Origin of the sequence: Bacillus sp. FJAT-53060 (assembly GCF_037104745.1) — a bacterium.
In the GTDB taxonomy this organism is placed as follows: Bacteria; Bacillota; Bacilli; order Bacillales; family Bacillaceae; genus Bacillus; species Bacillus stratosphericus_B.
Genome location: NZ_JBAWSW010000013.1, coordinates 1 through 56,888 on the forward strand (window position 1 = coordinate 1; position 56,888 = coordinate 56,888).

Sequence of the window (56,888 nt, forward strand, 5' to 3'; positions counted from 1 at the left end):
TGAGGCCTTAAAAACCTTTCAAATCAAACGCTCCTTAAGCTTCAAAGGGTCACCTTATGATAATGCCGTCGCTGAAGCGATGTTTAAGGTTATTAAAACTGAATTTGTGAATCATGCCCATTTTGAAAAACAAGCACAACTAGATATTGAACTTTTTAATTATGTGCACTGGTACAACCACATCAGAATCCATGGGACTTTGGGCTATTTAAGTCTAGTTGAATACAAGTCTAGGAACCTTAAAAAAGCTGTCTAGTTTAGTGTTGACAATACACTGTTTCCCCATGGGTTATTGAGGGATGGCCTCGTATTGGCGGGCCATTACCTTCTTCTAATCTGGTAGATTTCCCTAATATCTTTAACATATGATCTTACAGTACTTCCCCCGACCGCTAGGGCGGGGGATCTCTCTAGTAGCCAATCATGTATCTGTGCAGCACTTAAGTGAGGATACTCTTCTAACCAGGCAAGTATCCAGTCCTTATAGCTGTCTAATTTCTTTTTTTCCCAACAGGTTGTTCAGTATAAGTTTTCGCTTCCTCAAAAGTCATCTGTAAATACTTGTAGACAGTGGGTCTTGAGATCTTAAGCTCTTTCGCAATTTGAGCTACTTTAAACTTTTGTTTATGAAGATCCTTAATTTTCAAATACAACACTAATTTCTTCTCCAAGTTCCTAACCTCCAGTAAAATAACGTCATTAACTATTTTACTAAAGTATTAGACTGATTGAGCAAAAGTGTAAAATCCTATCAAGCAAAAAACTGTTAACTCTATTCTAGCGTTTACATATGCCCAATGCATGGATGATCTTCTTTTAATAGGACAGCAAAATTCTTAGCTGTTTCATCACCATTATTTTTGACAAATTCCTTCGCATCTTCTTTAGAAAAAACATCTTCCGGAATATACTTCATCACTGCCGGATCAGATGTATATACATAGACATCCTGCCAATCATCCTCAGTAAACGGTCGAATGAGACATCTTTCTGTCGTTAGATTCATAGGACAACCTCCATCTTTTTAAACAGAAAATTTCTATACTCATATTTTATACGTATCTAAGAGGAAGAGACCAGTCATGATCTATCCACATAAAAAGCACCAGCAAATCTGATGCTTTTGTTATACGGTTTGTCTGTAACAAACCTTTGTAAAACGTCCATACAATATAAAATTGATTAACGTTTTGAGAACTACCAGTTAAGGAAAATGCTTTTTCATCAATATTTGTCAGTATAAATAATAGGTTGTAAGGATAAAATCAGCTATCGATACCATTTTGAAACGTAAAAGATGTTAGTTGAATACAAATTCTTCAAAACCCTCTACATTTGTATTAGTTATATGTAGATTTGTCTTTCAATCAATTATTTCCATCAGTGGTAAGCTGTTTACTAAATCAACAGTTTGAACAGATACATTGATAATTGATAACAACAAATTAAGAACATATTTAGGATCGTCAGAAAACTCATTAGGATCATCAGTAATTCCAGTTTTTTTATCAGTTTTCACTTTATATTGATCTATAATCCATTCAATTGCCGGTCGGCCATTAACAACATATTCATAGGCTCTTTCAGGAATGTTCTTAACAGTAATGTCTTCATTAAAAATAATTGTATCGAAATTATGTTTATTTGGATGTTTCATTTTCTTAACACGATAGCTTGGCTCAGCGCTAGTAAATTTAACCTCGACTCCTTCCCAACTTGGTTGACTCTCATAATTCAAATGTAAGTGAGCAAGTTTACGCCCAATTTCAACATATTTGTCTTTATTTTTAAGCAACGGAATGCGTGGTAATGCTTTTTTCAAATCGTATGCATATTTTTGTCGATAATCTATTGAATGGAGTACACTGTAAACATAATAAAAAGTGTCCTCTGGTGACATACCTGAGATACCATTAAGGTTCAGCGATTTATCAAACAATGAATCTCCATGTGAAAGTTCATTTAACACAAAGCCTTGACCCTTATCTTCAAGTGCAGATTCTACCGGTATATTTGTCATAATTGCTGAATATGCCTTATTAATTCCTCGTCCAGTTGAAAATATCATTAGATTATCGAAATTATGGAATTTACCTGGATATTCTACTATTCCACGTGAATAGTAAAGGTGTTTTTTTGTAAATGGACGATACATAACTTCGATTATATTTTGCGGATCATAATCAATTCGTTCTTTACGATCAACATATTGCCATAGCCCTCGACTCCATTTAATTCTCTTCTCATCGGTAACAACTTGCTGATGGTTTCCACCATTCTCAATAATCTTACGTGATTCTTCATAGGCATCAAGTAATATCTGCACATTATTTTGAAGAGATGATTTTCCAAAATTCACTACCCAAGCATCACGTTTGGTTCCAATACCAGAAATACGTGAATGGAATATCTCCCCGTCCATAGCTTTATAACTCAAATAATTCTCATCACGCTGATTAATCCAGTCATTATTCTTATCAGGTATCACAATATCCCAATTAATACCATAAACTGATTGCCTATCTCTTAAAATTTTTAATTTTTCATCACGACTGAGATAATCCCCAATCTCATGATAATATATCTCATGATTATCTGAGCCGTCTTTTACCAAAATACTTATAGCAATAGGTGTACGACTACCCGATCCAAAAATTTTTCCACCTTCTTTACGAGAAAACTCCCCCTGAGTTCGTTGATCACCTCGTAAATTAAAAATATAAAGATAATTGAATTCTTCGTGAAGAGATTTGCGAAGACCATCTGTATTTAAGCCGTCTATATAAGAACCGTTAGATACGAATCCAATAACACCTTTTCTTTGAATTCTATTACTTGCCCATCTAAATGCTTGAATATATGAATCGTAAAGAGTGTTTTGAGCTCGCCCACTTGAATTTTTAGCATACGTATCTAAAATTGACTTCTGCAAAACCGGATACTGTACTGATTTTGCATCAGAATTTACATCCTTTTGTCCAATAGAATAAGGTGGATTTCCAATTATCGCAGTAATCGGTACCTCTTGTTGCTTTCTCAAGCGGTCATCATTAGTTCCGAAGTATGAATCATCAAGTGTATCTTCATTTTCCATACTCTCAAAAGTGTCTGTTAGAACAATCCCTTCAAATGATTTATACCCACCATGTTTGATCTCATCAAAAGTTGCTTCAATATTAATTGCAGCAATATAATAACTCAGTAGTACAATTTCATTGGCATGAAGTTCTTGAGTATATTTACGAATTATATCAACCAAAGTTATTTCACCAATGTCCATCTTTGATTTTAAATACGACAAAGTTCGTACAATAAAGGTTCCTGTTCCTGTAAAAGGATCAAGAATGTGCACACCCTCATCAGCAATTGTCTTCCTGAAATATTTTTTTAATACATCATCAACTGATCTAACAATAAAATCAACAACTTCAATTGGTGTAAACACTATACCTAGCCGTTCTGTAGTTGATTTGAAACCAGTACTAAAAAACTTATCATACAATGTAATAATAATCTTTTGTTTAGCTTCTGCATTATCTATACCACTAGCTCTTAATTTTACAGATTCATAGAAAGGAATCAGTTCTTTTTGTTCCTTTTCAAAACCGTATTTCGAAAATTCCTCAATAATCTGTTCCATAGAGGAACCAACTGGATTATTTCTAACAAAACTGTATTCATCAAATAAAGCTTCAAAGATTGGTAAAGTAATCAAATGTTGTGCCAACATTTCTATAGCTTGATCATAAGAAATAGATTCATTGATATTATGACGCAAACTTGAAACAAACTTATCAAACGCTTTTTTAGCTTCTGAGTTCTGCTTGATAATGATTTCAATATAATTCATATGTCTTCTAGCAATCTTTGCTACATCTGCTGACCAGTCTTCTAAATAACGTCTATCCCCAACTTTTTGGACAATTTTCCCATAAATAGCTCCTTCTACTTTTTCCCATTCTAAGTCTAAAGAAGTCTGATAAGCTGTTTTCTCCTCACTGATTCTATCTTTTTGATTAAAGTTAGGCTCATCTGGTGCAGTTCCTACTCCAATTAAATTAATATTATCTGGTTTGGTTTTATTAAGCTGCAATTTGTTTACAGTTGCTTCAAAACGTTCATCTACTGATCGCAAAGCATTTAAGACTTGCCAAATTACATCATATGTTTTGTTATTGTCTAAAATGGTTTCTGGCGTTTCTCCGGCAGGTATTACGATGGGTAAAATAATGTACCCATATTCTTTGTCAGCCGATTTACGGATAATCCTCCCAACAGCTTGAACAATATCTACTTGAGACTTCCTAGGTGATAAGAAGATGATTGCATCCAGATTAGGAACATCAATTCCCTCAGTAAGAAATCGCACATTGGATAGAATTCGAGCTGAATTATCAGGTATATTTTCACTAGCTAACCAATCAAGCGCTTCGTTCTTCTCTAATGCGTTCATACCTCCGTCAACATGTCGAACTTCTGCACGATAGCCTCCTTCTAAGTTTAGATAATCATTAACAACATTTTCAAACTGATTAGTAATTTTTTGACTGTCCTTAATCGTCCTAGAAAAGGCTATCGCACGTTTCATAGGATCACCACTTACTTTATTTGAAAATGTTTCTCTCTTGATCATGCCATTCCAAATACCGATAATCCGACCAATATCATCAATCCCTAACCCATTTTCGGGATCAGCAATTGATTTTTGCATATCTTTTTGAATAACGGTTTCATCAACAGCAAGTACCATCAATTTATAATCTGTCAAATAGTCTTGTGAGATCGCATCTCCAAAACCCAAACGATAAAACACTTCACCATATCTTTCTGGGTCATCCATACTAGAGATAACCACAGAAGATGCCTCTGCTCTTTTTTTAGCTTCTGCTCCATATAATTTAGGGGTTGCTGTTTGATAAAGACGTTTGTTTCCTTTAACATTATTATCAGAATGAACTTTTTGAAATGCGCTATCTTCTTCTCCTAATGCAGTGGCTCCGGTCGTTCTATGCGCTTCATCAGCAATTATTAAGTCAAATTCAGGAAATCCATGTTTTTGCGCATTGCCTAAAACATCTATTGATTGATATGTCCCAAACACAACAAGTAACTCCGTTTTATCCTTTTTTGATAGCTCCATATAATTTGAAACAACTTTTTTATATGAAGTAGTAGCTGGATAACCAATATCACTGGCTCTAGTAACCAAATTAGTTTCATCTTGATTTATTTTCCCTCTACTTGCATTTCGATCACTTGTTACAGCCATTGAGGAGATTGACATTTCAGAATCATTATTCCAACCTCTTAGAGTCTGTGTTAATAATTGAATACTTGGAACCAAATATAAAACAATAAACTGTTCCTTATTTGTCTTTTTTGCCAATGCTTCCGTCAACTTTAAACTAGTAAATGTTTTTCCAGTACCAGGAGCCATAATTAACTGCCCCCGATCTTTTTTTTCAAAATAAGTTAAGGCAGCATTTATAGCATCCTGTTGATACTTACGAACTTTTTTTGCTTTTCTAACCTTTACTTCTTCAGGGCTAGCAAAAGAAAATTGATTCCAATCAATCTGAGAACTCCTCAAATCAGATAAGCCGATTCTTATAACGTCTTCTCTATCCGCTAATGCCTGTTCAGCATTTTTCCCCCATTTATCTGTAGTACTAACGATAATTCCTGATGAAAAATAAGAACGTCCTAATTCTCCCAAGAAAGAATCAATATTAGATTTTTGAACAGTACCTTCATAGAACTTAGCCTGAATAGCTGACTAGTTCACCAGTACGTTTTTGTGCAACTAGATCGACCCCTGTATCAATATGAGAGATTCCCAGGTCTAATGGTACTTCATTTAACATCCAAACATTTGTAAACTCATTCTTATACATGGGCTCATTCTTTAAGTAGGCTTGAACAATATACTCAAAATAAGTTCCCCTTAACCTCTGGCTATCGGATATTTTGTTAATTTGATTAATAAGATTGTTAAGGCTCAAATTTCAATTGCACCCTTTCTTAACTTGGTATTTTTTAATCAACTTCAACATGCAAATTAACAAATATGTTAAATGAAATAGTTTTTCTAAGAATACTGACTTTCTAAAATTTTTTAAAGGTAATCCAGTCACAAATTTAAAAGTTTAATAAATTTGTTTCTTACTAAAAAGGAATTACCTATAAATAACATGGGTATATATCCAATGGGATAAAATTTTTATTCGATTTAATAATTAATTAGCCCTGCTTAAAGTCACTTTTGAGCAAGTAATTAAGTTTCAAAATCAAACAGCTCCACTTCATTGAAAACTATTTCTTAAAGAGAATAGTTTCTTAGTGTAGCTTTATCTAAAAATAGGAAGGACTACAAACTGTAGGAACCTATTTATAGGTACTAAGCTAAGCAGATAGAAAATATAAAGATTCAGACAGCAAAGGTATTCTTATTACCAGAAAAAAGCACCAGCAAAATGCTGATGCTTTTTTATATAGTTTGTCTGTAACAAAACTTTGTAAAACGTCCATACAATATAAAATTGATTAACGCTTCGAGAACTGAGGAGCTCTACGTGCGCCTTTAAGACCGTATTTTTTACGCTCTTTCATACGAGAGTCACGAGTAAGAAGTCCAGCACGTTTAAGTGGTGTACGGTACTCAGGATCTACTTCTAGAAGAGCACGAGAGATACCGTGACGAATTGCTCCAGCTTGACCAGAGAATCCACCACCGTGAACATTTACAAGAACATCGTAGCTGTTAGCTGTTTCTGTGATGTTCAAAGGCTGTTTCACGTCTTCGATTAAAGCAGCGAATGGAATGTATTCAGTAATTTCACGATTATTAACGACGATACGGCCTTCACCTGGAACTAAGCGAACGCGCGCTACAGAACTTTTACGACGACCTGTACCGTAATATTGAACCTGTGCCAAATTGTTAACCTCCCTTATAATTAACCGCGAAGTTCGTAAACTTCAGGTTGTTGTGCTTGATGTGGATGCTCAGAACCACGGTACACATTTAATTTTTTGAACATTTGACGACCTAGTGGACCCTTTGGAAGCATACCTTTGATAGCAAGCTCCAACATTTTTTCAGGGTAGTTTGTACGCATCTCAAGAGCAGTTCTTTGTTTCAAACCACCTGGGTGCATTGTGTGACGGTAGTAAATTTTGTCCGTCAATTTCTTACCAGTTAATTCAATCTTCTCAGCATTGATGATGATGACGTGATCACCTGTATCAACGTTTGGTGTATAAGTTGGTTTATGCTTACCGCGCAAAAGTGATGCTACTTCAGTAGAAAGACGACCTAGAGTCTTGCCTGCCGCATCAACAACTAGCCATTTGCGCTCAATTGTGCTTGCGTTCGCCATTGGTGTTGTACGCATGAGTTTCCCTCCTAAATAAATCAATGATTTTTCCTTGAATCAAATGCTACGTTCTATTTCAAAACACAGATAAGTTTCCGGGGCTTATTTGTGGGGTTGAAATACATACCATATGATATCTTATAACTTTCTGCTTCCTGTGTCAAGAACATGTTACACCTGGTTTAGTTGTCATAGAAAACTTCCCATAAATACAGTCCGTGACTAGGCGCAGTCTTGCCTGCCACTTCGCGATTTCGCGCGGCAAGCATGGCTTTTATCTCTTCAGGGTGAAATTTACCAGATCCGATTTCAAGTAACGTCCCAGCAATAATTCGCACCATGTTGTATAAAAAACCATTTCCTTTCACACGCATTTCAAGCCCATCTGAGACGTTTTTCCACTCGAGGGCGTAAATATCCCTCACCTTGTCCTGAACCTCTGTATTGGCCGCACAAAAGCTTGTGAAGTCATGTGTGCCAATCAGGTGCCCAGCGGCTTCTCTCATTTTGTCGACATCTAGCCGGTAAGGATAGTGGCAGGCATACTGTCTCGTAAACACATTTTGATGCGTTTCCGTTGAGACTCTATATCGGTACTCCTTCGAAACGACACCAAATCTTGCATGAAACGACTCATCCACTTCCTCAGCCTTTAGAACACGAATGTCATCTGGCAGCAAGCTGTTAAGGGCAAAAGGCCATCTCTCCATCGTGATGGCAAGCGGGGTGTCGAAATGGATGACCTGCCCCTTTGCGTGAACACCGCTGTCCGTCCGGCCAGAAGCCACAATCGGAATCAGTTCATCCTGTTTATGCATTCTGGCAAGGGCAGACTCAATCTCCGTTTGTACGGTTCGCTGCCCAGGCTGCACCTGATAGCCTTTAAAATGTGTTCCATCGTATGATACAGTACATTTTACTTTCATCTAGGCATCACCTAATTTCTAAAAAGCACAAGGAGTGCTGTTAACAGGATGAATAGAAGCAGCGTGAACGTGTCTTTCGTGCCCCAGACAAGCTGACGGTATTTCGTACGCCCTTCTCCCCCTCGATAGCCTCTCGCTTCCATAGCGGTCGCCAATTCCTCCGCACGCTTAAACGCACTGACGAAAAGCGGGACAAGCAACGGAACAATCGCTTTTAAACGATCTTTCACTGGTCCGCTAGTAAAATCAACACCTCTTGCCATTTGTGCCTTCATGATTTTGTCCGTCTCTTCGAGTAAAGTCGGAATAAACCGAAGAGAGATGGACATCATGAGAGCAAGCTCATGAACAGGCAGTTTGATTTTACGGAAGGGGTGCAGCAGCTTTTCCATGCCATCTGTCACTTCTATAGGCGTTGTGGTTAACGTTAGAAGTGTCGTCATCATGATGAGATAGACAAAACGGAGTGAGATGAATATCCCCTGCTTTAAACCTTCTTCATAAATATTCAGAAAACCAAAGTGAAATAGCAAGGCGCCATCCTTTGTCATGAAGATATGCAGAATAAAGGTAAAGAGGACAATCCATAGGATCGGCTTCATTCCTTTGAGAATAAAGTAAAGCGGCACCTGAGAAAACATCACCACAAGGATCGTAAAGACCCCTAAAAGCCCGTAAGTAATGTAGTTATTAGCAAAAAAGACAATAAAGACGAAAAAGAAAATTGATAACAGCTTTGTCCTTGGATCAAGACGATGGACAAAGGATGAACCTGGCACATATTTGCCGATAATCATACTATCCATCATGATGACGTGTCCTCCTGATATAGAGCTGTTAAGGCTTCTGCCATTTCTTTCATAGTTAAAAGCGGCCTTGGAAACGCAATGCCCAGCTTTTCTTCTAAGGCCTGCTGGAATTTAATCGTTTCCGGGAGGTCGAGACCGAAAGAAGACATGTCTGTGCGATTGGCAAATAGCTCTCTCGGCGTACCTGTCGCCTTTACTGTTCCTTTATGCATCACAATCATTTGATCCGCATAATGAGCGGCATCCTCCATACTGTGTGTAACAAGGATCGTGGTCAGATTTGCTTTTTGATGAAGCTCATAGAACATGTCCATGATTTCTTTTCGCCCGCGTGGATCTAATCCTGCAGTCGGCTCATCAAGCACAAGCACTTCTGGCTCCATAGCTAGAACACCTGCAATCGCCACGCGTCTCATTTGACCCCCGCTTAATTCAAAAGGTGATCGAGATAATAAGGATTCAGGCAGGCCTACGAGCTTCAGCATCTCCTTTGCCTTGACTTCTGCCTTCTCCTGAGGAACGCCAAAATTCATTGGACCAAAACAGATATCCTTCAGAATGGTCTCCTCAAAAAGCTGATGCTCAGGAAACTGAAACACGATGCCTACTTTTTTCCGAAGGGATTTCAAGTCCTTCTGCTTTTTATTGGCTTGTAAGACCGTATCTCCAAGCGCAATGCTCCCTTTTGTTGGTTTGAGCAACCCATTTAAGTGCTGCAGCAATGTGGACTTGCCAGAGCCCGTATGACCAATGACAGCGACATAGCTGCCTTCTTTGATGGAAGCATTGACATCATACAAAGCGAGACGCTCAAACGGCGTTTTCATTTGATAACGATGCTCTAATTCTTTGATCGTAATGTCCATAGCTCTTTCACCAATCCTTCTTGTGTCAAATGGGCATTTGCAAGTGGCACACCTTGCTGCTTTAATTGCTTGCTCAACCGGTAGCAAAATGGCAGATCAAGTCCGATCTGAACCAGCTGTTCATCTAGTTCAAATACTTCCTCTGGTGTTCCCTCGGCAAATTTCTTGCCACCGTTCATCACAATCACGCGATCTGCTTTCGCAGCCTCGTCTAAATCATGTGTGATGGAGATGACCGTGACCGTTCCTTGTTCCTTCAGCAGTCTGACGGTCTCTAACACTTCTTCACGGCCAATCGGATCAAGCATTGATGTTGCTTCATCCAAGATCATGATGTCAGGGCTTGCGGCAAGCACACCTGCGATGGCTACTCTCTGCTTTTGCCCGCCTGATAGATGGTGCGGCTCTTGATCAAGAAACTCCTGCATACTGACCTGTTTGACAGCCCAATCTACACGTTCTATCATCAATTCCCGCTCAACCCCGTTATTTTCTAAACCAAAAGCCACATCATCACGAACCGTTGAGCCAACGAATTGGTTATCTGGGTTTTGAAAGACCATTCCAACTTTTTTGCGGATATCCCAAACACTTTTTTCTTTCAGCTCAATCTCACCAACCTTGACCGTTCCAGCATCCGGTAAAATGAGCCCATTCAGTACGCGGGCAAGTGTGGATTTACCTGAACCGTTGTGACCAACAATGGCGAGCCATTCATTTTGATTCACATGCAATGATACTTGATCTAAAACGGGCTTGTCCGCATCTTTGTGATAACGAAATACAATGTCTTTTACGTCAATTAATGTCTTCCCCATCTCTACCGGACCTCCTCTCAGCTCAATCTCTTCTTTGCTTATTCCTAAACAGCCGTAGTATCTAAAAAAGGGCATAGATCCAGTTTGAACTGTCCCGCCCTTTCTTAGATACACGATATGTGATTAAACTAATTCAATGACAGCCATTGGTGCGCCATCGCCGCGACGAGGTCCAAGCTTCATGATACGAGTGTATCCACCTTGGCGATCTTCGTAGCGAGTTGCAACGTCAGCGAACAATTTTTGAAGTGCATCTTGGTTCGTTTCAGCGTTAGCTACTTCGTTACGAATGTAAGCTGCAGCTTGACGGCGAGCATGAAGATCTCCGCGTTTGCCAAGAGTGATCATTTTTTCAACTACAGAGCGAAGTTCTTTCGCACGTGTTTCAGTTGTTTCAATGCGTTCGTTGATAATCAAATCAGTCGTTAGATCACGAAGCATTGCTTTACGTTGTGCACTAGTGCGTCCTAGCTTTCTGTATGCCATGTGATGTCCCCTCCTTAATTAGAGATGCTGTATGAATAAAAAACACACGAAAATCCTAGTTCACAATGAAACTAGTCAATCGTCTTTACGAAGACCCAGTCCAAGTTCTTCTAGTTTCGCTTTCACTTCTTCAAGAGATTTACGTCCAAGGTTACGAACTTTCATCATATCCTCTTCTGTCTTGTTAGCAAGCTCTTGAACAGTGTTAATACCCGCACGCTTCAAACAGTTGTAAGAACGAACAGAAAGATCAAGCTCTTCAATTGTCATTTCAAGCACTTTTTCTTTTTGGTCTTCTTCTTTTTCAACCATGATTTCTGCATGCTGAGCTTCGTCAGTTAACCCAACGAATATATTAAGATGTTCAGTTAAAATCTTAGAACCTAGAGCGATCGCTTCTTTCGGTCCTGTGCTTCCATCAGTCCATACATCTAGTGTTAGTTTATCATAGTTTGTAATTTGCCCAACACGGGTGTTTTCCACTTGATAAGTCACACGAGATACAGGTGTATAGATTGAGTCGATCGGAATCACGCCGATAGGCTGATCGTCTCTTTTGTTTGCATCAGCAGGATTATACCCACGACCTCTTTGTGCAGTCAAACGAACACGAAAGCTCGCATTCTTGCCAAGAGTTGCGATGTGAAGATCTGGATTTAAGATTTCAATATCGCTGTCGTGTGTAATATCAGCAGCTGTTACAGCACCTTCATCTTGTACATCAATTTCAAGCGTCTTCTCTTCTTCAGAGTAAATTTTGAGTGCAAGCTTTTTAATGTTTAAGATAATTGTTGTAACATCTTCAACCACGCCTTCAATCGTTGAGAATTCGTGTAAGACACCATCTATCTGGATCGATGTTACAGCTGCACCAGGAAGTGAGGATAAAAGGATACGACGAAGGGAGTTCCCTAAAGTGGTACCATATCCACGCTCAAGTGGCTCTACGACAAACTTGCCATACTTGGCATCATCGCTGATTTCAACCGTTTCGATTTTTGGTTTTTCAATTTCGATCATCTAATAAAACCCTCCTTCAAAACGTCGAAACCTCGAATAGAATCATATAAGATTCCATCCGAAATTCCTCATTGTTTAGTCCCGTATGTGCTCAGGCAACGAGTCGTGTATTCGTCTCATAAATAACTGTATCATAACCCATTATTGACAGGGACACAAAATCTATACAAACAAATTACACGCGGCGACGTTTTGGCGGACGGCATCCGTTATGAGGAACTGGAGTTACGTCTCTGATTGCAGTAACTTCAAGACCTGCAGCTTGAAGTGCACGAATTGCAGCTTCACGACCAGAACCAGGACCTTTAACAGTTACTTCAAGTGTTTTAAGACCATGTTCGATAGAACCTTTAGCAGCAGTTTCAGCAGCCATTTGTGCAGCGAAAGGAGTAGATTTACGAGAACCTCTGAATCCTAATGCACCAGCACTTGACCAAGAAATTGCGTTTCCATGAACATCAGTAATCGTTACAATCGTGTTGTTGAAAGTGGAACGGATATGAGCGATTCCAGCTTCAATATTCTTTTTCACGCGACGTTTACGCGTATTTGATTTACGAGCAGCAGCCATTCTTTAACTACCTCCTTTACTTATTTTTTCTTGTTAGCTACAGTACGACGCGGACCTTTACGAGTGCGTGCGTTGTTTTTTGTGTTTTGTCCACGAACAGGAAGTCCTCTACGATGACGGATTCCGCGGTAGCTTCCGATTTCAATTAGACGCTTAATATTAAGTGAAACTTCACGACGAAGGTCACCTTCTACTTTAAGTTTGTCAATGATATCACGGATTTTACCAAGTTCGTCTTCAGTTAGATCGCGAACGCGAGTGTCTTCAGAAACACCTGCTTCTTTAAGGACTTGTTGAGCAGTCGTACGACCAATTCCAAAAACATATGTTAAAGAAATGACAACACGCTTATCACGTGGAATATCTACACCAGCAATACGAGCCATGATTTGGGCACCTCCTTGTTATTAGCCTTGTTTTTGTTTATGTTTTGGGTTTTCACAGATCACCATTACTTTTCCTTTTCTGCGAATCACTTTACATTTTTCACAGATAGGTTTAACAGATGGTCTCACTTTCATGTGTTTCCAACCTCCTTCTTCCGGAGTTGCTTTATTTGTAACGGTACGTAATTCTACCACGAGTTAAGTCATATGGAGATAATTCTACCGTAACTTTGTCTCCAGGTAAAATGCGAATGAAGTGCATACGGATTTTTCCTGATACATGCGCTAAAACTGTATGACCATTCTCTAGTTCAACTTTGAACATTGCGTTTGGCAGAGTTTCAACTACAGTACCTTCCACTTCAATTACATCGTCTTTCGCCATTCAAGTGTTCTCCCTTCTTCAAATCAGTAACTTGCTCTCTGATAAATGTCCAAAAGAGATTATCTCAATTGTCCATCTATCACCCGACCTGTTTTGAATATACTGTTCTGAACTTCCGGAGATACGCAATCATAAAAGGTTAAATGATTGATATTTTTTTCTTAGGAGAATGAAATTTACGCTTTTCTCCGTCTGCGACTAGTACATGGCAGCCACCGAACATGCCGCTGAACAACTGTATACTGATCTTGTTCTTTCCTTGGACTATACAGACAACCTGCCCGATTTGGGCTTGAAAGGCTTTAGTGAAGACCTAAATCTTAGTCAGTATATCAAAACCTGTATCTGTAATCGCAATCGTATGCTCAAAGTGAGCACACTTTTTCCCATCAACCGTTACAACCGTCCAGTTATCAGCCAGTGTTTTCACATATCGGCTGCCTGCGTTCACCATCGGTTCGATGGCCAACACCATTCCAGGTTTTAGCCGTGGGCCTTTGTTAGGCGGACCATAATGAGGAATTTGAGGGTCCTCATGAAGATCCTGTCCGACACCATGTCCAACATATTCTCTAACAACTGAGAAATTCTCACCTTCAACATACGTTTGTATGGCATGGGAAATGTTTGACAGACGTTCGCCTGGCTTTGCTTCCTGTAAGCCTTTATATAGAGATTCCTCTGTGACTTCCAGTAGTTTGCGGTCCTCATCACTGATTACCCCAACTGAATAAGTCCAAGCAGAGTCACCATGATAGCCATTTAACTTTGCACCGATATCGATACTAATGATGTCTCCATCACGTAAAACCCGTTTACCAGGAATACCGTGAACGAGTTCTTCATTCACCGAAACGCAAATGCTCCCGCGAAAACCATTATACCCTTTAAAAGATGGGATTGCACCCTGCTTTGTCATAAAACATTCGGCAATTTGATCCAATTCTTTTGTCGAAATACCTGGTTTTATGTGTTTCTTGAGCTCTTCATGAGTCAGTGCGACAATGCGTCCAGCTTCTCTCATAATGTCAAGCTCGCGAGGAGTTTTACAGATAATCATTTATTTAATCCCCCAAGCAGATCCTTGATATCTGCGTATACATCGTTAATGTGCTTCGCACCATCAATGTTTGCAAGATATCCTTTTTCTGAATAGAAGTTCAGTAAAGGCTCAGTCTGCTTTAAGTTTACTTCAAGTCTCGTCGAAACGGTTTCTGCATTATCATCTGCACGTTGATAAATCTCGCCTCCACACTTGTCGCAAACATTTTCTTTCGCAGGTGGATTGAATACTAAATGATATGTCGCTCCGCAATTTTTGCAAATTCTTCGGCCAGTCAGACGCTCCATCAAGGCATCTTTATCGACTTTAATATTAATGACATAATCAATCGTTCTGCCAAGGTCCTTTAGAATGTCTTCTAAAGCTTCAGCCTGAGCGACTGTTCGCGGAAATCCGTCCAGAAGAAAACCTTGTTCACAATCATTCTTGCCAAGTCTTTCTCTAACAATACCGATTGTGACCTTATCAGGAACAAGCTCTCCCTTATCAATAAAGGATTTTGCTTCGAGCCCAAGTTGTGTCTCCTCTTTTATAGCAGCACGGAACATATCTCCTGTTGAGATATGAGGTATCCCATAATCATCAACAATTCGTTCTGCCTGAGTGCCTTTGCCAGCACCCGGAAGCCCCATTAAGACTAAGTTCATTTCGGATTTCCCCTTCCTTACTAGAGAGGTTGGGCAGGAGCCCAGCCCTCTGTTTTATTTCATAAATCCACGGTAGTTTCGTTTCACTAATTGGCTTTCAAGCTGTTTCATTGTTTCAAGTGCAACACCTACAACAATGAGAAGACTTGTGCCGCCAATTTGTGCAGCCGAAGGTAATCCAGCGAATTGAATGAAAAAGATAGGAAGTATTGAAATCACGGCTAAGAAAATGGCGCCCACAAAAGTGAGTCGGTACAAAATGCTCGTAATTCTATCTTGAGTCATTTTCCCTGGACGAACTCCCGGGATATAGCCACCCTGCTTTTGCAGATTTTCAGCCATTTGTTCAGGGTTTACTTGGACAAAGGCATAAAAATATGTGAAAGCAACAATCAGTGCTACATAAATCGTCATACCGATTGGCTTAGTATAGTCAAAGTTGTTAGTTATCCAAGTTGTCACATTATTTGTTCCGAAGAACGATGCGATCGTCTGAGGAGTAATAATGAAAGCAACGGCAAAGATGACTGGTATCACCCCTGCTGGATTCACTTTCAATGGAAGGTGCGTTGCTTGACTAGCAGACATTTGTGCACGACCAGTTCCTTTTGAATATTGAATCGCAATCTTTCTCACTGCCATTTGAATGTATATAACACCTATAACAATGACAAGAATGGCAATCACAATAAGGGCAATTTTAAGGATCTGCATGAACAACTGTCCATCTCCACCTACAAATTGCTGAGCGTACACTTGTTTTAATGTTTGAGGGACACCTGCGATGATACCGGCAAAGATAATAATCGAAATACCGTTACCAACACCGTGAGCAGTAATCTGCTCTCCCAGCCACATTAAAAATGCTGTTCCCGCAGTGAGTACGACCGCAATTAAGAGATACGTTGAAACACCTTGGTTTTCAATCAGCATGCCTCCTGCCATATTGTTGAATCCATACGACATTCCTAGCGCCTGGATAAATCCTAGAACAATTGTAAAATACCTTGTGAATTGTGCTAATTTTCGGCGGCCAACCTCTCCTTGCTTTGACCACTCAGTAAACTTCGGAACAACATCCATCTGCAAGAGCTGGATGATGATTGAAGCGGTGATATACGGCATAATCCCCATTGCAAGAATAGAGAATTGGAAAAGTGCCCCGCCCCCAAACGTGTTGAGAATTCCGAAAACACTCATTTGGTCCTGTGCCTGGAGAACTTCGGCGTTCACATTAGGCACAGGGATGAAAGCACCTATACGAAAGACGACTAACATTAAAAGTGTGAATATAATCTTATTCCGTATATCTTTCACGCGCATAAAATTGGAGATTGTCTTAAACAAGTTAGATCACCTCGGCTGTACCGCCAGCAGCTTCAATCGCTTCTTTCGCAGAAGCAGAGAATTTATTGGCTTTTACAGTTAATTTTTTTTCTAATTTACCGTTGCCAAGAATTTTTACTCCTGCTTTTAACTTGCTTATTGAACCAGTCTCTAGAAGAAGTTCAGGAGTGACTTCCGTTCCTTCGTCAAAACTGTTTAATCTGTCTAAGTTGATTACCGCATAATCTTTACGGTTGATGTTTGTAAAACCACGTTTTGGAAGGCGTTGGAATAAGGGCATTTGACCACCTTCAAATCCAGGACGTACACCGCCCCCAGAACGAGCGTTTTGACCTTTATGACCTTTACCAGAAGTTTTACCGTTACCTGATCCAATACCACGACCAACACGGTTACGTACTTTACGTGAACCTTCTGAAGGCTTCAATTCATGAAGTTTCATTTGGGCACCTCCTTATCAATTAAAAATGTTTTATTGTTCTTTTACAGAAACTAAATGAGACACCTTGTTAATCATGCCGCGGATCGCTGCATTGTCTTCATGTACGACTGTTTGGTTTGTTTTCTTAAGACCAAGAGTACGAACAGTGACACGCTGATCTTCTGGGCGACCGATTACACTGCGTTTGAGGGTAATTTCTAATTTATTTGCCATTATTGTTCCCTCCTTATCCTAACAGGTCTTCTACAGATTTTCCACGAAGCTTCGCTACATCTTCAGCACGTTTAAGTTCACTTAAACCTTGAAGTGTTGCGCGAATCATGTTGATCGGTGTATTAGAACCTAGAGATTTAGAAAGGATATCAGCTAGACCAGCAAGCTCAAGTACCGCACGCACTGGGCCTCCAGCGATAACTCCTGTACCTTCTGAAGCAGGCTTCAATAGAACGTTTCCTGCACCGAATCGACCGATGATTTCATGTGGAATTGTAGTTCCAACCATTGGTACTTCAATTAAATTCTTTTTCGCATCTTCAACAGCTTTGCGGATCGCTTCTGGTACTTCTTGTGCTTTACCAGTACCGAATCCTACATGACCATTTTTGTCACCGACAACAACTAAAGCTGCAAAACGGAAGCGACGTCCACCTTTAACAACTTTCGCTACGCGGTTAACCGTAACTAAGCGTTCTTCTAACTCTAATTTGCTTGGGTCAATACGACTCATTCGGATGTGTCCCTCCTTCTTTTATTAAAATTTAAGTCCAGCCTCACGAGCAGCTTCAGCTAGAGCTTTTACACGTCCATGATATAGGTATCCTCCGCGGTCAAATACCACGTTAGAAATGCCTTTTTCAACAGCACGTTTTGCAACAAGTTCGCCAACTTTCGTAGCAGCTGCAGTGTCAGAACTATTCTCGATCTTTAACTCTTTATCAAGAGTAGAAGCACTTACAAGTGTTACACCGTTAACATCATCAATTACTTGAGCGTAGATATTCTTGTTAGAACGGAAAACATTAAGGCGAGGTCTTTCAGCAGAACCTGAAAGTTTCGCACGAACACGAGCATGTCTTTTAAGACGAGTAGCGTTTTTGCTAGTTTTCGTAATCATCGGAGTCACTCCTTTCTTCACTTTAAGCGGTCTTACTTACCAGTTTTTCCTTCTTTACGGCGAACGAATTCACCTTCGTAACGAATTCCTTTACCTTTGTAAGGCTCTGGAGAACGGACAGCGCGGATGTTAGAAGCTAGAGCTCCTACACGCTCTTTATCGATACCTTTAACGATTACTTTCGTTTGAGATGGAACTTCGATTTCAACTCCAGCCTCAGGAACGATTTCAACTGGGTGAGAGTATCCAACGTTAAGAACAAGTTTGTTTCCAGATTTAGCTGCACGGTAACCGACACCGATAAGTTCTAAACCTCTTTCGAAACCTTTAGATACACCTTCAACCATGTTTGCAAGCAAGCTACGTGTTGTACCATGTAATGCACGGTGTTCTTTATGTTCAGACGGACGGCTTACAGTTAAGACGTTGTCCTCAATTTTAATTTCCATATCAGGGTGAAACGTACGAGTTAGTTCACCTTTTGGTCCCTTTACTGTCACTGTGTTATCGTTCTTTGTCACAGTTACACCTGAAGGGATCTCAAGTAGTTTTTTACCTACGCGAGACATACCAAGCACCTCCATTCATCTTAAACTTTTTTTACCATACGTAAGCAAGTACTTCTCCACCAGCTTGTTTAGCACGGGCTTCTTTGTCCGATAAAACACCTTGTGATGTAGAAATAATTGCGATTCCAAGTCCGTTAAGTACACGTGGTACTTCATTTGATTTCGCATATACGCGTAAACCAGGTTTACTGATTCTTTTAAGACCAGTGATCACACGCTCGTTGTTTTGGCCGTATTTAAGAAACAAACGGATAATTCCTTGTTTGCTGTCTTCGACGTATTCAACGTCACGGATAAAACCTTCACGCTTTAAGATTTCAGCAATTTCTCTTTTGATTTTTGAAGCCGGTACTTCTAGCTTCTCATGACGTACCATGTTCGCATTGCGAATACGAGTCAGTAAATCTGCAATCGGATCTGTCATAACCATTATTTAATAACCTCCTTCCCATTTATGGGGATTACCAGCTAGCTTTTTTAACGCCAGGAATTTGTCCTTTATATGCAAGTTCGCGGAAACAAATACGGCAAAGTTTAAACTTACGAATAACTGAATGTGGACGACCACAACGTTCGCAGCGCGTATACTCTTGAACTTTAAACTTTTGTTTGCGTTGTTGTTTCGCAATCATAGACTTTTTAGCCACGATTTCGCCTCCCTTTCATTGATTATTTCTGGAACGGCATACCTACTTGAGTTAATAACTCACGTGCTTCTTCGTCCGTATTGGCAGTAGTAACGATAACGATATCCATACCGCGGACCTTTGTTACTTTATCGTAATCAATTTCTGGGAAGATTAACTGTTCTTTAATTCCAAGCGTGTAGTTTCCACGTCCGTCGAAAGATTTTTTAGAGATCCCACGGAAGTCACGTACACGTGGTAAAGATACAGAAATAAGTTTATCAAGAAAATCATACATGCGCTCTCCGCGAAGTGTTACTTTCGCACCGATTGGCATTCCTTCACGTAGACGGAATCCAGCAATAGATTTCTTCGCACGAGTAACGACAGGTTTTTGACCAGCGATAAACGTTAATTCTTCAACAGCAGTATCGATTGCTTTAGCGTTTTGAACTGCGTCACCAACACCCATGTTGATCACGATTTTTTCGATTTTTGGCACTTGCATTACTGAAGTGTATTCAAACTTAGAAACTAATGCAGGTGTAATTTCTTTTACATACTTTTCTTTAAGGCGGTTCATGAGAAAGACCTCCCTTCCTTATTTACTATTTATCTAGAACTTGCCCAGATTTTTTCGCTACACGGACTTTCTTTCCGTCCTCAACTTTATACCCAACACGTGTCACTTCACCCGTTTTAGGATCAAGCGGCATTACGTTTGATACGTGGATCGGCGCTTCTTGTTCAGAAATTCCGCCTTGAGGGTTAGCTTGGGTTGGTTTAGAGTGTTTTTTCACAAGGTTAATACCTTCTACTAAAACACGTTCCTTTTTAGGGAAAGCAGCAAGGATGACACCTTGTTTACCTTTATCTTTACCAGAGATAACCACTACTTTATCGCCCTTTTTAACATGCATTTAATCGCACCTCCTTGAGTCGCGGATTGTATTCATTAAAGTACTTCTGGTGCTAGAGAAACAATTTTCATATAGTTGTTTTCACGAAGTTCACGTGCTACTGGTCCGAAGATACGAGTTCCACGTGGGCTCTTGTCGTCACGGATGATGACACATGCATTTTCATCAAAACTGATGTAAGATCCATCGTTTCTGCGAGCTCCGCTCTTTGTACGAACGATAACTGCTTTCACAACTTCACCTTTTTTGACAACGCCTCCTGGTGTTGCTTGTTTAACCGTACAAACAATGACATCACCGATGTTAGCCGTTTTACGTCCAGAGCCACCAAGAACTTTAATCGTTAGTACTTCGCGTGCGCCAGAGTTGTCAGCTACTTTTAAACGAGTCTCCTGTTGAATCATTAATGTTACCTCCCTTCGGAAAAAGAAATCCGAACTTTATTAGATAATAACAGCTTCTTCGACAACTTCAACTAGACGAAAGCGTTTAGTCGCAGATAATGGACGAGTTTCCATGACCTTTACGATGTCTCCGATTTTTGCTTGGTTGTTTTCATCATGTGCTTTGAACTTTTTAGAGTATCTTACACGTTTGCCATAAAGTGAATGCTTTTTGTATGTTTCAACAACAACAGTGATGGTTTTATCCATTTTGTCAGAAACAACACGACCTTGATACACTTTACGTTGGTTACGTTCGCTCATGTTTGCGGGTCCTCCCCTCTAATTATTATTTATTAGCAGCGATTTCTCTTTGACGAATCACAGTTTTCATGCGTGCGATTGATTTACGCACTTCACGAATGCGAGCAGTATTTTCAAGCTGCCCAGTCGCTAATTGGAAACGAAGATTGAAAAGTTCTTCTTTAAGAGACTTTACTTTTTGTTCAATTTCAGCAGTGGTAAGGTCACGAATTTCATTAGCTTTCATTTGATTCACCACCAATTTCTTCACGTTTTACGAACTTCGTTTTAATTGGCAATTTGTGAGATGCAAGACGAAGAGCTTCACGAGCAACTTCTTCAGACACACCAGAAATTTCAAATAAAACTTTGCCCGGTTTTACTACAGCTACCCAACCTTCTGGAGCACCTTTACCGGAACCCATGCGGACCTCAAGAGGTTTAGCTGTGTATGGCTTAGAAGGGAAAATTTTAATCCAAACTTTACCGCCACGTTTCATATAACGAGTCATAGCAATACGAGCAGCTTCGATTTGACGGTTAGTGATCCAAGAAGCTTCAAGAGCTTGGATACCGAATTCACCGAAATGTACTTCAGTGCCGCCCTTTGCACGACCACGCATTTTTCCACGATGTTCTCTGCGATACTTCACGCGTTTTGGCAATAACATATTATTTTCCTCCTTCCGCAGTATTCTTCTTAGTTGGAAGGACTTCTCCACGATAGATCCATACTTTTACGCCAAGCTTACCATAAGTAGTGTCAGCTTCAGCAGTAGCATAGTCGATGTCAGCACGAAGTGTGTGCAACGGAACAGTACCTTCACTGTAATATTCAGAACGAGCAATATCTGCACCGCCAAGACGACCAGAAACCATTGTTTTGATTCCTTGTGCTCCAGCACGCATTGTGCGTTGGATTGTTTGTTTTTGTGCACGACGGAATGAAATACGATTTTCAAGTTGACGAGCGATGTTTTCAGCAACTAGCTGAGCATCAAGATCTGCTTTCTTGATTTCAAGAATGTTAATGTGTACACGTTTGCCAGTTAGGCTGTTAAGAGCTTTACGAAGTGCTTCAACTTCAGATCCGCCTTTACCAATTACCATACCTGGTTTAGCCGTGTGGATTGTGATATTTACGCGGTTTGCAGCACGTTCAATTTCTACTTTAGAAACAGACGCTTCAGACAAACGCTTGCTGATGAATTCACGGATTTTCAAGTCTTCATGTAAGAAGTTTGCGTAATCTTTTCCTGCGAACCATTTAGATTCCCAATCTCGAATGACGCCAATACGAAGACCTACTGGATTTACCTTTTGACCCACGGATTATCCCTCCTTCTTTTCTGATACAACGATTGTAATGTGGCTAGTACGTTTGTTAATTGCGCTCGCACGACCCATAGCACGTGGACGGAATCTCTTAAGTGTTGGACCTTCGTCAACGAATGCTTGAGTAATTACTAGGCTGTTAGCGTCCAACTCGTAGTTATGCTCAGCATTTGCGATAGCAGATTTTAATACTTTTTCAATAATTGGTGAAGCAGCCTTAGGTGTAAGGTTTAAGATAGAAACTGCTTCTCCTACTTGCTTACCTCGAATCAGGTCCATTACTAGACGTGCTTTGCGAGGAGCAATACGGACTGTTCTTGCGACAGCTTTAGCTTGCATTTAAAAGCCTCCTCTCATTAGCGTCTTGTTTTTTTATCGTCACTAGCATGACCTTTATAAGTACGGCTTGGTGCGAATTCGCCCAATTTGTGACCTACCATATCTTCAGAGATGAAAACAGGTACATGTTTGCGTCCGTCATAGACAGCGATTGTGTGACCGATGAATTGTGGGAAAATTGTAGAACGACGAGACCAAGTTTTTACTACTTGCTTTTTGTCAGTTTCATTCAATTTCTCGACTTTAGCCATCAAATGATCATCAACAAATGGTCCTTTTTTTAAGCTGCGAGCCATTGTGTAACCTCCCTTCGTGATTGAACTACGGTCCTAAATGAACCGTAGACAACCCCGTTACTTGTTTTTACGACGACGTACAATAAATTTATCAGACTTGTTGGTTTTCTTACGAGTCTTGAATCCAAGAGTCGGTTTACCCCATGGAGACATTGGTGATTTACGTCCGATTGGAGCGCGTCCTTCACCACCACCGTGTGGGTGATCGTTAGGGTTCATTACAGAACCACGAACTGTTGGGCGTACGCCTTTCCAGCGAGAACGTCCAGCTTTACCGATGTTAATTAATTCGTGTTGCTCGTTTCCAACTTGACCGATTGTCGCACGGCAAGCAGAAAGGATCATGCGAACTTCACCTGAGTTCAAACGTACAAGAACGTATTTACCTTCTTTACCAAGAACTTGAGCAGAAGTCCCAGCAGAACGAACTAATTGTCCACCTTTGCCTGGTTTTAATTCAATGTTATGCACAACTGTACCAACTGGGATGTTGATAAGTGGTAGAGCATTACCTGGTTTGATGTCTGCTTCTGGACCAGAAGTAACTTCAGTACCAACTTGAACTCCTTTTGGAGCAAGAATGTAACGTTTCTCACCATCTGCATAGTTTACAAGAGCGATGTTCGCTGAACGGTTTGGATCATACTCGATTGTAGCAACGCGTCCAGGTATACCGTCTTTATCACGCTTAAAGTCGATGATACGGTATTGACGTTTGTGACCGCCACCTTGATGACGAACTGTTAATCTACCTTGGTTGTTACGTCCGCCTTTTTTATGAAGCGGTGCAAGCAACGACTTTTCTGGTTTGTCATTCGTGATTTCAGCAAAATCTGAAGTAGTCATGCCACGACGACCATTACTGGTTGGTTTATACTTTTTAATCGCCATTTTGAATTTCCCTCCTTCTTTTTAAGATTTATGCTTCAAAAATTTCGATTTCTTTGCTGTCAGCAGTTAATTTCACGATCGCTTTTCTGCGACGGCTAGTCATACCAGTATAGCGTCCAACGCGTTTAGATTTCCCTTTGTAGTTTTGAACGTTGACTTTCTCAACTTTCACTCCAAAGATTTCTTCAACAGCGTCTTTCACTTCTGTTTTGTTAGCTCTGACATCAACTTCGAACGTGTACTTCTTCTCTGTCATTAGATCAGCAGAACGTTCAGTAATGATAGGGCGCTTTAGAACATCACGAGGATCTTTCATTATGCAAGTCCCTCCTCTACTTTTTCAACCGCTGCTTTAGTGATCAGAAGTTTGTCGTGGTTGACAACGTCAAGAACGTTGATACCTTTAGCTTCAACAACTGTTACTCCAGGGATGTTACGAGCAGATAAAGCAACTGTTTCGTTTGCATCCGCAGTGACGATCAACGCTTTCTTCTCAACAGATAATCCTTTAAGGATGCCTGCGAATTCTTTCGTTTTCACTGCATCAAGAGTAAGATCTTCAAGAACGATGATGTTGTTGTCGACTACTTTAGAAGACAATACTGACTTGATAGCCAAGCGGCGAACTTTTTTAGGTAATTTATAAGAATAGCTGCGTGGTGTTGGACCGAATACGATACCGCCTCCGCGCCATTGTGGTGAACGGATAGAACCTTGACGAGCACGACCAGTACCCTTCTGTCTCCAAGGCTTACGACCTCCGCCACGTACTTCAGAACGAGTTTTTACTTTGTGAGTTCCTTGACGTAAGGAAGCTCTTTGCATAAGAATAGCATCGAATACTACGCTTTCGTTTGGCTCGATTCCAAACACAGAAGCGTTTAATTCGATTTCACCGTTAGTAGAACCGTTTTGGTTAAATAATGCTACTTTTGGCATGACTTGTTTCCTCCTTTCCTAAGAGAGTTATTTAGATTTAACTGCACTCTTTACAGTTACTAGAGATTTTTTAGCTCCTGGTACGTTACCTTTGATCAAAAGAAGATTGCGTTCAGCATCAACTTTTACGATCTCAAGGTTTTGGACAGTGATTTGCTCTCCACCCATACGACCTGGAAGAAGTTTACCTTTGAATACACGGTTTGGATCAACAGGTCCCATTGAACCAGGACGACGGTGGTAACGTGAACCGTGAGTCATTGGTCCGCGTGATTGTCCGTGGCGTTTGATAGCCCCTTGGAATCCTTTACCTTTTGATGTTCCTGTTACATCTACGATATCTCCATTTGCGAAAATATCAACTTTGACTTCCTGACCAACTTCATACGCATCTAGCTCCACACCGCGTAATTCTTTTACGAAGCGCTTAGGAGCAGTTTCCGCTTTAGCAACGTGGCCTTTCTCTGGTTTGTTAGAAAGCTTTTCACGTTTGTCGTCAAAACCGATTTGGATTGCTTCGTAGCCATCCGTGTCATCAGTTTTCTTTTGAAGAACAACGTTAGCAGCAGCCTCAACAACAGTTACAGGGATAAGATCACCGTTTTCTGCGAATACTTGCGTCATACCAATTTTTCTACCTAAGATTCCTTTGGTCATTTCGTCACACCTCCTATAATGTATGTTTTCTATTTGAATTAAAGTTTGATTTCGATATCTACACCAGATGGTAAATCTAAACGCATCAGTGCATCAACTGTTTGCGGAGTTGGATTCACGATGTCGATTAGACGCTTGTGAGTACGCATCTCGAATTGCTCACGAGAATCTTTGTACTTATGCACCGCACGAAGGATTGTGTAAACTGATTTTTCAGTTGGAAGCGGGATTGGACCAGATACACTAGCACCAGAACGCTTAGCCGTTTCAACAATCTTCTCAGCAGATTGATCAAGAATTCTATGATCATATGCTTTTAAACGAATACGAATTTTTTGTTTTGCCATTATTTTCCCTCCTTTTCGCCTACTTACGTTAGACAGTTCTCCGTGAGAAAAACCTGATCACCTCGCCATGGCAAAGCGGCCGGGTGTGTCAGCAACCTCTCACTTCATCGCAGTCAAAGACCAACATGCACTATTGTAACAAATTGGCCTGTGTGTTGCAATAATAAATCAGATAAATTTATGATTTGCACACTTTTTATATTATACAGGGGTTCAGCCTATAAATCAAGCTTTCCCTGAAGATGATGTATAGCAGTCTTTCTTACGATACGAATGAATTCATCTGGTTCTTCAAGATGTGGGGAATGTGCAGAATCTTTAAAGGTGAACCATTCTTTTATTGGTGTCGTTAATTGGTCAACATATGGTTTTGATACATCAGCTGGTGTAATCAAGTCATGTGCACCATTGATAAAGTAGCACGGTATTAATATAGTAGAAACTCGGTTTTGAATGCTCTCATTCATCAGCTCATCCCACAGCTTGCTTTGACTAAACTTCTGCCCTTTGAGAAATCTCCATTTATCTATAAGCTGATAATGCTTGCTATGGAGAAACGCTCCCATCATTTGAAAAATCGGCTTCCACCTAAGCGTGAATCCTGCTTTTGCGAACTCTTTATATAGAGAGAACAATGCATGAGCTGAGCTTCGTTTCCACGGAGGAGGCGTAAGTAATCGCAGACAACTAGTGAAGAGTCGATTGCGATGGTATTTTCTCTGAAGAAGCTCATAAGAGACAATATTTTCTTTTAATACATCTACTACCTGACTAATTCCATAATAAGCATGATATAGATATGGACGTCTATGTACTGCTTGTATAGCAATCAATGAACCCCATGAGTATCCTGCAATGTATAATTTCGATTGGCCAACGTGGGAAAGGAGTTTTTCTGTGAGCTCAATCGTATCCTCGACAAATTGCTGAATGGTCATCGATGAAGCAGGAATATTTTTTTGATATGAAAGCCCTGCGCCGCGCTGATCCCATTGGACGACTGTGAAGTCTTGATCAAGTTCCTCATGAAAGGAACCGATATAACTAATTTGAGCTGAGCCAGGTCCACCGTGTAAAAATAAAAGAACGGGCTTTGTCTCTTTTGAATGATCCTCTTTCATCATGGTCCATTGGTCTACCCCACCAATCACCCATTTTTTCAAATATGTCTTTGCCATTCCAGTGATCCTCTCGGTTCAATATAGATTCTATAGCTTATAGTAGCCGTTCTGATCTGAAAAAGCAAAAAAAGAGACCCTTTTGGCAAGGAGTCTCTTTTATATGTTGATTACTTAATGATAGTTGAAACGACGCCAGAACCTACAGTACGTCCACCCTCACGGATAGAGAAACGAGTTCCTTCTTCGATAGCGATAGTAGAGATAAGTTCAACTTCCATCTCAGTGTTATCGCCAGGCATTACCATTTCAGTACCTTCTGGAAGATGTACGATACCAGTTACGTCAGTTGTACGGAAGTAGAACTGAGGACGGTAGTTAGTGAAGAATGGAGTATGACGTCCACCCTCTTCTTTAGAAAGTACATAAACTTCAGCTTTGAAACGGCTATGTGGAGTGATTGTACCTGGTTTAGCAAGTACTTGACCACGTTGAATGTCTTCACGAGATACACCACGAAGTAGTGCACCGATGTTGTCACCAGCTTCAGCATAGTCAAGAAGCTTACGGAACATTTCAACACCTGTAACAGTTGTTTTACCGTTTTCTTCTTGAAGACCGATGATTTCGACTTCGTCACCGACTTTAACTTGTCCACGCTCAACACGGCCAGTAGCAACTGTTCCACGACCAGTGATTGAGAATACGTCCTCAACTGGCATCATGAAAGGCTTCTCAGTGTCACGCTCTGGAGTTGGGATGTACTCATCAACCGCATCCATAAGTTCAAAGATTTTAGCTTCGTAGTCAGCATCTCCTTCAAGAGCTTTAAGAGCAGAACCTTTGATAACTGGTACATCGTCACCAGGGAAGTCATAGTCAGAAAGAAGGTCACGAACTTCCATTTCAACAAGTTCAAGTAACTCTTCATCGTCAACCATGTCACATTTGTTAAGGAATACTACGATGTATGGTACACCTACGTTACGAGAAAGTAGGATGTGCTCACGTGTTTGTGGCATTGGACCGTCAGCAGCAGATACTACTAAGATCGCACCGTCCATTTGAGCAGCACCAGTAATCATGTTTTTAACGTAGTCAGCGTGTCCTGGGCAGTCTACGTGTGCATAGTGACGAGTTTCAGTTTCATACTCAACGTGTGCAGTTGAGATTGTGATTCCACGCTCGCGCTCTTCTGGAGCACCATCGATTTGGTCATAAGCCATAGCTGTACCTTTACCAGATTTCTTATGAAGAACTGTTGAGATAGCAGCAGTTAGAGTTGTTTTACCATGGTCAACGTGTCCAATTGTACCAATGTTAGCATGCGATTTGGAACGATCGAATTTTTCTTTAGCCATTCTAAAAATCCTCCTTAAAGGTTCATTGTATTTGGTATAGAATGATAGAAAGTGAAGAGTTACCTCCCACTTTCTGATCTTCAATAGTAGTTATACTTTAGTTTAAAGGCAAAATCAATTATTCACCTTTATTTTTTTTGATGATTTCTTCACTGATGCTCTTAGGCACTTCTTCGTAGTGATCCATGTGCATAGTGAAAGTACCTCGACCTTGTGTGTTAGAACGGAGTGCAGTTGCATATCCGAACATTTCAGAAAGTGGAACCATAGCACGAACAACTTGAGCGTTACCACGAGCTTCCATACCTTCTACACGTCCACGACGAGATGTGATATCACCCATGATGTCTCCCATGTATTCTTCTGGGATAACGACTTCTACTTTCATCATTGGCTCAAGTAGAACTGGGTTACATTTGCTGACAGCATTTTTCAATGCCATAGATGCAGCAATTTTGAACGCCATTTCGTTAGAATCAACATCGTGGTAAGATCCATCAAATAACTTAGCTTTGATGTCGATTAATGGGAATCCAGCTAATACACCATTTTCAAGTGAATCTTCAAGACCTGCTTGAATAGCTGGGATGTATTCACGAGGAACAACCCCACCGACGATTGCATTTTCAAATTCGAAGCCTGCGCCTTCTTCGTTTGGTTCGAATTCGATCCAAACGTGTCCGAACTGACCACGTCCACCAGACTGACGTACGAATTTACCTTCAACTTTCGCACCAGTACGGAACGTTTCACGGTACGCAACTTGAGGAGCTCCTACGTTAGCTTCAACCTTGAATTCACGCTTCATACGGTCAACAATGATATCAAGGTGAAGCTCACCCATACCAGAGATGATCGTTTGACCCGTTTCAGGGTTTGTTTGCGTACGGAAAGTTGGGTCCTCTTCAGCTAGTTTAGCTAAAGCGATACTCATTTTATCTTGGTCAGCCTTAGATTTAGGCTCGATTGCTACATCGATAACTGGCTCTGGGAATTCCATAGACTCAAGGATAACAAGATCTTTCTCGTCACAAAGAGTATCCCCAGTAGATGTATCTTTAAGACCTACAGCTGCTGCGATATCTCCTGCGTAAACAGTAGAGATTTCTTCACGGCTGTTAGCGTGCATTTGAAGGATACGTCCAACACGTTCACGCTTGTTCTTAGAAGAGTTCTTCACGTAAGAACCAGAATCAAGTGTTCCAGAGTATACGCGGAAAAAAGTTAGTTTCCCAACATAAGGGTCAGTCATAACTTTAAATGCAAGTGCAGAGAATGGCGCGTCGTCAGTAGATTCACGCACAACCTCTTCATTTGTATCTGGCAGGATACCTTTGATTGCAGCAACATCAGTTGGTGCAGGAAGGTAATCAAGCACAGCGTCAAGTACAAGCTGAACACCTTTGTTTTTGAAAGCAGATCCAACAAGAACTGGATAGAATTCAACATTCAACGTTCCTTTACGGATTGCAGCTTTCAATTCAGGAATTGTGATTTCTTCACCCTCAAGGTATTTTTCCATAAGCTCTTCATCAAGCTCAGCGACAGCTTCAATTAAGCTGCTACGAAGCTCTTCAGCTTTGTCCTTATACTCAGCAGGGATTTCTTTCGCATCAGAGCGAGTTCCAAGGTCATCTTCGTAGAAGTATGCTACATTTTCTACAAGGTCGATGATTCCTTCGAATTGATCTTCAGCACCGATCGGCAATTGAATTGCATGAGCGTTTGCTTGAAGACGATCTCTTAATGTGCTTACAGAGTAAAGGAAGTCCGCACCTGTTTTATCCATTTTGTTAACGAATACGATACGAGGTACTCCGTAAGTTGTTGCTTGGCGCCAAACCGTTTCAGTTTGTGGCTCTACACCTGATTGTGCATCAAGAACAGCAACCGCACCATCAAGTACACGTAAAGAACGTTCAACTTCAACTGTGAAGTCTACGTGTCCTGGTGTATCAATGATGTTTACACGGTAACCTTTCCATTGTGCTGTAGTTGCTGCAGAAGTGATTGTAATACCACGTTCTTGCTCCTGCTCCATCCAGTCCATTTGTGAAGCTCCTTCGTGAGTTTCACCAATTTTATGGATACGACCAGTGTAGTACAAGATACGCTCAGTCGTTGTCGTTTTACCGGCATCGATGTGAGCCATGATGCCAATATTACGAGTTTTGTCTAAGGAGAACTCTCTTGCCATTGGGTAATTTCTCCTTCCTTATTAGGGAATAGTTTTTTTAGTTTGGTATAAATCCTACCAACGGTAGTGAGCGAATGCTTTGTTCGCTTCTGCCATTTTGTGTGTATCTTCACGTTTCTTAACAGCAGCACCAGTGTTGTTAGCTGCGTCAAGGATTTCGTTAGCAAGACGCTCTTCCATCGTTTTTTCTCCACGAAGACGAGCATAGTTTACTAACCAGCGAAGACCTAAAGTCGTACGACGGTCTGGGCGAACTTCTACAGGAACTTGGTAGTTAGCTCCACCTACACGACGTGCTTTAACTTCAAGAACTGGCATGATGTTTTTCAAGGCTTGTTCGAAAACCTCCATTGCTTCATTACCAGTACGTTCTTTGATGATATCAAATGACTTGTAGAGGATTGTTTGAGCTTTTCCTCTTTTACCGTCGATCATCATTTTGTTGATCAAACGAGATACAAGTTTAGAATTGTATATTGGATCTGGCAAAACGTCTCTTTTTGCTACAGGACCTTTACGTGGCATCTGAATAGCCTCCCTTCTCTTTTAAAAGGATTTCTATCTGTCTTTCATCTCAGTTTCATTGTCAGTTTCTTAACTCCACTGATCTGAAATCAACTCCTAAAAACCCTTATGTTTGATTCTATTATTTGCTTTGTTTAGGGCGTTTTGTTCCGTATTTAGAACGTCCTTGCATACGACCATCAACTCCGGCAGTATCAAGCGCACCACGAACGATGTGGTAACGTACACCCGGTAAGTCTTTTACACGTCCGCCACGGATAAGTACTACACTGTGCTCTTGTAGGTTATGTCCGATACCAGGAATGTAAGCTGTTACTTCAATCAGGTTAGACAAGCGTACACGAGCATATTTACGTAGTGCTGAGTTTGGTTTTTTCGGTGTCATTGTACCGACACGAGTACAAACCCCGCGCTTCTGTGGAGATGTTACGTTAGTGTGCTCTTTTTTGAAACTGTTGTATCCTTTGTTAAGTGCAGGAGACTTTGAGTTTTCAACTTTACTCACGCGTCCTTTGCGTACTAGCTGATTAATTGTAGGCATGTTTTATTCCTCCCTTCATTGCTTTTTTATAACCCACATACCCAGGTGGTTCATCAAAAGGCAAAAAACAATGTTTTTGCATTTTAAGCATGCAAAAACAAAACAAGTACGTTATAACTTAATGGCAACAGATGCTGCCCCAACTTCAATTCCGCAGGCTTTGCCGAGCTTTTTCATGGAATCTACCACTAAAATGTCTACATCCTTCTCTTGTGCTAGTTTCATTACACTAGCTATTAAGGTAGGATCAGCATCTTTTGCTACGACGATTTCCTTTACTGAATCTCGTTTTAGAGCTTTTACTGTTTGCTTCGTACCAATAATAATGGATTGAGCCTGTGATACTTTATCATAAGACATCAAATATCCTCCAAAGTAACAGGTTTTATTTTGAGCACCTTGGTTATATTATCATCATGGCAGAAGGATGTCAATATCGTATGACAGATTATCTTGACATCCTTCACCATTTTTTGAGGACTTTTATGGAATTCTTAAGAGAAAGATTACTCTACAGGAACCATGTCGTCAGTCGGTTGCACTTGGGAAACCGGCTTAACTTTACGGTAGTTTTGCATTCCCGTACCAGCAGGAACAAGTTTACCGATGATTACATTCTCTTTCAAGCCAAGCAGTTCATCACGTTTGCCTTTGATCGCCGCATCTGTTAGGACACGAGTCGTTTCTTGGAAGGATGCAGCAGACAAGAATGAGTCTGTTTCAAGCGATGCTTTTGTAATACCAAGAAGAACTGGACGACCTGTTGCAGGACGTTTGCCTTCGAATAGTACTTTTTTGTTCGCTTCAGTGAATTGATGTACATCAAGAAGTGTGCCTGGTAATACGTCTGTATCCCCTGCATCAGCGACACGCACTTTGCGAAGCATTTGGCGAACCATTACTTCTACGTGCTTATCTCCAATTTCTACCCCTTGCATACGATATACTTTTTGTACTTCATGAAGCAGATATTCTTGAACAGCTGTCATGTCAGTCACTTTGAGAAGTTCTTTTGGATCGATAGAACCTTCTGTAAGCACTTGACCACGAGTGACTTTGTCACCTTCAACAACTTTCAGACGTGCATTGTAAGGAGCTGTGTAAGAACGAGTTTCAACTTCGCCTTGAACCACAATTTCCTGCTGCTTGTCACGAACATCGTTGATTTCAGCAACGACACCATCAATTTCAGAGATGGTTGCTTGCCCTTTCGGATTACGCGCTTCAAATAGCTCTTGGATACGAGGTAAACCTTGTGTGATGTCGTCTCCTGCTACCCCACCGGTGTGGAACGTACGCATTGTAAGCTGTGTTCCTGGCTCACCGATTGATTGTGCAGCGATGATTCCAACTGCCTCACCAACTTCAACATCAGTACCAGTTGCAAGGTTTCGGCCGTAGCATCGTTTACATACACCATGAGGCGTGTTACATGTAAATGCAGAACGGATCCATACTTCCTCAATACCTACTTCAACTACTTCAAGTGCTTTATCTTCATCAATTAGTTCGTTCTCGTTAACAATGACTTCGCCCGTTTCAGGGTGAACAATTGGTTTTCTTGCAAAACGTCCGATGAGACGTTCTTCAAGTTTCTCAATAATTTCATTTCCTTCTTTAATGGACTTCGCCAAGATTCCACGGTCTGTACCGCAATCTGTTTCACGGATGATAACATCCTGTGCAACATCTACGAGACGACGCGTGAGGTAACCTGAGTCAGCTGTTTTAAGGGCTGTATCCGCAAGACCTTTACGCGCTCCGTGAGTAGAAATAAAGTATTCCAATACGGTTAAACCTTCACGGAAACTAGATTTAATCGGAAGTTCAATGATACGTCCAGCCGGGTTGGCCATCAGACCACGCATACCAGCCAGCTGAGTGAAGTTAGATGCGTTACCACGCGCTCCAGAGTCACTCATCATGTAGATTGGGTTGACTTCATCAAGGGACTTCATCAGTTTACCTTGGATGACATCTTTTGAAGAACTCCAGATTGAGATGACTCTCTCATAACGCTCTTCCTCTGTAATCAAACCACGTCTGAATTGCTTCATGACGTTATCTACTTTTGCTTGTGCTTCTTCAAGAATTTGCTGCTTATCATCTAATACGACAATATCAGACACACCAACAGTAATACCGGCTTTAGTAGAGTATCTGAAACCAAGATTTTTCATGCGGTCAAGCATTTTAGATGTCTCAGTGATATGGAATCTCTTAAAGATTTCAGCAATGATTTTTCCTAAAATACCTTTTTTGAACGGCGCATTTATTTCTTGTTTCTCGATCGCAGCTTTTACATCTTCACCTTTTTCAAGGAAGAAACGGTCGGGCGTTTTTTCTTCAATATTGCTCTTAGTCGGCTCATTCATGTATGGGAAAGATTCCGGTAAGATTTCGTTAAAGATCAGTTTTCCAACTGTTGTAATCAACAATTTAGAGCGCTGTTCATCAGTGAATGTAACATTCTTCAACGAGCTGGATGCAACAGCTACACGTGTATGAAGATGTACGTAACCATTTTGATAAGCTAAAAGGGCTTCGTCAGTATCTTTGAAGACCATACCTTCTCCGATAGCACCTTTGCGCTCAAGTGTTAGGTAGTAATTACCAAGTACCATATCCTGAGATGGCGTAACAACTGGTTTTCCATCTTTCGGATTCAAAATGTTTTGAGCAGCAAGCATTAAGATACGAGCTTCAGCTTGGGCTTCAGCAGATAATGGTACGTGAACCGCCATTTGGTCACCATCAAAGTCAGCGTTGTAGGCTGTACATACAAGTGGATGCAAACGAATTGCCCGTCCTTCCACAAGTGTAGGTTCAAACGCTTGAATACCAAGTCTGTGAAGAGTTGGTGCACGGTTTAGTAAGACTGGATGCTCACGAATAACTGATTCTAAAACATCCCATACTTCCGGCTGCACACGCTCAATTTTACGCTTTGCGCTCTTAATGTTGTGAGCTAATCCTTTTTCAACAAGCTCCTTCATCACAAATGGTTTGAATAATTCAAGAGCCATTTCTTTCGGAAGTCCACACTGATACATTTTCAAATGTGGCCCTACCACGATAACGGAACGTCCAGAATAGTCAACACGTTTACCAAGCAAGTTTTGACGGAAACGACCTTGCTTCCCTTTCAGCATGTGAGAAAGAGATTTCAACGGTCTATTCCCTGGTCCTGTTACTGGTCGACCTCTACGTCCATTATCAATCAAGGCATCGACAGCTTCTTGAAGCATACGCTTTTCGTTCTGAACGATGATGCTTGGCGCACCAAGATCTAATAGACGTTTCAGACGATTGTTACGGTTGATGACACGACGATAAAGGTCATTCAAGTCAGAAGTAGCAAAACGTCCACCATCAAGCTGAACCATTGGACGTAATTCTGGTGGGATCACCGGAAGTACATCAAGGATCATCCAAGACGGTTTGTTTCCTGAGTTACGGAAGGCTTCCAATACTTCAAGGCGTTTGATCGCACGTGTACGACGCTGTCCTTGGGCTGTTTTTAGTTCTTCTTTAAGTGTATCCACTTCTTTTACAAGATCGATATCTTGAAGAAGTTTGTTAATTGCTTCTGCACCCATAGCTGCTTGGAACGTATTACCGTACTTATCTAAATAAGCACGGAATTCTTTTTCAGAAAGAAGTTGTTTCTTCTCAAGCGGTGTATTGCCTGGATCTGTCACTACGTAAGAAGCGAAGTAGATCACTTCTTCTAACGCACGTGGTGACATATCAAGAACAAGCCCCATACGGCTTGGGATACCTTTGAAATACCAAATGTGGGAAACTGGGGCAGCCAGTTCGATATGCCCCATTCTCTCACGACGGACTTTCGCCCGTGTTACCTCTACACCACAACGGTCACATACAACACCCTTATAACGAACGCGTTTATACTTTCCACAATGACATTCCCAGTCTTTTTGCGGTCCGAAGATACGTTCACAAAAGAGACCATCTTTTTCAGGTTTCAGTGTACGATAGTTAATCGTTTCAGGCTTTTTCACTTCACCAAAAGACCAAGAACGGATTTTATCAGGTGATGCGAGACCGATGTTCATATACTCAAAATTGTTCACATCTAGCAAGGGGCCTACCTCCCTTTTAATCTTCGGGTTATACCCTAGTCACTTGCTCTAATCGTTTCTTCTATTCTTTTGTGACTGCGTCACGTTCAAGATCGACAGGTGCGAGGTCTGCAGCATCTTCGTCATTAGATAACGCTAATCCGTCTGCTTTCTTCGTTCCCTCATCGTCTTCTAAATCTCTCATTTCTATCTCTTCTTCATCGCCAGATAGGATTTTCACATCCATACCTAAACTTTGAAGTTCTTTGATTAACACTTTGAATGATTCAGGGACACCTGGTTCAGGTACGTTATCCCCTTTGACAATGGCTTCGTATGTTTTCACACGACCCACAACGTCATCCGATTTAACAGTTAAGATTTCTTGAAGTGTGTATGCAGCACCGTAAGCTTCAAGTGCCCATACTTCCATCTCTCCGAAACGCTGACCACCAAACTGTGCTTTACCGCCAAGTGGCTGCTGCGTAACAAGTGAGTATGGTCCAGTTGAACGAGCGTGAAGTTTATCGTCAACCATGTGAGCCAGTTTGATCATATACATGATTCCGACAGAAACACGGTTGTCGAATGGTTCACCAGTTCGACCATCATAAAGGACTGTTTTCGCATCACGAGACATACCTGCTTCTTCAAGCGTTTCCCAAACATCTTCCTCACGAGCACCATCAAATACTGGTGACGCAATGTGGATGCCAAGGTAACGTGCAGCCATACCCATATGAAGCTCAAGCACTTGACCGATGTTCATACGAGATGGTACCCCTAGAGGGTTTAACATGATATCAATCGGTGTTCCATCTGGAAGATACGGCATATCTTCTTCTGGAAGGATTTTAGAGATAACCCCTTTGTTACCATGTCGTCCGGCCATTTTGTCACCTTCAGAAATTTTACGTTTCTGAACGATGTATACACGAACTAACTGGTTCACACCTGGTGGTAATTCATCTCCATCTTCACGGTTAAAGACTTTTACATCGTGAATAATTCCGCCGCCGCCGTGTGGAACACGTAGAGACGTATCACGCACTTCACGAGCCTTTTCACCGAAGATTGCATGTAATAGACGTTCTTCAGCTGTCAGTTCTGTTACACCTTTAGGCGTTACTTTCCCTACAAGAAGGTCTCCGTCTTTTACTTCTGCACCAATACGGATAATTCCACGCTCGTCAAGGTTGCGTAAAGCATCTTCCCCAACGTTTGGAATATCACGCGTAATTTCTTCTGGTCCAAGCTTTGTATCACGAGCTTCTGATTCATATTCTTCAATATGAATAGAAGTGTAGACGTCATCTTTTACAAGGCGCTCACTCATAATGATCGCATCCTCATAGTTGTAACCGTCCCACGTCATGAAGCCGACCATGACGTTACGCCCTAGAGCCAATTCACCTTTTTCCATAGAAGGTCCGTCTGCAAGGATTTCTCCTTTAACGACTTCATCTCCAACACTTACGATTGGGCGCTGGTTGTAGCAAGTCCCTTGGTTAGAGCGGACAAATTTCAGCAAGCTGTATTTGTCTAGGTTCCCTTTGACTTGTTGTCCGTCAACGTCTTCATAGCGACGAACCCAAATATTTTTCGCTTCAACACGTTCTACAACACCCGGGTAGCGGCAGATTACAGCAGCACCAGAGTCTTTACCTGATACATACTCCATACCTGTACCAACAATCGGTGATTCTGGCTGCATCAAAGGCACAGCCTGACGTTGCATGTTCGCTCCCATTAGAGCACGGTTAGAGTCATCGTTTTCTAAGAATGGGATACACGCTGTCGCTGCAGAAACAACCTGCTTCGGCGAAACGTCCATGTAGTCAACGCGGTTTCGAGGAACAACTGTGTTTTCCCCTCTGAAACGAGCGATAATGTTATCATCGATAAACGAACCATCTTCAGCTAACTGAGCGTTCGCTTGTGCTACAACATAGTTATCCTCTTCATCAGCAGTTAAGTAATCGATTCTTGGTGTCACTTTACCTGTTTCAGGGTCAACCCGACGGTAAGGTGTTTCGATAAAGCCGAAGCGATTCACTTTCGCAAATGAAGATAAAGAGTTGATCAAACCAATGTTTGGACCCTCTGGTGTTTCAATCGGACACATACGGCCATAGTGAGAGTAGTGAACGTCACGAACTTCCATTCCTGCACGCTCACGTGTCAAACCACCCGGTCCGAGTGCTGACAAGCGACGTTTATGCGTCAGTTCAGCAAGCGGGTTTGTTTGATCCATGAACTGAGAAAGCTGAGAGCTACCAAAGAACTCTTTGATTGAAGCGATCACAGGGCGAATGTTGATCAGCTGCTGAGGTGTGATCGTGTTTGTGTCTTGGATCGACATTCTTTCACGAACAACACGCTCCATTCTACTTAAACCAATACGGAATTGGTTTTGCAGAAGTTCACCTACAGAACGCAGACGACGGTTACCTAAGTGATCGATATCATCTGTGTCCCCTACACCGTGAAGGAGGTTAAAGAAGTAACTGATCGATGAAATGATGTCAGAAGGCGTGATATTTTTCACAGCTTCCTCTAAATATGCATTACCAATCACATTGATCACTTGCTCACCTTCTTGATCGGTCGGTGCATAAATCTTAATAGATTGAAGTTCTACTTCATCTTCTACTACGCCACCGTTCGGATAAAGCTTTCTAAATCCGATGCCGTTTTCTAAGTATGGAAGAACTTTATCAAGAACTCTTCTATCTAAAATTTGACCTTTCTCTGCTAGAATTTCACCTGTTTCAGGATCAACTAACGTTTCAGCCAATTTTTGATTGAACAGTCTATTTTTAATATGAAGCTTCTTATTAATCTTGTAGCGTCCAACATTTGCCAGGTCATATCTCTTCGGATCAAAGAAGCGAGAGTCTAGCAAGCTTTTCGCATTTTCAACAGTTGGCGGCTCCCCAGGGCGAAGGCGCTCGTAGATTTCGAGAAGTGCTTTATCGGCATTCTCTGTGTTGTCTTTTTCAAGCGTGTTGCGCAAGTATTCATTCTCGCCTATGAGGTCAAGAATCTCTTGATCAGAGCTGAAGCCGAGAGCACGCAAAAGAACCGTAACCGGCAACTTACGTGTGCGATCGATGCGTACATAGACTACATCCTTCGCATCAGTTTCGTATTCTAACCATGCGCCACGGTTTGGAATGACAGTCGCAGTAAAACCTTTTTTACCGTTTTTGTCTACTTTACCACTGAAATATACACTCGGAGAACGCACTAATTGAGAAACGATTACACGTTCCGCACCATTAATGATAAAAGTACCTGTGTCTGTCATAATTGGGAAATCACCCATGAACACATCTTGATCTTTTACTTCTCCAGTTTCTTTGTTAATTAAACGAACTTTTACTCTTAGTGGAGCAGAGTAAGTTACATCACGTTCTTTCGATTCTGCTACAGGATACTTAGGATCCCCTAGGCTGTAATCAATGAATTCAAGAGAAAGGTTACCAGTAAAATCCTCAATTGGGGATATATCTTGAAACATCTCTCTAAGACCCTCATCAAGAAACCACTGATAAGAAGAGGTTTGAATTTCAATGAGATTTGGTAATTCTAACACTTCGCTTATGCGTGCGTAGCTTCTACGCTGGCGGTGTCGTCCATACTGAACTAGTTGACCTGTCAACTGATTCACCCCTCAAATCATGCGTATTATATGTGTAAAAAGTATTTCAGTCTTTCAAATGTCAGATAAGAAATACTTTTACAAGACAAAAGAAAAAAGGGTTTCTAAAATAAGAAAACCACATCCAAAAACAAATACCAATTTTATTAGTTTTCCCAAGTATGCATAATTTATACAAAATAGTTATTTTTTAAGCCTATCAAGCAAAATATACACATTGGCATTTTATAATGTTAACACAGCTAGGAAACTGCGTCAAACTTTTTTAGCTTTGATAATATAGTAACTTTTTTTTTTCATAACGACCGTCACTTCTTCAAAGAGCTGCTCTAATTTTTCAATCGCAGATGGTCCACCTTGCTTTTTCTGAATGACCACCCACAATTCACCTTCTGGCAATAAATGATCAGCACTTTTTTCAAAGATCGCATGTACAACTTTCTTCCCTGCCCGTATTGGGGGATTGGTCAGTATAGAGGCAAAAGCAGCTGATGAATGAACATTCGAGAACAAATCACTTTGATAAATGCGGACATTATCAATGCGATTATGTTTAGCGTTTTCCTTTGAAAGTTCGACTGCTCTTTCGTTCACATCAATCATATGAATGGTGCGGCCTGTCATCTCGTCTGCTAACGATAAGCCGATCGGTCCATAACCGCAACCGACATCTAAGACGTCGCCATCCAAGTCAGGTTCTTCAAAAGCTTCAATTAAAAGCCTTGAACCATAGTCGACTTCTTTCTTAGAAAACACTCCACTGTCACTTGTAAAAGTAAAGGTACGGTTTCTCAAGGTGAAGTCCCATGTCTGTTTATTGCTTTTCACTGATGGCTTTTTCGTATAATAGTGGTCACCCATGGTGAATGGACCTCCTCTGAATTCAATCGTTTCAGGTTTTAGAAAAGAAAAAGCCCGCCAGTAAAAGCGAGCTTTCCCAAAAGATTAGGCGAAGATTACTTAACTTCTACAGAAGCGCCAACTTCTTCAAGCTTAGCTTTAAGTTCTTCAGCTTCTTCTTTAGCAATACCTTCTTTAAGTGGTTTTGGGGTGTTGTCAACAAGTTCTTTAGCTTCTTTCAAACCAAGACCAGTGATTTCACGAACCACTTTGATAACTTTGATTTTTTGGTCTCCAGCACCAGCAAGTACTAGATCAAAATCAGTTTTCTCTTCAGCAGCGCCACCAGCAGCAGCACCAGCTACAGCTACAGGAGCAGCAGCAGTTACGCCAAATTCTTCTTCGATTGCTTTTACTAAGTCGTTTAACTCAAGTACAGTTGCTTCTTTAACTGAAGCAATGATTTCTTCGATATTTAAAGCCATTTGTAATTCCTCCATTTTAAGTTTTTTTACGTGAAGTACGCATTAAGCGCCTTGTTCTTCTTTTTGTTCTGCAACTGCTTTAGTAGCAAGAGCAAGGTTACGAACTGGAGCTTGAAGAACGCTAAGCAACATAGATAGCAAGCCTTCGCGAGACGGAAGTTCCGCAAGAGCCTTCACTTCTTCTACAGTCGCTACGTTTCCTTCGATAACACCAGCTTTGATTTCTAAAGCTTCGTGGCTTTTCGCAAATTCGTTGATGATTTTCGCAGGTGCGATAACATCTTCGTTACTGAATGCGATAGCGTTTGGACCTGTTAAGAAATCCTTTAAACCAGTTAGTTCAACTTGTTCAACTGCGCGGCGAGTCAAAGTATTTTTGTAAACTTTGAATTCTACGCCAACTTCACGAAGTTGCTTACGAAGTTCCGTCACTTCAGAAACTGAAAGACCACGGTAATCTACGATTACAGTAGACACGCTGTCTTTAAATTTAGAAGTAATTTCATCAACGACTACTTTTTTAGTATCGATTGCATTGCTCATGGTTACACCTCCTGTACATTCTTTGTGTAATACTTATACCGATCAGGCCATCACGTTCCTAGAGAACGGTTCTCCATATAAAAAGCCTCCATTAAGACATGGAGGCTGTATATACAAGCATACGTTAACGTAAGACTGTGACATATACACCTCGGCGGGTTAATTAAGCCATAAGGCCCCTGCTGTCTACGGTATAAATGGACATTATTCTATTTTACAACATTTTGATATTATCAAAACGATTCTGATAAGTCAAGAATTATTTTGCAGAGAAAGATGACGGATCCACTTTCACGCCAGGGCCCATTGTAGATGTAACAGAAACGTTTTTCACGTATACACCTTTAGCCGCTGCAGGTTTTGCTTTAAGGATTGTGTCATAGATTGTTGCAAAGTTCTCAACAAGCTTTTCATCCTCGAAAGAAACCTTTCCGATTGGCGCATGGATGTTACCAGCTTTATCAACACGGTATTCAACTTTACCAGCTTTGATTTCATTGATTGCTTTTTCTACTTCGAATGTAACAGTTCCAGTTTTAGGGTTTGGCATAAGACCTTTTGGTCCAAGTACACGACCGATCTTACCAACTTCACCCATCATGTCAGGTGTCGCAACAATTACATCGAATTCGAACCAGCCTTGTTGGATTTTTGTGATGTAATCAGAATCTCCAACGTAGTCTGCTCCAGCAGCTTCTGCTTCTTTTGCTTTTTCACCTTTAGCGAACACAAGCACGCGTTGAGTTTTACCAGTTCCGTTAGGAAGTACAACTGCACCGCGGATTTGTTGATCGTTTTTACGAGGGTCTACGCCCAAACGAAAAGCAACTTCTACAGTCGCATCAAATTTCGCTGTATTTGCTTTTTTTGTAAGAGTAACAGCTTCAGCTACATCATACGCTTTAGTACGATCGATTAGCTTAGCAGCTTCTACATACTTTTTACCTTTTTTACCCATTATAAAATCCTCCTTATGTGGTTTTAGCGGAATAACCTCCCACGAATAAGGGTTGCGAACTTGTCAAAACCAAACTCGCAACCCAACAAGACAAAAAATCAATCTTCGATGACAATACCCATACTGCGTGCAGTACCTTCAACCATGCGCATAGCTGATTCAACGCTAGCAGCGTTTAAGTCAGGCATTTTTGTTTCCGCAATTTCGCGTACTTTATCACGCTTAACAGTTGCTACTTTATTACGGTTAGGTTCACCAGAACCAGACTCAATACCAGCTGCTTTTTTAAGTAAAACTGCAGCTGGTGGAGTTTTAGTAATAAATGTAAATGAACGGTCTTCAAAAACCGAAATTTCAACAGGAATGATAAGGCCAGCTTGGTCAGCTGTACGAGCGTTAAACTCCTTACAGAATCCCATGATATTAACACCAGCTTGACCTAGTGCAGGTCCAACTGGTGGAGCTGGGTTAGCTTTTCCAGCAGGAATTTGCAATTTAACAACTTTTACTACTTTTTTAGCCACGAGACACACCTCCTTAAAGTCCGTGATGTGGTAATAGGGGAATCCCCCTCCCACTCAACAACTTCATTCTTTATATGAATGACGAAATAACTAGCTAGCGATCTTGAGTGAACTCAAGACGTACCTTTGCTATATTACCACTTCTATACACTCATTTCAAGCTCTTTTGAATTACAATTTATCGATCTGCGTGAACTCAAGTTCCACAGGTGTTTCTCTACCAAACATATTAACAAATACTTTGACTTTGCTTTTATCGTAATCAATCTCTTCGATAGAGCCTGTGAAGTTAGCAAATGGTCCATCGATAACTTTGACTGTTTCTTTTAGTTCAAAGTCGATTTCTGTCTTGCGCTCTTCAAGGCCCATTCTCTTCAGAATGGTTTCAGCTTCGCCTGGCAATAACGCTGTCGGCTTAGAGCCTGAACCAGCTGATCCAACAAATCCTGTCACACCTGGTGTATTACGAACAACATACCAAGAGTCGTCAGTCATGACGATTTCCACTAGCACATAGCCTGGGAATACTTTCTTTTTGACTACTTTTTTCTTACCATTTTTAATATCGGTTTCTTCCTCTTCTGGTACGACTACGCGGAAGATTTTATCCTGCATGCCCATTGATTCAACACGTTTTTCCAAGTTCGCTTTTACTTTGTTTTCATAGCCAGAGTACGTATGCACAACATACCAATTCTTTTCCATTTTCGTTCAGGACTATTCAGTCCTTCCCTCCCCACGTTTCATAATGTCTATTTGACAAATCTCAAGTACCGGTAAATATTTTCAAGCAATTGAAAAAACCCGTAAAACGGGTTTTTTGGCAAGTCATATTATGATCTATTATAGCACGTTCAGTAGACCATTATTCAAGTATTAATGAATTAATTCGATTAATTGTGAGATTCCTATATCAAGAAGAGAGAAAAAGATTGCAAAGAATACGACTGTTAGAATAACAGTGATTGTGTAGCGGACCATTTCGTTTTTCTTTGGCCAGCTAACCTTTTTCATTTCTTTCCCGACACTTTTTAAAAAACTGATAATACGCATGTAAAAGACCTCCACAGATTAAAGAACGCAAATCTTACTTCGTTTCTAAATGTGTTTTATGTGAATTACAAGTCTTGCAATATTTTTTAACTTCTAATCTTTCAGCTGCTGAAGCAACGCTCTTCATTGTCGTATAATTGCGGCTTCCGCAGTCTTTGCAGGCTAGAGTAATCTTTTTCCTCATATTTACCCCTATTTTCTCGACATCATTTCCTTAGTACCTTATCACAGTGTCGAAAAAGCTGTCAATATAGGTTTGACTAGAGACTGATCTCGCGAAGCTCTAAATATTTCTCTAATTTTCTCTTTACTCTTTGGAGTGCATTATCAATTGATTTCACATGACGGTTCAAGTCTTCAGAAATTTCCTGGTAGGATCTACCATCAAGATAAAGCACAAGTACCTTTCTTTCCAGCTCGCTTAATAATTCACCCATTTTCATTTCAATATCATCAAATTCTTCTTTGCTAATGATTAAATCTTCTGGATTAAGCGCTTTAGCACCGGAAATGATGTCCAATAATGTTCTGTCCGATTCTTCATCGTATATCGGCTTGTCTAATGATACATAGGAATTTAACGGGATATGTTTTTGGCGAGTAGCTGTTTTAATTGCGGTGATAATTTGGCGGGTAATACATAATTCTGCAAAAGCCTTAAATGAAGTAAGCTTGTCCTCTCTAAAATCGCGGATAGACTTATAAAGTCCGATCATTCCCTCTTGGACAATGTCCTCTCGATCCGCTCCAATCAAGAAATAAGATCTTGCTTTCGCACGAACAAAATTGCGGTATTTCGTTATTAAATAATCTAGCGCATCACTATCTCCGACATGAACCCTTTCAATGACTTGTTCATCTTCCAACTGGTAAAATTGCTCTCTGATGGACTTACCCTTGCTGTTGTTTAGATTCACTTCGATCCCCCCGACCGCACCTAGATAGAAATATTATACATTAATGGTTGAAATATCGTCAAGCTATTCCAAGTTCCCCCGCCGCCATTTTTCAAACGTTTTCAATACATCTTCTGACAATTCAATTTTGGAAGCCGGCTTATCAGATGTAATCTTTTTGACCCGTGCTTCAATCTTTCGTTCAATCACTTCAATTTCTCTTAAAAGCTCTCGAGCCGATTTACGAAGTGCCCCTTGTCCAAATATCGCCCATTGTTCCGTATAATCAGAGGTCGCCACATGAATCTGCGTCCGAATATTATTCAAATCTTGTGCTAGCTTTTCAATCCGCTCATCAGCCGTTTCATTCTCTCTCGTGAAGATGACCTCTACTCGGTGGTTTGTCCGCTTTTTCTCGATTCCTTTAACCATATGGGCATCGAATATGACAATGACTCGATACCCTGTGTATGCTTGATATTCTGCTAAATGTTGAATCAGCACGTCTCTGGCTTCTTCAAAACTGTTTTCCTTTAAGTGCTGCAAACGAGGCCATGCACCTATCATGTTGTATCCATCGACTAAGAGGATGTCCATCTCTATCCTCCTAACGGATAACGTTTTCGATAAACTTCATACATCAATAGACTAGCGGCAACTGATGCATTTAATGAAGTCACCTTCCCGGCCATTGGCAATTTTATCAGAAAATCACATTTTTCCTTGATCAATCGACTGATTCCTTTTCCTTCACTGCCGATCACAAGAGCTAGAGGCATTGTTCCATCAAATTGTCTGTAGTCCTGCTTAGCAGACGCATCTGTTCCTGCGACCCAGATCCCTCTTTCTTTCATCTCATCAAGGGCTCTTGAAAGATTGGTCACTTTTGCCACAGGGATATGCTCAATTGCCCCAGTAGATGCCTTAGCAACGGTTGTCGTCAAACCTACCGCTCGTCGTTTCGGAATAACGATCCCATGTGCACCAACAGCGTCTGCTGTACGCATAATGGACCCTAAATTATGCGGATCTTCTATTTCATCTAAAATAAGGAAAAAAGGCTGTTCATTCCGCTTTTCAGCAATTTGATACAGATCGTCCAATTCTGCATATTCATATGCCGCTACTTGTGCAACGATTCCCTGATGCTGTCCTGATACCATTTGATCAAGCTTTTTCCTAGGAACATACTGAATGGTGATATTTTGCTTTTTTGCGAGTTCAATGACATGCTGGGCTTGTCCTTTTACAGTGTTTTCTGCCATCCAGAGCTTGTATAACTCTCGATCTGACTTCAGTGTCTCAATCACTGAATTTTTCCCAATCACATAATCATGTTGCTGACTCATTTATCTTCCTCCCTGACGTTCCGATTTCAATCACCTGACTAATCAGCTCTTCTAAGCGTTCGTCCTGCTCTTCAATAAATAAATAACCCATGAGCGCTTCAAGCGCCGTACTATAACGATACGTTTGAACGTCTGTGTTTTTAGGCACTGTGCCTGATTTTGCATTTCTTCCTCTTTTCAGCACCGCTTCTTCCGCTTCAGTGAAAAAGCTCTGCTGCTGAAGCTCAAATAAAATAGCGGCCTGAGATTTAGCGGAAACAATCTTACTTGCTCGTTTATGCAGCTCATTTGGTTTTGTCGCCCCAGTTTGGAGGAGGTGATGCCTCACATATACTTCAAAAATGGCATCACCCATATAAGCAAGCGCAAGTCCGTTTAACTGTTTTCCGTCTTTAAACTTTTCAAAATTTAACATGACCTATTCTCCTCTTTTCCAGCGAGTACCTTGAGGAGTGTCCTCCAATACAATATTCATGCTCTTTAACTGTTCACGAATTTGATCTGACAGTGCGAAATCACGATTTCTTCTAGCTTCATTTCTTTTGTCGATTAACGCTTCTACCTCTTCGTCAAGTGTATGCTTTTCTTCTAATGAGAAGCCAAGAACAGATGTGATTTCTTGGAACAAGCCAATAAATGCCTTGATCACTTCCTCAGAAGTATGATCATTTTCCATATAGTAATTCGCCTGCTTCGCTAGTTCAAATAAAACAGAGATAGCATTCGCAGTATTGAAGTCATCATTCATTTCAGAAATAAATGTCGCGCGCTGCTCTTCAATCTTCGCCAGCCATTCGGCACAATCATCTGTCAAATTGGTACTGCTCTCAAGGCGATGATGTAAATTGGCATACGATGTTTTGAGTCTGTTAAAAGCACTCTTTGTACTTTCCAATAAATCAATTGAGTAATTGATTGGGTGACGATAGTGAACAGATAACATAAAGAATCGAAGCACATCTGGATCTTGTTCTTTAATAATGTCATGCACTAGTACAAAGTTGCCCAGTGATTTTGACATTTTTTCATTCTCAATATTAATATACCCATTATGCATCCAATACTTCGCAAAAGGCTTTCCTGTCAAAGCCTCGGATTGGGCGATTTCATTCTCATGGTGAGGGAACGTTAAATCCTGTCCGCCCGCATGAATGTCGATCGTATCACCTAAATATTTTTTGACCATAGCCGAGCACTCGATGTGCCAGCCTGGACGCCCTTCTCCCCATGGGCTATCCCATGAAATCTCCTGATCCTTTGCAGCCTTCCATAAAGCAAAGTCCAATGCATCTCTTTTCTTTTCACCAACGCGAATACGGGCACCTGTCTTCAGTTCATCAATTGATTGGTGAGAAAGCTTACCGTAGCCCTCAAAAGAACGTGTACTGTAATACACGTCACCTTCCGCTTCATAGGCATAGCCTTTTTCAATCAATGCGGCAATAAACGCAATGATATCATCCATATTTTCTGTCACTCGCGGGTGAAGATCTGCTTTTTTGCAACCTAGTGCACTGACGTCTTCAAAGTAAGCTTGGATAAATCGATCAGCAATCGTCGGGACATCTTCTCCTAACTCATTGGCTGCTTTGATGAGTTTATCATCCACATCAGTAAAGTTTGATACAAAGTTCACATCATAACCGCTGTATTCTAAATACTTACGTACGGTGTCATATACAATCGGCGGTCTGGCATTCCCGATATGAATGTAGTTATAAACGGTTGGTCCGCACACATACATCTTGACCTTTCTTGGATCAAGTGGGACAAATTCTTCCTTCTTACGTGTCAATGTATTATAAATATTGATTGTCATGATTGTTCTTCCTTTCTGCTCAATGAAGCCAGCTCACGTTTTAGCTTTTCCATTTCTCGTTCCAATTCTTTAAAACGATCGGAAACTGGATCTGGCAAATCTTGATGATTGAGATCACGATTGATTTTCTTTCCATTTTGAACGACGACTCGCCCAGGTATACCTACAACGGTGGAATGGTCTGGTACATCTTTTAACACAACAGAGCCTGCACCAATCTTGGACCCTTTTCCAACTGTAATGGAACCGAGCACCTTAGCACCAGTCGCAATGAGGGCATCGTCTAAAATGGTCGGATGCCGCTTTCCCTTTTCTTTCCCTGTTCCCCCTAATGTCACGCCTTGGAAAACGGTCACGTTGTCTCCAATTTCACATGTTTCCCCAATCACAACGCCCATGCCGTGATCAATGAAGAATCGTCTGCCAATGGTTGCCGCTGGGTGAATTTCAACCCCTGTGAAAAACCGGCTGACCTGAGAAGTAATCCGTGCAAGAAAATATAACTTACGCTTATAGAATGCATGCGCGATACGATGAGCCCAAATTGCATGAAGCCCTGAATAGGTTAGCACTACTTCAATATAGCTTCTAGCAGCAGGATCTTGATCAAACACAGTATCAATATCTTCTTTCAGCATTTTGAAAAACACATACTCCCCCCGTTCTCCCCCATCAATCTCTCTTATGACTTGCTCTCTTTTTTGGACAAATAAAAAACGCCTCTGCCATAAGACAGAGACGTTTTGAAAACGCGGTTCCACTCTGTTTAGAAAGCCCCTGATCTTGCAAGCTTTCTCAACTTCATCCCATAACGGAGGGTACCGCCCTTGCATACTAACGTACGTGTTCCTCAAGGGTCTTGAGGGTGCATTTCCAACGTCTGCCCATAAGTCTCTTTCAGCCGGTGAAGACTCTTTCTGTGATGGACGAAAACATTGTACTTCTCCCTCGCAACGATTTTCCTTATATTTGTTTAATACGGTTTAATACCGTTTCTTTACCTAGTAGTTCAATGCTTTGCGGAAGTTCTGGGCCATGCATTTGTCCTGTAACAGCCACACGAATTGGCATGAATAGTTTCTTGCCTTTATGCCCTGTTTCTTTTTGTACCGCTTTAATGGCAGCCTTGATTTCATCAGGTGTGAAAGATTCAAGACGTTCAAGCTGTCCCGCAAAAGAGGCCATGACTTCTGGTACTTGCTCTTCTGCTAGAACTTCCCTTGCCTTTTGATTATACTCAATTTGCTCCTTAAAGAACAACTCTGTTAACTCAACAATTTCTGCTCCGAAGTTCAATTGTTCGTGATATAGAGAAATGAGTTTGCGTACCCACGTGTTTTCTTCTTCTGTCAGCTGCTCGGTTACCTTGCCTGCCTTTTGAAGATGTGGAAGTGTTAAGGCAACGACCTGATCAAGATCAAGTGCTTTCACGTATTGGTTATTCACCCATTTTAGTTTATGCATATCGAATAGAGCTGGTGACTTAGAAAGTCGGTTGACATCGAAAATATCAATGAATTGCTCTTTTGTAAATAGTTCCTCTTCGCCAACTGGAGACCATCCAAGTAGTGCAATGAAGTTAAACAAAGCTTCTGGTAAATAGCCCAAGTTTTTATACTGCTCGATGAATTGAATAATCGATTCATCACGCTTACTTAATTTCTTGCGGTTCTCGTTTACAATCAACGTCATATGTCCGAACAGCGGCACATCCCAGCCAAATGCATTGAAGACCATGATTTGTTTAGGTGTATTCGAAATGTGATCCTCTCCGCGAAGAATGTGAGTCATTTTCATCAAATGATCATCCACTGCTACAGCGAAATTATAAGTTGGCGTGCCATCTTTCTTCACAATGACAAAGTCACCAATTCCGTCTGTTTCAAACGAAATATCACCTTTGACCATGTCATCAAATTTGATGAGTTCTCCTTTTGGAACACGGAAGCGAATGCTTGGCTCTCTTCCTTCACCAATGAGCTTGTCCTCTTCTTCTTTTGATAAATGACTGCATTTACCAGAATATCGAGGCATTTCACTGCGGGCAATTTGCGCTTCACGCTCTTCTTCTAGTTCTTCAGCCGTACAATAGCACTTATACGCCATCTCCTTCTCTATCAGCTCATCATAATATTTTTTGTAAATATCATTACGCTCTGATTGTCTGTAAGGACCATAGCCGCCATCTTTATCAATGCTTTCATCCCAATCAATACCGAGCCACTGCAAATGACGAAGCTGGCTTTCTTCTCCGCCTTCTACATTACGCTTTTGATCCGTATCTTCGATTCGAATAATAAATTTGCCGCCTTGGCTGCGTGCGAACAAATAGTTGAAAAGAGCCGTTCTAGCATTACCAATATGTAAATGACCAGTTGGACTCGGTGCATAACGAACACGCACTTCATTTCCCATGAGTTTAACTTCCTTTCATCTGCATCATGTTGCCTGACAACATTCTTTTATAAACGTATTTTATCATCAAATACCATTCTCATCAAAATGGATTTTACTTTTTCTGAAGAAGTACTGTTGCCTGAGAAGCAATTCCTTCGCCTCTGCCTGTAAATCCGAGTTTCTCTGTCGTTGTTGCTTTGACATTCACCTGTGTGACATCTGTCTCAAGTGCTTCTGCGATTTTCTTACACATTGGTTGAATGTATGGTGCCATCTTTGGCTTTTGCGCCATGATGGTGCAATCGATATTCACAAGTGTATAGCCTTTGTCTTTCACAAGAGCCCATACATGCTGAAGTAATTTAAAAGAATCTGCATCCTTAAACTCGGGATCAGTGTCTGGGAAATGTCTGCCGATATCCCCTTCACCAATCGCACCTAAACAGGCATCCGCCACTGTGTGAAGCAGTACGTCAGCGTCTGAATGCCCAAGCAGTCCTTTTTCATAGGGAATGGTCACCCCACCGATAATAAGAGGCCTTCCCTCTGTTAATTGATGTACATCAAAGCCTTGTCCTATTCTAAACATGATCTAGTACCCTCTTTCCGCATCCATAATTGCCTTGGCAACCAATAAATCATCCGGTGTTGTCAGTTTAATATTGGTATAGTCTCCTTGGACAATATACACACTCTCACCGTGTAATTGTTCTACAAGGCTGGCGTCATCTGTTCCAAGGAAGCCTGTCCGCTCCGCGTATTCATGCGCCTCTTTTAAAATAGAATGACGAAAAGCTTGTGGGGTCTGGACTGCCCACAAGCTCTGACGTTCAATGGTTTGCTCCACTTTGCCTTGTTGAACGCGTTTGATTGTATCTTTCACTGGTACCGCTACGACTGCAGAGCCTTTTTCAATCGCTGCTTTAACGAGCAAGTCAATCTGTGTATGCTTAATAAAAGGCCTTGCTCCATCATGCACAAGCACGATGTCCGCATCTTTCACAGCCTTTAACCCTTCGTATACACTTTGCTGGCGTTCTTTACCACCAGTGACCAGTGAAACAGGCGTTTGAAAAGCGTGTACCTTTAGTAGCCTTTCAAAGTCACGAAGCTCCTCTTCATTAATTGCTAAGATCATGCGTTTGCATTGTGAATGGGTGTCAAACACCTTCAGTGTGTGAATGATGACGGGCATTCTTTTCAATTCAATAAAAAGCTTATTGCGGCCGGCCTTCATTCGCTTCCCCTGCCCCGCAGCCGGAATAACTACTTCATAATACATGTTCGTTCTCCCTTTAGAGCGCCTTCTCCAGAAGTTTTGGCTTCGCAAAAATCATTCTTCCAGCAGCAGTCTGTAGCACACTTGTGACGAGCACATCAATGTCTTTTCCAATGTAATTGCGTCCTTCCTCGACCACAATCATCGTACCGTCATCTAAGTAGGCAACACCTTGGTTATGCTCTTTTCCATCTTTAATGACCTGTACCTTCATTTCTTCCCCAGGCAATACAACCGGCTTGACCGCATTGGCTAGATCATTAATGTTTAACACTGCTACTTTTTGAAGTTCGCATACTTTATTTAAATTAAAATCATTTGTCACAACAACACCTGAAGTTAACTTAGCGAGCTTCACAAGCTTGCTGTCAACCTCTTGAATGTCTTCGAAGTCACCTTCGTAAATTTCAACTTTAATATCCAATTCTTTTTGGATACGATTTAAAATATCAAGACCTCTTCGGCCTCTATTTCTCTTTAATACATCAGAAGAGTCTGCAATATGCTGCAATTCTTCAAGCACAAATTGAGGAATGACCATGACTCCTTCTAAGAATCCAGTTTGACAAATATCTGCGATTCTTCCATCAATGATAACACTTGTGTCTAAAATTTTCAGCTTTTTATCTTCTATTTCAGGTTCATCATCAGCTGCTCCTTTTTTCTTGCTGACCTTTGCAGACCGAGAGAAAAGCCCCATCATTTCATCTTTCTTCTTAAACCCTACTTGAAATCCAAGGTATCCTAAAAAGAAAGCCAGGAAAATCGGAATAATGGTACCAAAAATAGGATATGGGATATTTTTTAACGGGATCACGTTTACAATAAGATATGCTAGAATAAGTCCAAATACTAAACCGAAACTTCCAGATATAAGATCAGGAAGAGGCGCCTTCAATAGAGAATCCTCGATCCATTTCACCCAATTAACAACATAGCCTGTGCACCATTTGCCGATGATAAAAAACATAGCGGCTCCTATTAATGCTGAAAAGTAAGCATTTGTTATGAAAGGTATGTCCTTTACATTTAACAGTAGAAATAACTCTGGGAAGATAAAAATCCCCACAACTGCACCCAAAATGATAAAAAACGCCTGAACGATTCTTTTTAACATACCTTCACCTCCTTTATTTTTCATGTGTCAATCCACCTTCACCTGACATTGATATATGTTTAAGTTTCCTATTACAGAAAACAAAAAGCATCATTAATATACCCATATTCATCCATTTTTAACCGTGAATTGAGAAAATTTTCTCTTTTTATAGCTGACGGTCGATATAATGTTTTTCTTGCAACCTTTTTAATCCTTTTTTTATCTTTTTCGCTCTTACTTCCCCAATTCCTTCTACTTCATCCAATTGTTGTACATCCGCTTCCAGAATTTGATCTAACACACCAAACGCTTCGACCACATTTTCGACAATTGGCATAGGCAGTCTAGGGATTTTGTGAAGTAATCTGTACCCTCTTGTGTAAACATAATCGTCAATATTTGTAGAAACTGGATATCCAAGTAACTTGTACAAAATGGAATCATCTAAGAGTTCAAAGCTAGACATATCTTGGAGCTGTTTAAGCAAAACATATGGATCTTTGATCTTTTCTTTCACGTAATCTTTAATAAATAAAGCCGCTTCCTGCTCCATATCTGTAATCAGCTCATTGACTTGAAGACGAATCAAGTGTCCTTCTGTTCCAAGCTCTTTGATATACATATTGATTTCATTTTTGATTCTGAGCACCATTTCATAGCGATGCAGCACGGATAGTACATCACCAAAGGTGACAAGCTCTTCAAATTCTAGGGCGCTTAACGCAGAAATGGCATGATCTAAAATGGTTTTATATTTCTCAAGTGTTTGTATTGCTTGATTGGCCTTCGTTAAAATAAAACCGATATCTTTCAACGTATAACGACGATTCCCTTGGTATAAGGTAATGACGTTTCTCCGTTCAGAAATGGCAATGATTAAGCAGCCTGTCTGCTTGGCTACACGTTCAGCCGTTCGGTGTCTCATGCCTGTTTCTGATGAATGAATGGTGGCATCTGGCATCAGCTGTGTATTAGCATACAAAATTTTTTGACCAGAATCGCTTAAAATAATGGCCCCATCCATCTTGGCCAATTCATATAAATGTGCTGGGGAGAAGGCAGAGTTAATGTGAAATCCTCCATCTACCACACTTTTGACTTTGTCGTTATAACCAACAACAATGAGCCCGCCCGTATTAGCTCTCAGGACGTTTTCAATCCCTGCCCGCAGAGGTGTCCCTGGTGCCACAAACTGTACGATATCTAAGAGATCGACTTCTCTCGCTCCTTTTTTCTCTTTTTCCATTTCTATGATCCCCCTAATGAAATACGAAGTGCCTCCGCTACATTTTCTACGCCGACTAACTCAATCCCTCCCGGCTTTTTCCATCCATCTATATTCGCCTGAGGGATAAACATTCGCTTAAATCCTAGTTTAGTAGCTTCCTGCACACGCTGTTCAATTCTGGATACTCTTCTGACTTCTCCCGTCAGACCGACTTCTCCAATAAAGCAATCCGCTTGATGCGGCGCTGCGTCTTTAAAGCTTGATGCAATACTGACGGCAATGGCCAAGTCAATCGCTGGTTCATCTAGCTTTACACCGCCTGCGACCTTTAAATACGCATCTTGGTTTTGCAGCAGCAGCCCTACACGTTTTTCTAAAACTGCCATTAGCAATGACACACGATTATGATCAAGGCCTGTGGCCATTCTCCGTGGATTCCCAAAACTGGTTGGCGAAATTAATGCTTGTATCTCCACAAGAACGGGTCTTGTTCCTTCCATTGAAGCAACAACACAAGAACCAGATACACCCGCTGATCGCTCTTCTAAGAAGATTTCAGATGGGTTTAAAACTTCCGAGAGCCCTTCCTCTCTCATTTCAAAGATCCCTAATTCATTCGTTGAACCAAATCGGTTTTTCACTGCTCGTAAGATGCGAAACGTATGATGCCGCTCCCCTTCAAAATAAAGAACCGTGTCGACCATATGCTCTAAAAGTCGTGGCCCTGCGATTGAGCCTTCTTTGGTCACGTGACCAACGATAAAAATGGGGATACCATTTGTCTTAGCAATCTTCATCAGTTGCGCTGTACATTCCCTCACCTGAGAAACAGATCCAGGAGCTGACGTAATATCGCTTTGATAAACAGTTTGAATCGAATCCACCACAACAAAAGCGGGTTTCATCTCTTGTATAGCAGACGTGATATACTCCATATCGGTTTCAGCCAAAACATGTAAAGAGGCACTTTCAATACCAAGGCGGTCTGCTCTTAGCTTCGTTTGTTTAATGGACTCCTCACCAGATATGTATAACACATTCTGATTTTGGTCTGAGAGTTGCGCTGATACTTGTAGCAATAGTGTGGACTTCCCAATTCCAGGGTCTCCGCCAATTAGCACCAGAGAACCTCTGACAATTCCACTTCCTAATACTCGGTTAAATTCTTCTAAATTCGTTTTAATTCGGGGTTCTTCTGATGTTTCAATTGTAGATATAGGTGAAGGTTTTTGAATAGTTTGAACAGAATGGTTAAAAGCACTTCGACGATTTGGCGGCTCTTTACGGACGACTTCTTCTGTCATACTGTTCCATGTGCCGCATCCGGGGCATTTCCCCATCCATTTTGCTGACTCATAACCGCACGATTGGCATATATATTTTGATTTTGTCTTTGCCATAGATTGAAGAATACAACTCCTTATACTGGTCAGAAAATAAGTAAAGGGAGGCATACAACTCACTGGTATGCCTCACACCTTTTTCTTACTATATTAGTTCGTGGCTGCCGTTGCTTTTACGACAATTTCTCCATCTTCAACATCTAATATGATTTGTTGACCCTTTTCAATATTGCCCTTTAGCAATTCCTCAGAAAGACGATCCTCAACGTGCTTTTGAATCGCTCTTCTTAACGGACGAGCGCCATACTCAAGGTCTACACCTTCGTCGGCAATCTTCGCTTTTGCTGCTTCCGTCAATTCTATGGAAAGATCTTGCTCTTTTAATCGTTTTGTCAATTGATTAGACATGAGAGACACGATCTCTTTTAGATGATTCTTCTCAAGCGAGTGGAAGACAATGATTTCATCAATACGGTTGATGAATTCCGGTCTAAACGCACGTTTCAACTCGCCCATGACTTTGCCTTTCATATCTTTATAATTTTGACTTTCATCTTGCACGTTAAATCCGACATATTTATTTCTCTTCAGTTCGCTAGCTCCAACGTTAGAAGTCATAATCAAAATGGTATTTCTAAAGTCCACTGTACGCCCTTTAGAATCAGTGAGACGACCATCTTCTAACACTTGCAGTAAGATATTAAACACATCAGGATGCGCCTTTTCAATCTCATCTAAAAGCACGACAGAATACGGTTTTCTTCTCACTTTTTCAGTCAACTGACCACCTTCATCATAGCCAACATAACCTGGAGGTGATCCAACAAGTCTTGAAGTAGAATGTTTTTCCATGTATTCAGACATATCAATACGGATCATCGCTTCTTCATCACCGAAAATAGACTCGGCCAGTGCTCTTGCAAGCTCAGTCTTACCAACTCCTGTTGGACCTAAGAAGATAAAGGAACCAATCGGACGTTTCGGATCTTTTAGGCCAGCACGAGCACGTCTCACTGCTTTCGCTACAGCGACAACCGCTTCATCCTGTCCAATGACGCGAGAGTGGAGCAATTGTTCCATATTCAGAAGCTTATCTGTTTCGGTTTGAGCAATTTTTGAAACAGGCACTCCGGTCCAGCTAGAGACAACCATCGCAATATCATCTACAGATACCTCTGAATTCTCTTGTCCCTGCTTTTCTTTCCACGATTTCTTTGTCACTTCTACTTTTTCACGCAGACGCTGCTCTGTATCACGAAGGGAAGCTGCTTTTTCAAATTCTTGACTTTGAACAGCCGCATCCTTTTCCTTGCGCACTTCATCCAATTTTTGTTCTAATTCCTTTAGGTTAGGCGGTGTAGTGAATGAACGTAAGCGTACCTTCGAACCTGCCTCATCAATTAAATCGATCGCTTTATCTGGAAGGAAACGATCAGAGATATAGCGGTCTGACAGTTTTACCGCCGCCTCAATGGCTTCATCCGTAATGGACACACGGTGATGCGCTTCATAACGATCTCTAAGTCCTCTTAAGATTTGAATACTTTCATCAACGGACGGCTGATCAACTTGAATTGGTTGGAAACGACGTTCAAGCGCAGCATCCTTCTCGATATATTTACGGTACTCATCTAACGTTGTTGCTCCGATACATTGAAGCTCACCACGTGCTAAGGATGGTTTCAGAATATTAGACGCATCAATCGCACCCTCTGCTCCACCT

The 56,888-nt window shown here is 41.0% G+C and carries 69 protein-coding genes, 1 pseudogene and 2 other annotated features (1 of these 72 running past the window's edge); of the genes and pseudogenes, 1 reads left to right on the plus strand and 69 read right to left on the minus strand.

What is annotated here, in order from left to right; all coding sequences use genetic code 11:
• A partial coding sequence (locus WAX46_RS06890) for an IS3 family transposase (RefSeq protein WP_336493554.1) occupies positions 1–256 on the plus strand: 256 nt, incomplete at its 5' end.
• Between the two features lie 36 nt (positions 257–292).
• On the opposite strand, the pseudogene WAX46_RS06895 reads toward WAX46_RS06890, so the two are convergent.
• The 69 genes and pseudogenes from WAX46_RS06895 to clpC form a co-directional block, all read right to left on the minus strand.
• Positions 293–656 (minus strand): annotated as a pseudogene (locus WAX46_RS06895) (helix-turn-helix domain-containing protein); the annotation flags it as partial.
• 128 nt (positions 657–784) lie between these two features.
• Positions 785–1,006: a GNAT family N-acetyltransferase gene (locus WAX46_RS06900; RefSeq protein WP_226567678.1), complete on the minus strand. Its 222-nt coding sequence runs from the start codon at positions 1,004–1,006 to the stop codon at positions 785–787.
• A 357-nt stretch (positions 1,007–1,363) separates the two neighbouring features.
• On the minus strand, positions 1,364–5,716 hold the full coding sequence (locus tag WAX46_RS06905) for a type ISP restriction/modification enzyme (RefSeq protein ID WP_336493555.1): 4,353 nt from the start codon (positions 5,714–5,716) through the stop codon (positions 1,364–1,366).
• 43 nt (positions 5,717–5,759) lie between these two features.
• Entirely contained in the window at positions 5,760–5,894 is a 135-nt protein-coding gene (locus WAX46_RS06910) for a restriction endonuclease (RefSeq protein ID WP_336493556.1), read from the minus strand.
• A 649-nt stretch (positions 5,895–6,543) separates the two neighbouring features.
• The gene (gene rpsI, locus WAX46_RS06915; RefSeq protein ID WP_007496354.1) at positions 6,544–6,936 is read right to left on the minus strand and encodes a 30S ribosomal protein S9; all 393 of its coding nucleotides are present in this window, start codon (positions 6,934–6,936) and stop codon (positions 6,544–6,546) included.
• Between the two features lie 20 nt (positions 6,937–6,956).
• Positions 6,957–7,394: a 50S ribosomal protein L13 gene (gene rplM / locus WAX46_RS06920; protein ID WP_226567675.1), complete on the minus strand. Its 438-nt coding sequence runs from the start codon at positions 7,392–7,394 to the stop codon at positions 6,957–6,959.
• Positions 7,395–7,558: 164 nt separating this feature from the next.
• Complete coding sequence (gene truA / locus WAX46_RS06925) at positions 7,559–8,302, minus strand: tRNA pseudouridine(38-40) synthase TruA (protein WP_226567674.1); 744 nt, start codon at positions 8,300–8,302, stop codon at positions 7,559–7,561.
• Positions 8,303–8,313: 11 nt separating this feature from the next.
• The gene (locus WAX46_RS06930) at positions 8,314–9,111 is read right to left on the minus strand and encodes an energy-coupling factor transporter transmembrane component T family protein (protein WP_226567673.1); all 798 of its coding nucleotides are present in this window, start codon (positions 9,109–9,111) and stop codon (positions 8,314–8,316) included.
• Positions 9,108–9,977 (minus strand): energy-coupling factor ABC transporter ATP-binding protein, encoded by an 870-nt coding sequence (locus WAX46_RS06935; protein WP_336493557.1) that lies wholly within the window; start codon positions 9,975–9,977, stop codon positions 9,108–9,110. The genes WAX46_RS06930 and WAX46_RS06935 overlap by 4 nt, the downstream gene beginning before the upstream one ends.
• Positions 9,953–10,795 (minus strand): energy-coupling factor ABC transporter ATP-binding protein, encoded by an 843-nt coding sequence (locus tag WAX46_RS06940; protein ID WP_226567671.1) that lies wholly within the window; start codon positions 10,793–10,795, stop codon positions 9,953–9,955. Before WAX46_RS06940 ends, WAX46_RS06935 begins: the two co-directional genes overlap by 25 nt.
• 123 nt (positions 10,796–10,918) lie before the next feature.
• Positions 10,919–11,281 (minus strand): 50S ribosomal protein L17, encoded by a 363-nt coding sequence (gene rplQ / locus WAX46_RS06945; RefSeq protein ID WP_003216944.1) that lies wholly within the window; start codon positions 11,279–11,281, stop codon positions 10,919–10,921.
• A gap of 75 nt (positions 11,282–11,356) precedes the next feature.
• The gene (locus WAX46_RS06950) at positions 11,357–12,301 is read right to left on the minus strand and encodes a DNA-directed RNA polymerase subunit alpha (protein WP_226567670.1); all 945 of its coding nucleotides are present in this window, start codon (positions 12,299–12,301) and stop codon (positions 11,357–11,359) included.
• A gap of 175 nt (positions 12,302–12,476) precedes the next feature.
• Positions 12,477–12,872, minus strand: a complete 396-nt coding sequence (gene rpsK / locus WAX46_RS06955) for a 30S ribosomal protein S11 (protein WP_008356548.1) — start codon at positions 12,870–12,872, stop codon at positions 12,477–12,479.
• 20 nt (positions 12,873–12,892) lie between these two features.
• Complete coding sequence (gene rpsM / locus WAX46_RS06960; RefSeq protein WP_003217023.1) at positions 12,893–13,258, minus strand: 30S ribosomal protein S13; 366 nt, start codon at positions 13,256–13,258, stop codon at positions 12,893–12,895.
• A 21-nt stretch (positions 13,259–13,279) separates the two neighbouring features.
• Positions 13,280–13,393, minus strand: coding sequence for a 50S ribosomal protein L36 (gene rpmJ / locus WAX46_RS06965; protein WP_003156543.1), 114 nt, complete (start codon positions 13,391–13,393; stop codon positions 13,280–13,282).
• Between the two features lie 31 nt (positions 13,394–13,424).
• Positions 13,425–13,643, minus strand: a complete 219-nt coding sequence (infA, locus tag WAX46_RS06970; RefSeq protein WP_003178377.1) for a translation initiation factor IF-1 — start codon at positions 13,641–13,643, stop codon at positions 13,425–13,427.
• A gap of 313 nt (positions 13,644–13,956) precedes the next feature.
• Positions 13,957–14,703 carry a type I methionyl aminopeptidase gene (gene map, locus WAX46_RS06980; RefSeq protein ID WP_226567668.1) on the minus strand — a complete coding sequence of 249 codons (747 nt, stop codon included), beginning with the start codon at positions 14,701–14,703 and terminating at the stop codon, positions 13,957–13,959.
• The gene (locus WAX46_RS06985; protein ID WP_226567667.1) at positions 14,700–15,353 is read right to left on the minus strand and encodes an adenylate kinase; all 654 of its coding nucleotides are present in this window, start codon (positions 15,351–15,353) and stop codon (positions 14,700–14,702) included. Before WAX46_RS06985 ends, map begins: the two co-directional genes overlap by 4 nt.
• Positions 15,354–15,407: 54 nt before the next feature.
• On the minus strand, positions 15,408–16,700 hold the full coding sequence (secY, locus tag WAX46_RS06990) for a preprotein translocase subunit SecY (RefSeq protein ID WP_226567666.1): 1,293 nt from the start codon (positions 16,698–16,700) through the stop codon (positions 15,408–15,410).
• 1 nt (position 16,701) lies between these two features.
• On the minus strand, positions 16,702–17,142 hold the full coding sequence (gene rplO / locus WAX46_RS06995) for a 50S ribosomal protein L15 (protein WP_226567665.1): 441 nt from the start codon (positions 17,140–17,142) through the stop codon (positions 16,702–16,704).
• Between the two features lie 30 nt (positions 17,143–17,172).
• Positions 17,173–17,355, minus strand: a complete 183-nt coding sequence (rpmD, locus tag WAX46_RS07000) for a 50S ribosomal protein L30 (protein ID WP_003217067.1) — start codon at positions 17,353–17,355, stop codon at positions 17,173–17,175.
• Between the two features lie 13 nt (positions 17,356–17,368).
• Positions 17,369–17,869: a 30S ribosomal protein S5 gene (gene rpsE / locus WAX46_RS07005; protein WP_007496332.1), complete on the minus strand. Its 501-nt coding sequence runs from the start codon at positions 17,867–17,869 to the stop codon at positions 17,369–17,371.
• A 24-nt stretch (positions 17,870–17,893) separates the two neighbouring features.
• On the minus strand, positions 17,894–18,256 hold the full coding sequence (gene rplR / locus WAX46_RS07010) for a 50S ribosomal protein L18 (RefSeq protein WP_226567664.1): 363 nt from the start codon (positions 18,254–18,256) through the stop codon (positions 17,894–17,896).
• 32 nt (positions 18,257–18,288) lie between these two features.
• Positions 18,289–18,825, minus strand: coding sequence for a 50S ribosomal protein L6 (rplF, locus tag WAX46_RS07015; RefSeq protein WP_226567662.1), 537 nt, complete (start codon positions 18,823–18,825; stop codon positions 18,289–18,291).
• Between the two features lie 31 nt (positions 18,826–18,856).
• On the minus strand, positions 18,857–19,255 hold the full coding sequence (gene rpsH, locus WAX46_RS07020) for a 30S ribosomal protein S8 (protein ID WP_007496327.1): 399 nt from the start codon (positions 19,253–19,255) through the stop codon (positions 18,857–18,859).
• A 31-nt stretch (positions 19,256–19,286) separates the two neighbouring features.
• Positions 19,287–19,472: a 30S ribosomal protein S14 gene (gene rpsN / locus WAX46_RS07025; protein WP_008356542.1), complete on the minus strand. Its 186-nt coding sequence runs from the start codon at positions 19,470–19,472 to the stop codon at positions 19,287–19,289.
• 22 nt (positions 19,473–19,494) lie between these two features.
• Entirely contained in the window at positions 19,495–20,034 is a 540-nt protein-coding gene (gene rplE, locus WAX46_RS07030; protein ID WP_024425600.1) for a 50S ribosomal protein L5, read from the minus strand.
• 25 nt (positions 20,035–20,059) lie between these two features.
• The gene (rplX, locus tag WAX46_RS07035) at positions 20,060–20,371 is read right to left on the minus strand and encodes a 50S ribosomal protein L24 (protein ID WP_008356538.1); all 312 of its coding nucleotides are present in this window, start codon (positions 20,369–20,371) and stop codon (positions 20,060–20,062) included.
• 35 nt (positions 20,372–20,406) lie between these two features.
• Positions 20,407–20,775, minus strand: a complete 369-nt coding sequence (gene rplN / locus WAX46_RS07040) for a 50S ribosomal protein L14 (RefSeq protein ID WP_003216882.1) — start codon at positions 20,773–20,775, stop codon at positions 20,407–20,409.
• A gap of 39 nt (positions 20,776–20,814) precedes the next feature.
• The gene (gene rpsQ / locus WAX46_RS07045; RefSeq protein WP_003216906.1) at positions 20,815–21,078 is read right to left on the minus strand and encodes a 30S ribosomal protein S17; all 264 of its coding nucleotides are present in this window, start codon (positions 21,076–21,078) and stop codon (positions 20,815–20,817) included.
• Between the two features lie 25 nt (positions 21,079–21,103).
• Positions 21,104–21,304: a 50S ribosomal protein L29 gene (gene rpmC, locus WAX46_RS07050; protein ID WP_003217155.1), complete on the minus strand. Its 201-nt coding sequence runs from the start codon at positions 21,302–21,304 to the stop codon at positions 21,104–21,106.
• Positions 21,294–21,728, minus strand: a complete 435-nt coding sequence (gene rplP, locus WAX46_RS07055) for a 50S ribosomal protein L16 (protein ID WP_003225801.1) — start codon at positions 21,726–21,728, stop codon at positions 21,294–21,296. The genes rpmC and rplP overlap by 11 nt, the downstream gene beginning before the upstream one ends.
• A gap of 1 nt (position 21,729) precedes the next feature.
• Positions 21,730–22,386 (minus strand): 30S ribosomal protein S3, encoded by a 657-nt coding sequence (gene rpsC / locus WAX46_RS07060; protein ID WP_226567660.1) that lies wholly within the window; start codon positions 22,384–22,386, stop codon positions 21,730–21,732.
• Positions 22,387–22,389: 3 nt separating this feature from the next.
• Positions 22,390–22,731: a 50S ribosomal protein L22 gene (rplV, locus tag WAX46_RS07065; protein ID WP_007496316.1), complete on the minus strand. Its 342-nt coding sequence runs from the start codon at positions 22,729–22,731 to the stop codon at positions 22,390–22,392.
• 17 nt (positions 22,732–22,748) lie between these two features.
• Positions 22,749–23,027: a 30S ribosomal protein S19 gene (rpsS, locus tag WAX46_RS07070; RefSeq protein WP_003216920.1), complete on the minus strand. Its 279-nt coding sequence runs from the start codon at positions 23,025–23,027 to the stop codon at positions 22,749–22,751.
• 57 nt (positions 23,028–23,084) lie between these two features.
• Positions 23,085–23,918: a 50S ribosomal protein L2 gene (gene rplB, locus WAX46_RS07075; RefSeq protein ID WP_336493558.1), complete on the minus strand. Its 834-nt coding sequence runs from the start codon at positions 23,916–23,918 to the stop codon at positions 23,085–23,087.
• Positions 23,919–23,946: 28 nt separating this feature from the next.
• A complete protein-coding gene (rplW, locus tag WAX46_RS07080; protein WP_003217016.1) occupies positions 23,947–24,234 on the minus strand; it encodes a 50S ribosomal protein L23 in 288 nt (95 codons plus the stop codon).
• Positions 24,234–24,857 (minus strand): 50S ribosomal protein L4, encoded by a 624-nt coding sequence (gene rplD, locus WAX46_RS07085; RefSeq protein WP_226567658.1) that lies wholly within the window; start codon positions 24,855–24,857, stop codon positions 24,234–24,236. Before rplD ends, rplW begins: the two co-directional genes overlap by 1 nt.
• A 27-nt stretch (positions 24,858–24,884) precedes the next feature.
• Positions 24,885–25,514 carry a 50S ribosomal protein L3 gene (gene rplC / locus WAX46_RS07090; RefSeq protein ID WP_226567657.1) on the minus strand — a complete coding sequence of 210 codons (630 nt, stop codon included), beginning with the start codon at positions 25,512–25,514 and terminating at the stop codon, positions 24,885–24,887.
• A gap of 38 nt (positions 25,515–25,552) precedes the next feature.
• Positions 25,553–25,861 carry a 30S ribosomal protein S10 gene (gene rpsJ, locus WAX46_RS07095; RefSeq protein WP_003156464.1) on the minus strand — a complete coding sequence of 103 codons (309 nt, stop codon included), beginning with the start codon at positions 25,859–25,861 and terminating at the stop codon, positions 25,553–25,555.
• Positions 25,862–26,079: 218 nt separating this feature from the next.
• Entirely contained in the window at positions 26,080–27,039 is a 960-nt protein-coding gene (locus WAX46_RS07100) for an alpha/beta fold hydrolase (RefSeq protein WP_226567656.1), read from the minus strand.
• A gap of 110 nt (positions 27,040–27,149) precedes the next feature.
• Positions 27,150–28,340, minus strand: coding sequence for an elongation factor Tu (gene tuf / locus WAX46_RS07105; protein WP_007496302.1), 1,191 nt, complete (start codon positions 28,338–28,340; stop codon positions 27,150–27,152).
• A 118-nt stretch (positions 28,341–28,458) separates the two neighbouring features.
• The gene (gene fusA / locus WAX46_RS07110) at positions 28,459–30,537 is read right to left on the minus strand and encodes an elongation factor G (RefSeq protein ID WP_226567655.1); all 2,079 of its coding nucleotides are present in this window, start codon (positions 30,535–30,537) and stop codon (positions 28,459–28,461) included.
• Between the two features lie 54 nt (positions 30,538–30,591).
• Positions 30,592–31,062, minus strand: coding sequence for a 30S ribosomal protein S7 (gene rpsG, locus WAX46_RS07115; RefSeq protein ID WP_008356520.1), 471 nt, complete (start codon positions 31,060–31,062; stop codon positions 30,592–30,594).
• 121 nt (positions 31,063–31,183) lie between these two features.
• Positions 31,184–31,603 carry a 30S ribosomal protein S12 gene (gene rpsL / locus WAX46_RS07120; protein WP_008356518.1) on the minus strand — a complete coding sequence of 140 codons (420 nt, stop codon included), beginning with the start codon at positions 31,601–31,603 and terminating at the stop codon, positions 31,184–31,186.
• A gap of 111 nt (positions 31,604–31,714) precedes the next feature.
• Complete coding sequence (locus tag WAX46_RS07125; RefSeq protein WP_226567653.1) at positions 31,715–31,963, minus strand: 50S ribosomal protein L7ae-like protein; 249 nt, start codon at positions 31,961–31,963, stop codon at positions 31,715–31,717.
• A gap of 146 nt (positions 31,964–32,109) precedes the next feature.
• The gene (gene rpoC / locus WAX46_RS07130; RefSeq protein ID WP_226567652.1) at positions 32,110–35,709 is read right to left on the minus strand and encodes a DNA-directed RNA polymerase subunit beta'; all 3,600 of its coding nucleotides are present in this window, start codon (positions 35,707–35,709) and stop codon (positions 32,110–32,112) included.
• A 61-nt stretch (positions 35,710–35,770) separates the two neighbouring features.
• Entirely contained in the window at positions 35,771–39,352 is a 3,582-nt protein-coding gene (gene rpoB / locus WAX46_RS07135; protein WP_226567650.1) for a DNA-directed RNA polymerase subunit beta, read from the minus strand.
• 255 nt (positions 39,353–39,607) lie between these two features.
• Positions 39,608–40,213, minus strand: a complete 606-nt coding sequence (locus WAX46_RS07140; protein ID WP_336493559.1) for a class I SAM-dependent methyltransferase — start codon at positions 40,211–40,213, stop codon at positions 39,608–39,610.
• A gap of 95 nt (positions 40,214–40,308) precedes the next feature.
• The gene (gene rplL / locus WAX46_RS07145; protein ID WP_226567646.1) at positions 40,309–40,677 is read right to left on the minus strand and encodes a 50S ribosomal protein L7/L12; all 369 of its coding nucleotides are present in this window, start codon (positions 40,675–40,677) and stop codon (positions 40,309–40,311) included.
• 42 nt (positions 40,678–40,719) lie between these two features.
• Positions 40,720–41,220 carry a 50S ribosomal protein L10 gene (gene rplJ / locus WAX46_RS07150; protein WP_226567644.1) on the minus strand — a complete coding sequence of 167 codons (501 nt, stop codon included), beginning with the start codon at positions 41,218–41,220 and terminating at the stop codon, positions 40,720–40,722.
• Between the two features lie 69 nt (positions 41,221–41,289).
• Positions 41,290–41,430, minus strand: a sequence feature (ribosomal protein L10 leader region).
• Positions 41,431–41,479: 49 nt separating this feature from the next.
• Positions 41,480–42,178: a 50S ribosomal protein L1 gene (gene rplA / locus WAX46_RS07155; RefSeq protein ID WP_226567642.1), complete on the minus strand. Its 699-nt coding sequence runs from the start codon at positions 42,176–42,178 to the stop codon at positions 41,480–41,482.
• Positions 42,179–42,276: 98 nt separating this feature from the next.
• Positions 42,277–42,702: a 50S ribosomal protein L11 gene (rplK, locus tag WAX46_RS07160; protein WP_003216956.1), complete on the minus strand. Its 426-nt coding sequence runs from the start codon at positions 42,700–42,702 to the stop codon at positions 42,277–42,279.
• Between the two features lie 171 nt (positions 42,703–42,873).
• Positions 42,874–43,407: a transcription termination/antitermination protein NusG gene (gene nusG, locus WAX46_RS07165; RefSeq protein WP_003217197.1), complete on the minus strand. Its 534-nt coding sequence runs from the start codon at positions 43,405–43,407 to the stop codon at positions 42,874–42,876.
• Between the two features lie 171 nt (positions 43,408–43,578).
• A complete protein-coding gene (gene secE, locus WAX46_RS07170) occupies positions 43,579–43,755 on the minus strand; it encodes a preprotein translocase subunit SecE (RefSeq protein ID WP_226567638.1) in 177 nt (58 codons plus the stop codon).
• Between the two features lie 34 nt (positions 43,756–43,789).
• Positions 43,790–43,939: a 50S ribosomal protein L33 gene (gene rpmG / locus WAX46_RS07175; RefSeq protein WP_008356502.1), complete on the minus strand. Its 150-nt coding sequence runs from the start codon at positions 43,937–43,939 to the stop codon at positions 43,790–43,792.
• 76 nt (positions 43,940–44,015) lie between these two features.
• Positions 44,016–44,672 (minus strand): RNA polymerase sporulation sigma factor SigH, encoded by a 657-nt coding sequence (sigH, locus tag WAX46_RS07180; RefSeq protein WP_226567636.1) that lies wholly within the window; start codon positions 44,670–44,672, stop codon positions 44,016–44,018.
• A 63-nt stretch (positions 44,673–44,735) separates the two neighbouring features.
• Positions 44,736–45,248, minus strand: coding sequence for a ribosome-dependent mRNA decay endonuclease Rae1/YacP (rae1, locus tag WAX46_RS07185; RefSeq protein ID WP_226567634.1), 513 nt, complete (start codon positions 45,246–45,248; stop codon positions 44,736–44,738).
• Positions 45,249–45,250: 2 nt separating this feature from the next.
• Entirely contained in the window at positions 45,251–46,000 is a 750-nt protein-coding gene (gene rlmB / locus WAX46_RS07190) for a 23S rRNA (guanosine(2251)-2'-O)-methyltransferase RlmB (protein ID WP_226567633.1), read from the minus strand.
• On the minus strand, positions 45,984–46,415 hold the full coding sequence (locus WAX46_RS07195; RefSeq protein WP_336493560.1) for a Mini-ribonuclease 3: 432 nt from the start codon (positions 46,413–46,415) through the stop codon (positions 45,984–45,986). The genes rlmB and WAX46_RS07195 overlap by 17 nt, the downstream gene beginning before the upstream one ends.
• A 3-nt stretch (positions 46,416–46,418) precedes the next feature.
• Complete coding sequence (gene cysS, locus WAX46_RS07200) at positions 46,419–47,819, minus strand: cysteine--tRNA ligase (protein WP_336493561.1); 1,401 nt, start codon at positions 47,817–47,819, stop codon at positions 46,419–46,421.
• Positions 47,816–48,469, minus strand: coding sequence for a serine O-acetyltransferase (gene cysE, locus WAX46_RS07205; protein ID WP_226567691.1), 654 nt, complete (start codon positions 48,467–48,469; stop codon positions 47,816–47,818). Before cysE ends, cysS begins: the two co-directional genes overlap by 4 nt.
• Positions 48,470–48,550: 81 nt before the next feature.
• Positions 48,551–48,782: a binding site (T-box leader), on the minus strand.
• Entirely contained in the window at positions 48,783–50,234 is a 1,452-nt protein-coding gene (gene gltX / locus WAX46_RS07210) for a glutamate--tRNA ligase (protein ID WP_226567628.1), read from the minus strand.
• 94 nt (positions 50,235–50,328) lie between these two features.
• On the minus strand, positions 50,329–50,805 hold the full coding sequence (ispF, locus tag WAX46_RS07215) for a 2-C-methyl-D-erythritol 2,4-cyclodiphosphate synthase (protein ID WP_336493562.1): 477 nt from the start codon (positions 50,803–50,805) through the stop codon (positions 50,329–50,331).
• 3 nt (positions 50,806–50,808) lie between these two features.
• Positions 50,809–51,498 (minus strand): 2-C-methyl-D-erythritol 4-phosphate cytidylyltransferase, encoded by a 690-nt coding sequence (ispD, locus tag WAX46_RS07220; RefSeq protein WP_226567624.1) that lies wholly within the window; start codon positions 51,496–51,498, stop codon positions 50,809–50,811.
• Positions 51,499–51,511: 13 nt separating this feature from the next.
• Positions 51,512–52,612 (minus strand): PIN/TRAM domain-containing protein, encoded by a 1,101-nt coding sequence (locus WAX46_RS07225; protein ID WP_226567690.1) that lies wholly within the window; start codon positions 52,610–52,612, stop codon positions 51,512–51,514.
• A gap of 148 nt (positions 52,613–52,760) precedes the next feature.
• Positions 52,761–53,840 carry a DNA integrity scanning diadenylate cyclase DisA gene (gene disA, locus WAX46_RS07230; protein ID WP_226567622.1) on the minus strand — a complete coding sequence of 360 codons (1,080 nt, stop codon included), beginning with the start codon at positions 53,838–53,840 and terminating at the stop codon, positions 52,761–52,763.
• A 2-nt stretch (positions 53,841–53,842) separates the two neighbouring features.
• Complete coding sequence (gene radA / locus WAX46_RS07235) at positions 53,843–55,222, minus strand: DNA repair protein RadA (RefSeq protein ID WP_336493563.1); 1,380 nt, start codon at positions 55,220–55,222, stop codon at positions 53,843–53,845.
• Between the two features lie 93 nt (positions 55,223–55,315).
• Positions 55,316–56,888, minus strand: the 3' portion of a protein-coding gene (gene clpC, locus WAX46_RS07240; protein WP_226567618.1) for an ATP-dependent protease ATP-binding subunit ClpC. 863 nt of this gene lie beyond the right edge of the window; 1,573 of the gene's 2,436 nt are visible here — the last part of the coding sequence; its start codon lies beyond the right edge, outside the window; it ends in the stop codon at positions 55,316–55,318.

Bases quoted from the DNA above. Each gene is read 5' to 3' on its own strand.
- WAX46_RS06910 (WP_336493556.1), bottom strand. From the start codon at position 5,894: ATGTATAAGAATGAGTTTACAAATGTTTGGATGTTAAATGAAGTACCA.
- rplF (WP_226567662.1), bottom strand. From the start codon at position 18,825: ATGTCTCGCGTAGGTAAAAAACTACTTGAGATCCCTTCAGGTGTAACT.
- rplQ (WP_003216944.1), bottom strand. From the start codon at position 11,281: ATGGCATACAGAAAGCTAGGACGCACTAGTGCACAACGTAAAGCAATG.
- ispD (WP_226567624.1), bottom strand. From the start codon at position 51,498: ATGTATTATGAAGTAGTTATTCCGGCTGCGGGGCAGGGGAAGCGAATG.
- rplR (WP_226567664.1), bottom strand. From the start codon at position 18,256: ATGATTACGAAAACTAGCAAAAACGCTACTCGTCTTAAAAGACATGCT.
- rpsQ (WP_003216906.1), bottom strand. From the start codon at position 21,078: ATGAGCGAACGTAACCAACGTAAAGTGTATCAAGGTCGTGTTGTTTCT.
- rlmB (WP_226567633.1), bottom strand. From the start codon at position 46,000: ATGAGTCAGCAACATGATTATGTGATTGGGAAAAATTCAGTGATTGAG.
- WAX46_RS07140 (WP_336493559.1), bottom strand. From the start codon at position 40,213: ATGGGTGACCACTATTATACGAAAAAGCCATCAGTGAAAAGCAATAAA.
- WAX46_RS07125 (WP_226567653.1), bottom strand. From the start codon at position 31,963: ATGTCTTATGATAAAGTATCACAGGCTCAATCCATTATTATTGGTACG.
- WAX46_RS06900 (WP_226567678.1), bottom strand. From the start codon at position 1,006: ATGAATCTAACGACAGAAAGATGTCTCATTCGACCGTTTACTGAGGAT.
- rplC (WP_226567657.1), bottom strand. From the start codon at position 25,514: ATGACCAAAGGAATCTTAGGTAGAAAAATTGGTATGACGCAAGTATTC.
- rplE (WP_024425600.1), bottom strand. From the start codon at position 20,034: ATGAACCGCCTTAAAGAAAAGTATGTAAAAGAAATTACACCTGCATTA.
- rpmD (WP_003217067.1), bottom strand. From the start codon at position 17,355: ATGGCAAATAAATTAGAAATTACCCTCAAACGCAGTGTAATCGGTCGC.
- rplW (WP_003217016.1), bottom strand. From the start codon at position 24,234: ATGAAAGATCCTCGTGATGTTCTAAAGCGCCCTATCATTACTGAACGT.
- WAX46_RS06940 (WP_226567671.1), bottom strand. From the start codon at position 10,795: ATGGGGAAGACATTAATTGACGTAAAAGACATTGTATTTCGTTATCAC.
- rplD (WP_226567658.1), bottom strand. From the start codon at position 24,857: ATGCCAAAAGTAGCATTATTTAACCAAAACGGTTCTACTAACGGTGAA.
- WAX46_RS06985 (WP_226567667.1), bottom strand. From the start codon at position 15,353: ATGAACTTAGTCTTAATGGGGCTTCCGGGTGCTGGCAAAGGCACTCAG.
- secE (WP_226567638.1), bottom strand. From the start codon at position 43,755: ATGCGTATTATCAGTTTTTTAAAAAGTGTCGGGAAAGAAATGAAAAAG.
- map (WP_226567668.1), bottom strand. From the start codon at position 14,703: ATGATTATCTGTAAAACTCCTCGCGAGCTTGACATTATGAGAGAAGCT.
- rplO (WP_226567665.1), bottom strand. From the start codon at position 17,142: ATGAAACTTCATGAATTGAAGCCTTCAGAAGGTTCACGTAAAGTACGT.
- rpsL (WP_008356518.1), bottom strand. From the start codon at position 31,603: ATGCCTACAATTAATCAGCTAGTACGCAAAGGACGCGTGAGTAAAGTT.
- WAX46_RS06935 (WP_336493557.1), bottom strand. From the start codon at position 9,977: ATGGACATTACGATCAAAGAATTAGAGCATCGTTATCAAATGAAAACG.
- rpsG (WP_008356520.1), bottom strand. From the start codon at position 31,062: ATGCCACGTAAAGGTCCTGTAGCAAAAAGAGACGTTTTGCCAGATCCA.
- truA (WP_226567674.1), bottom strand. From the start codon at position 8,302: ATGAAAGTAAAATGTACTGTATCATACGATGGAACACATTTTAAAGGC.
- rplP (WP_003225801.1), bottom strand. From the start codon at position 21,728: ATGTTATTGCCAAAACGCGTGAAGTATCGCAGAGAACATCGTGGAAAA.
- rpsM (WP_003217023.1), bottom strand. From the start codon at position 13,258: ATGGCTCGTATTGCTGGTGTAGATATTCCACGTGATAAGCGTGTTGTC.
- WAX46_RS06930 (WP_226567673.1), bottom strand. From the start codon at position 9,111: ATGATGGATAGTATGATTATCGGCAAATATGTGCCAGGTTCATCCTTT.
- WAX46_RS07195 (WP_336493560.1), bottom strand. From the start codon at position 46,415: ATGTTAAATTTTGAAAAGTTTAAAGACGGAAAACAGTTAAACGGACTT.
- fusA (WP_226567655.1), bottom strand. From the start codon at position 30,537: ATGGCAAGAGAGTTCTCCTTAGACAAAACTCGTAATATTGGCATCATG.
- infA (WP_003178377.1), bottom strand. From the start codon at position 13,643: ATGGCGAAAGACGATGTAATTGAAGTGGAAGGTACTGTAGTTGAAACT.
- radA (WP_336493563.1), bottom strand. From the start codon at position 55,222: ATGGCAAAGACAAAATCAAAATATATATGCCAATCGTGCGGTTATGAG.
- rplV (WP_007496316.1), bottom strand. From the start codon at position 22,731: ATGCAAGCTAAAGCTGTCGCAAGAACAGTCCGTATTGCTCCTCGCAAA.
- rpsE (WP_007496332.1), bottom strand. From the start codon at position 17,869: ATGAGTCGTATTGACCCAAGCAAATTAGAGTTAGAAGAACGCTTAGTT.
- rpsJ (WP_003156464.1), bottom strand. From the start codon at position 25,861: ATGGCAAAACAAAAAATTCGTATTCGTTTAAAAGCATATGATCATAGA.
- WAX46_RS06950 (WP_226567670.1), bottom strand. From the start codon at position 12,301: ATGATCGAAATTGAAAAACCAAAAATCGAAACGGTTGAAATCAGCGAT.
- rplL (WP_226567646.1), bottom strand. From the start codon at position 40,677: ATGGCTTTAAATATCGAAGAAATCATTGCTTCAGTTAAAGAAGCAACT.
- rpmC (WP_003217155.1), bottom strand. From the start codon at position 21,304: ATGAAAGCTAATGAAATTCGTGACCTTACCACTGCTGAAATTGAACAA.
- rpsS (WP_003216920.1), bottom strand. From the start codon at position 23,027: ATGGCTCGCAGCTTAAAAAAAGGACCATTTGTTGATGATCATTTGATG.
- rplX (WP_008356538.1), bottom strand. From the start codon at position 20,371: ATGCATGTTAAAAAGGGCGATAAAGTAGTGGTTATCTCTGGTAAAGAT.
- rpsH (WP_007496327.1), bottom strand. From the start codon at position 19,255: ATGGTTATGACAGATCCGATTGCAGATTTACTGACTCGTATTCGCAAT.
- gltX (WP_226567628.1), bottom strand. From the start codon at position 50,234: ATGGGAAATGAAGTGCGTGTTCGTTATGCACCGAGTCCAACTGGTCAT.
- WAX46_RS07225 (WP_226567690.1), bottom strand. From the start codon at position 52,612: ATGTTAAAAAGAATCGTTCAGGCGTTTTTTATCATTTTGGGTGCAGTT.
- rplA (WP_226567642.1), bottom strand. From the start codon at position 42,178: ATGGGTAAAAAAGGTAAAAAGTATGTAGAAGCTGCTAAGCTAATCGAT.
- disA (WP_226567622.1), bottom strand. From the start codon at position 53,840: ATGGAAAAAGAGAAAAAAGGAGCGAGAGAAGTCGATCTCTTAGATATC.
- rplJ (WP_226567644.1), bottom strand. From the start codon at position 41,220: ATGAGCAATGCAATCGATACTAAAAAAGTAGTCGTTGATGAAATTACT.
- rpsK (WP_008356548.1), bottom strand. From the start codon at position 12,872: ATGGCTGCTGCTCGTAAATCAAATACGCGTAAACGTCGCGTGAAAAAG.
- nusG (WP_003217197.1), bottom strand. From the start codon at position 43,407: ATGGAAAAGAATTGGTATGTTGTGCATACGTACTCTGGCTATGAAAAC.
- rae1 (WP_226567634.1), bottom strand. From the start codon at position 45,248: ATGGACATCCTCTTAGTCGATGGATACAACATGATAGGTGCATGGCCT.
- cysS (WP_336493561.1), bottom strand. From the start codon at position 47,819: ATGACAATCAATATTTATAATACATTGACACGTAAGAAGGAAGAATTT.
- rplB (WP_336493558.1), bottom strand. From the start codon at position 23,918: ATGGCGATTAAAAAGTATAAACCAACCAGTAATGGTCGTCGTGGCATG.
- tuf (WP_007496302.1), bottom strand. From the start codon at position 28,340: ATGGCTAAAGAAAAATTCGATCGTTCCAAATCGCATGCTAACATTGGT.
- rplM (WP_226567675.1), bottom strand. From the start codon at position 7,394: ATGCGTACAACACCAATGGCGAACGCAAGCACAATTGAGCGCAAATGG.
- rpmG (WP_008356502.1), bottom strand. From the start codon at position 43,939: ATGAGGAAAAAGATTACTCTAGCCTGCAAAGACTGCGGAAGCCGCAAT.
- rpmJ (WP_003156543.1), bottom strand. From the start codon at position 13,393: ATGAAAGTGAGACCATCTGTTAAACCTATCTGTGAAAAATGTAAAGTG.
- WAX46_RS07100 (WP_226567656.1), bottom strand. From the start codon at position 27,039: ATGGCAAAGACATATTTGAAAAAATGGGTGATTGGTGGGGTAGACCAA.
- ispF (WP_336493562.1), bottom strand. From the start codon at position 50,805: ATGTTTAGAATAGGACAAGGCTTTGATGTACATCAATTAACAGAGGGA.
- rplN (WP_003216882.1), bottom strand. From the start codon at position 20,775: ATGATTCAACAGGAGACTCGTTTAAAAGTAGCTGACAACTCTGGCGCA.